Raw genomic sequence first — 44,707 nt, 5'->3', positions numbered from 1 at the left:
CATTGAAAAGTTATCCACTTTTCGCAATAAAGCCATGGCAAAACAGAAATTTTATTTTCTCCGTTTTGCCCAAAAATCAATGTACTCTAAATGGGGTGCTGAATAGTTACCTAATTTTATTTTATGAGAATAACCGATTTCACGAAATTTGCAGGTGAATCTGGAATATAAACAAGAGAAAAAAATAATTTTTAAACTCCATTTGCACTCCATTTGGTCTTTTCGACACCCCGCAAAGCCTTTATTTATGGGCTTTTCCGCGATTTTTCAAGCTACTCAAACTCCAGTTTGACGGTAAGCAATATAAAGCAAAATCAACGATTTTAAGCCATTTTCAGGCAATATTGGATAGTTTGAAATAGTATGAAAAGATATCAAAAATGCAATAGAAATGCAATGAGGTACACCTGATTCACTATCAAAGAATCGTATCCGGAGGTACTTCAATACCTTTTTAGAATGTGAGGTTATTTTATGGACTATCAATTAGAATTAAAACAAATTGTGGATTTCCCACGTTGCAGAATCTACAGAGATTTTATACGATCACTTGTTGCTGACAAGAGCATCCGCACAAACGGAGGCTCTTTTCTTTTTTACTATATCGTTCTTTGCTCCTATGCCAATTACCGCTCGTCTTATCGGCGAATGGAGAATATTACCTACATGATAGGTCCCGGCGAATGGATCTGTACTCTTTCCGATCTTCAGACATGGTTTCGCTGCCGGTTCCAGCATCAGGCAGTCTCTATCCTGGATTTATTGGAGAAGCAAAATTGTATTACATACTCTCTTCTTGGAAATAAGAAAATCGTAAAATTTAAGATCACTGACTGGGCAAAGGACAATACCGTTCTGGAATACAACTGTCCCTGCAAAAAGGATGATGGATTTTTCTTTTTCCCTATTGCAAAAGTCCATGAACTTATCAGCCTGGGGAAATGCTCAGAGATGGATATGTTACTGGATATGTGGATTCATGCTATATACAATGATCCAACCGTGCAAGGCTCTTTCTCTGCGCCTGTTGTTTATTACCGAAATAATACAGGCAATCCCCTGACCAGCTTCCAGTCTCTTGGAGAACGTTGGGGACATTCAAAAACCACTATATCACGTATCTTAAAAAAATTTGAAGAGTTAAACTTCATCACTCTTGTTAGTTTCAAAGGCAAACATGGTAGCATAATCTATCTTAACTACTACCTGTCTGTAATGTTTGACATCAGTGATGTAATGATAGACAAGGAGGAAATCGCTATGAACATGCAACTGCCAATCCACGTACCTGAAATCGAAGAAGAAGTCTGCGTTTCAGAAACTGTCACGGAAGAACAAATCACCGTTCCAGAAAATGAGTCCTGCGTTCCGGTTTCTCACATGAAATTTATCATCAAAAAAGTCGCAGAACTACTGCAAACACAGGGGATTCCGTGTTGCGAATGCTCCAAAACCAGGTATATATTATCTCCTTTATCAGCCTGCATAGATACAGTTAATCAATATACACTAAATATTATCTGTCCTTACGGAAAAGCTGCATATCGGTTTGAACTGACTGTCATGCCAGAAGAAAAACCTGCCGTTAACCTGCCTGCTGAAACATATATGACTACTGCGAAAGGGGGTGAATAGAATGGCTGGAAACAAAAAACAAAGCTATGCGACTCCTGAAGAAGATCCCCGCTTCCACGACACTTACAAGTTTCTGCGAAGATACCGGGATGCCACATACAGCCTGAAGGTAGTGGTCCGGCAGTTAGAAGCGCAATTCCGTATGGAATATGGAACCAGTGTGGATGATTTTCTAGATTCCGTTTATGCTGCAGGGGTAGAATTATCCGGAACTGACATAGCAGAAAGGGCAAAAAGCATTGAGCGGAGTAACAAGATGTTGAAGCTATTAGATTCTTCCGTTGATCTTCTCCGTAACAATCATAAGCACGGAGAACAGTATTACTGGATTCTCTATTATGCATTCCTATCTCCACAGGAACTGAAAAACACGGATGAGATCCTTGAAAAGCTCGAACCGCATATCAGCAATATTTCTTACCGTACCTATTACCGGAAACGTCACGCAGCTATTGAAGCGCTGAGTACCATTCTCTGGGGTTTTACTGCGAAAGAAACCATTGAAATTTTGAATCAATTTTTTCCAGAATAGCCATCGTCACGAAAATGGCATAGTATTGGCCTGCTAATGCGATTGAAGGGAAAAAATACCCATGTTAAAATGAGTATTGCTTATAGTTTTCTTATTTACCAGCACCCTGACCGGTGCTTTTTTTGTACCCGAAAACCGTACTGACAGCAGGCCACTATCTGTACGTACACCATACGCACAGAATCCTATACGCAGGCTGTACGTATAGATATACGTACAATTACAAATACGAAGGGAGACCATCTATGAAAACACGAGAACAGATATATAAAGGCGAAGGGGCAGCCCTTCTTCGGATTCTCACTACATATCACGCCTTGCATTATGAACAGGTGCTGCAACTTTTTGATAAAAACAGAGACTCTATCAAATCTCTCATCACCAGTTTGACCAAACAGGGGCGGATTTACCATGATAAAGAACAGCATTTACTATGTGACACTGAAGAGTCTGCCAATTCACCAGATATGGGAACTATTGCTGCCTTCTGGGTTCTGCTGGATTTTAAAAAGGCACTCATCTACCATACCAGTGGTGATTTTCCCGTTAAATTACATTTCTTTTCCCATGATGAAACCTATGAAATCATTTATGTTGCTAATGGGCAGGAAGCGTTGATGAATCATGTGTTTGAAAGTATTCCTCCAAGAGAAGCATTACGAATCATCATCATTGAATCGGAAAAACAAGCGGGAAAACTTACAATTGATGGTGTGATTGCCTACTGCATGGTCACCCCTGATGGCTCTGTCAGCTACTACAAAAAGAAAGAGGTTTTATGAACGCAAATACACGAATCATATTTCAGAGATTACAGGGTGTGGAAAGCGAAATAGAAAAGCTCAGAAACACCCTTTTTGCTTTGAAAACTACAGACATTGAAAAATATGGTGCAAATTATGAAGCACTAAGCACCGATGCTGCCTTACGATCAGAACGTATCACCTGCCAGCTCAGGAATCTGGTCTATATCAATGATTTCTCTGGCAAGAACAGTTATCTAAAACTTGCTGCAGACGCACAGGGAATCGCTATTTCACAGGAACAGGAGATTTTGTCTATTACCCTTCCAGGACTTCTCCCCAAAAGAAAAGTCCGCACTAATATGGCATTTCTTCATGAGCCCTTGAATTATGCTCTGCAGGAATATGTAAAAAGCCACGACTTGGCTCTGTATAAAGACTGTGTGGTCTGCTTCAGCCAGATTTATAATCGTACTCTTTCCAGCCAAAGGGTTCGTGACTATGACAATCTGGAATTCAAGCAGATTCTGGATACGATAGCAACTTACGTTTTATTGGACGATACTGGATTGTACTGCGATTCCTATCATACAACAGAATTTGGTAATGCAGATTCGACAGTTGTCTACATCATGAAAAAATCTGCCTTTCCGGATTGGGTGAAAGCGCATAAAGAGCTATTGGAAACCATATCGGAAATTTCCTGATTTTCTTACCTAATTTTTCCGACATAGGTAAAAAGAGGATTGAAGCATTATATTTCCATGCTTTTTCTACCAACTGACAAAAGCCATTTTACCCAAGTACAGGCTAACATCGGTAATAATTGAATTGAGGTGATACTTATTTGCTAAGACCAGACACTCAGAAATTCAGGCTGCTGGAACTTATCGGAATCTGTGGGGAATTTCCTTCGGATCAACTGAATCGGCTTTTTACAAGTCCTTCTTATGCTGAAAAAATCATCACTGAACTGAAGGCTGAAAAGCTCATTCGCCCCCACTATAAGGATAAACTCAGAGGATACCGACTGACCAAACGTTCCAAGGAACTGCTCCTCGCCTACTATCCTGACCGCTTCCACTGCTATCTAAGTGGAAATACTGAGACTAATGTTATCCGAAGCGAACCGTCACGCCGCATCCGTCTTCATCAGAAGGCACAAACATACCTGACGTTGCTCCATGCCGGAATCCCATTTTATCCGGATGGAAAACCACATATTTTTTCTGTGGAACGCGAAGCTGCTTCCATCCATATGCGAAGCCTTCCTTTATTTTATTCTTCCAGAGAGATTAAAGAACTTGGGGCGGCAACAACAAAAATCAAAAATTCGCGGAGTATGGGAATCCTGATGGCATCCCATTGCATCTACGTCATCTACAATACCGGAAGTGGAGTCCTCAAGTGGGAGTATAAAACTGAAGTGCGCCTCAATGCATTTCTGCAGCATTATCTGCAGGGATATCCTTACTCCGGACATCCGAAAATTCGTGCAATTATGCTTGGTGACAATATGGAAACTGCTTTCAAACTGCTGACCAGCACTGGTGGCTACAAGCGAAGCCTCTTTATGCTGGACACATCGTTTGAACATTTCCATTATCTTCCCAACGATCTTCAGGGGGAAACATTGATGCAGCTATTAGCAAACCCGGCAATGACAAAACAGCTTAACGAATTATTGCTATCGGATATGAACGCTCGCCAGGAAGAAATACCACTGGAGCATGATGCAGTAACCAAAGATGGAAACCCTGCACTTCTTGCTTATGATTTTGACATGCAGCGAATCAATCGATTCAATACCGGACTGAATGTTTACGGCCTACACGGAAACCTGATCTGTTTTGATTTCCAGATCCCGGTTCTCAAAGAATACCTCACAGCAGACATTCAATTCTCCAGTATTGACCTTAACAAATTCAGAAGGGGGTTTTTACATGAACCGTAAATGGTGGAAGCTCATCTATCTGCTTCCAATCTGCCTCTGCACGCTCTATGCTGGCGGCTATGTGGCACAATTTATTTATAACTACCAAACCTGGAGTGCTGCCGGAAACTTTGCTGGCAATGGTACTTACCCACAGACAGCCTCCCTACATCCAAAAGCCTGCCTTATGGCATTGACACGATTTCCATATAACCTGTATGGGATTTTTTTATGCCTTCTTGCCTTTGGTCTACTAACTTTCTTAGTGATGCGGATGGGATATGACAGAAATGGCGAAATTTTTGATAAAGAGCGAAATCTAAACTACTCTACCAAAGGTACCTATGGAACTTCCGGATTCATGACTCCAGATGAGATGCACAAAGTTCTGGAACTAACTGATCATGTGAAGAAAAATAAGGGAACAATTCTTGGCAAGCTAAACGGAAAAGCGGTTTGCCTTCCTTATGAAACACGCATGAATCGAAATGTTGCAGTTTACGGTGCTAGTGGTTCCATGAAATCCAGAGCTTATGCAAGGAATATGATTTTTCAATGCGTTACTCGTGGAGAAAGCCTGATTATAACCGATCCAAAATCAGAATTATATGAAAGTATGGCAGGATATCTGGAGAACGAAGGATATACTGTGCGGTGTTTCAATCTGGTCAACCCAGAAAACTCAGATGCCTGGAACTGTCTGATGGAAATAGACGGTCAGGAAACTATGGCCCAGGTATTTTCGGATGTCATCATTCAAAATACCGGTTCTGCCAAAGGGGATCATTTCTGGGATAATGCAGAATTAAATCTTTTAAAAGCACTGGTTCTTTACGTGGAACAAGGATTTCCACCAGAGTCCAAAAATATCGGTCAGGTTTATAAATTGCTAACACTGAGTTCCGAAAAGGAACTAAATAGTCTTTTTGACCTGTTGCCTGTATCCCATCCGGCAAAAGTGCCTTACTGCATCTATAAGCAGGCAAGTGATACAGTAAGATCCGGCGTAATCATCGGTCTGGGTGCCAGGCTGCAGGTTTTTCAAAATAAACTGATCCGACAAATCACATCTTATGATGAGATCGACCTGACACTTCCGGGAAAAGAAAAATGTGCATATTTCTGCATCACTTCCGATCAGGACAGTGCCTTTGACTTCCTGTCATCCCTGTTCATGACTTTCGTATTCATCAAACTGGTACGATTTGCAGATAAGCATGGTAAAAATGGGCGTTTGCCGGTCCCAGTTCATATCCTGGCAGACGAGCTTGCCAATACAGGTGCCATTCTGGAACTGAACAAAAAGATCAGCGTCTGCCGATCAAGGGGACTAAGCATTTCCTGTATCTTTCAGAACCTGCCCCAGATGCAGAACCGTTATCCATATAACCAATGGCAGGAAATCATCGGGAATTGTGTGCGCCCAGAAGTCGCCAGCGCATTATAAATTCGGCGGCGTGGTATTTATGGGATACTGCCTTTAGCAAGCAGTAGGTAAAAGTATCAAGTGATGAAAAATCACAGCCTATTATTCTACAACTTATCCGAGAGGGGAAACCCAAAGGGGAGTGTAGCATGTTGTCGCTCTTGTCAATAGACGAGAGCCTGAATGATAAGGTACTAATCCTGTGTATCTGAAAATTCAAGAATAAAAATTCGTGTATGAGGTACAAAGCTAAACTGCCTGAACGATAGCCAGAGTGGGGGAATCCGCACTCCGCATACGAAAAGGATTGAAACGTATGCTATTCCATGTTGGTTTCATTTCGCAGTTATGAAAGCAAGCGATACTCGTGGAAGGACAACCGCAAGACAGCGGGTAAATGGCGAAAGTCGGTGCCGACAACACGAAACGCTAATTCTATAAATACTAACTGGGGATGACCTAAACCCGGTAACGGGCATGGTCACACAGCTCCCATAGTAGTCCGAGACGTTAATGGCGTTCACATGGCGAAGGGGAGCAGCTTATTTACTAATACGATATGAAAGGACGGTGCGAGAGGCATTGAGAAATCCAATCCAAGTATTAAGTAGTTTGACGGAAAAGTCAAAGGATGAATCTTACAGGTTTCAGAGATTATATCGGAATCTGTACAATCCAGAGTTCTACTGGCTTGCATATAAAAACATATATGCAAACACAGGCAGTATGACTGCCGGTGCAGATGGAACTACTATTGATGGCATGAGTGACGAAAGAATCCAAAGGATTATTGAATCCATGCGAGATAAAAGTTACCTGCCAAAACCTGCACGTAGGGAATATATTGCTAAGAAAAACAGTAATAAAAAGCGTCCGTTGGGAATCCAGTCGGGCAATGACAAACTGGTGCAGGAAGTAGTGAAGATGATTTTAGAAAGCATTTATGAGCCTGTGTTTAAGAAAACATCTCATGGGTTCAGACCAAACAAAAGCTGTCAGACAGCATTATACCAGATACAGAAAACCTTTACGGGAACGAACTGGTTTGTTGAGGGCGATATACACGCATGCTTCGACAGCTTTAATCACCACACAATCATCAGATTGCTGAGAAAACGTATTGATGATGAAATGTTTCTACAACTTATCTGGAAATTTCTAAAAGCAGGTTATATGGAGCAATGGACGTACAATCGGACATACAGCGGTGTACCGCAGGGTTCAGGTGTCAGTCCAGTGATTGCAAACGTGTTCCTTCACGAATTAGATAAATTTATGGAGGAATATGCGCAGAAATATAACCGAGGAAAGAAGAAACAAATGAACTCCGACTACAATAAAGTTGTCAAAAAGGCATCCTATTATAGATGTATGGGCAAAAAGAAATGGGCGGATTTGTCTCCAGAAGAACGTAAGGAGCGCAATAAGCATTTGAAAATGCTTGAAAAGCAAGCAAGACAATTAACTCCTACCAAACCTTTGGATGAGACATATAAACGGATTCAGTACACCCGTTATGCTGATGATTTCATTATCGGAGTAATCGGGAGCAAAGCGGACGCAGAACAGATGAAAGCTGACGTGGGCAGATTTCTCAGGGAAGAACTGGATTTGGAAATGTCCGAAACCAAAACGAAGGTTACGCATACAGGAGACAGAGCCAGATTTTTAGGCTATGACATTACGGTATCCAGAAGTCAGGATTTAAAGAAATCCGCAGGAGGATACAAAATCAGAAGCAATGCAGGTGTGGTGAAATTACTTGTACCCAGAGAAAAATGGGTGGGAAAGTTATTGGAATATCATGCAATCAAAATCAAGATTAACGAAAACGGAAAAGAAAGATTTGTAGCCCTACACAGGGGAAAACTGGTAAATCAAAGCGATATAGAAATTCTGGCAAGATATAATGCGGAAGTACGTGGACTGTACAACTACTATGCCATAGCGAATGATTCCTTTAAGATAGGCAGATTTGCTAATCTTATGAAGTACAGTATGTACAAGACATTTGCCTGTAAGTATAAAACAAATGTTCACGAAATCAAGCGCAGATATTGTGTTGGAGGACTGTTTACAATCGCATACGATACCAGAGCAGGAAGGAAAACTACAACCTTTTACAGAGACGGGTTTAAGCGAAAAGAATCAGCTACGAAGTTTGACAATGTAAGCGAACTTCCGCAGTTCTCAAGATACGCTAAAACCAACACTCTGAAACAGAGAGTGGAACGCCATACCTGTGAACTTTGTGGAAAGGATTGCAGAAATCTAGAAATTCATCAAGTAAAGAAACTAAAAGACTTAAAGGGCAATGCGGAGTGGGTACTCCTTATGCGCAAAAGGAGACGGAAAACTCTTGTGGTATGCCCCGAATGTCATAAACTGATTCATTCTTAATACCGCAAATATAATAAGCGGAAAGCCGTATACATCGAGAGGTGTACGTGCGGTTTGGGAGGGAGGGGATGCAAGTCCTGTAAAGGACAAGCTGAACCTTACCTCATGATACCCAATTATTTTTAGGGTGTACAGATGAGGTCACTGCAGAATTCATAAGTTCTCGATCCGGCGATATTACCGTAGGTGTCAGTTCTGAAGCAAAGCAACTCAATACCTGGCGGGTATCTGACTATTCTCCGGAATACAGAAAAACCCAATCCATTGGAAAACGTAAACTTTTAACCCCAGATGAAATTCTCCGTCTTCCACTGGATACCGCTCTGGTCATTCTACGCGGGCAAAAGGTTTTGAAAGTAGAAAAATATGATTATACCCTGCATCCGGATGCCAAAAAGCTTGTCACAAGAAAAGCATCGGAACATATTCCAAAATGGCGAGAAAATGGACAGACAGAAGAATATGACTACCTCCCAAAGCCACAAGCAAAATCTCAGAAACGACGTGCATATACACCATCAAAAAAGACAAAAGAATCGGTCCTCCCGATTCAGGACCCCGTCTATCAGGAACCAGATTATGATGACTTTCCAAAAGATCTATTAAAAGATGACTGGCAAAATTCGTCTGAAATGGTTCCTTTAGATAAAAATTCCATCATGTCATAAACGAAAGGAGAACATTTATGTCAAACGAAATGATTACCAACACTACTGTATTAACTCTTGATTCCGATACCGTATTGGAAACTGCCCAGTCAAAGGCGGATCTGATCTGGCATGAGATCCAGAACGCATACCGTACCAGGAAGATCCTGACTGGTATGTTCGGCGGAATTGAAAAAACGGAAACCGGCAACCTGATCGCAATTATTTACTACAAAGATTTCCGGACTGTCATTCCAGTGACAGAAATGATGATCAATCTGGTACAGGATGATGCCCATGATTACGGGGAACTGTCCCTACGCCAGAATAAGATTCTCAACAATATGCTCGGCTGTGAGATTGATTTTATTGTAAAAGGACTGGATGCGAAGACGCGCAGCATTGTAGCAAGCCGTAAAGAAGCCATGCTGAAGAAACGGCAGATTTTCTATCTGGAGAAAGATGCAAACGGTACCCCAAAGGTACACGAAGACCGTGTCGTGCAGGCAAGAGTCGTTGCAGTTGCAGAAAAAGTGGTACGTGCTGAAATCTTTGGAGTGGAAACATCCATCCTTGCCCGTGACCTTTCTTTCGACTGGCTCGGCGACGCCAGAGAACGCTTTCATGTCGGTGACCATATCCTGGTACGCATACTGGAAGTAAATGCAGAAAATCTGGCACATATCACTGTCCGGGCAGATGTAAAAAGTGTGGAAGGCAATACCAGCAAAGAAAATATGAAGAAATGTAAAGTCCAGGGCAAATATGCCGGCACTGTAGAAGACATTCACAAAGGTACCGTATTTGTCCGGCTCTCTATTGGAGTCAATGCCATTGCCCATTCCTGCTATGACAGCCGTACCGTTGGTAAGAAAGATAACGTGTCCTTTGTAGTGACTCATATAGATGAAGAAAGGAATGTGGCAGTAGGAATCATTACCCGGATTATAAAGCAAAATATATAAAAATACAGGGAGCATACCATCGATATGCTCCCTGTATTTAGCGTTAATGCTCTTTCTGTGAAATATGAGTTTCCCATAAAAACCAACAAACAGAAGCTGCTGCTCCAACTGCTAATCTTGCATGCCGACCTTCAAGTCCAGAAAAACTATTTGATTTTCCATGGCCTGAACCATACGGATTTCTCAATTCAGCCAACCCATGCGGAATAGCTGAAAGATTAGCCAAAATACGTCTAATGGTATCTTCTCCTTGAATCCCATTTGGGACATTGTCTGGCAACAAATTTAGAATCTTACAAGTTTCCTTTACAAGCTTTGGGACTTCCCAATTTTTATCAATTTCTTTCTTATGCTCTTCTAATATTGTTTTACAGCAAGATTCTACTATCTCTTTTGCTTTACCAATTGCATCTGTGGGATTACTTGATATAGATTTTTGCATTTGATCAATTTGCTGTTGTAAATAATCAGAGTCAAAAACATCTTTTAAAGCTTCCGTCTGAGCGGATATAACCGTTTCTGCTGATCCTATTACTCTCCATCCTAATACCGGTTTATTTCCAAGTCTTTTAACCTCATACAACTCATATCCTTCTGTTTTTAACAGATTAGATATTTGCCTATAAAACTCAGCTTCAGCCCAATCTTCGTCTTCAATTGAATGTCGTGCTACCGCCGGATGAAAGATTTCACATATAAACCTCAAATAAGTTTCATCATTTCCATTCATCAAGCCAAATCTTTCATCTGTAAAAACCCACTCATCTTCCCAATCTCCAAATCCAACGTGCGTTGCAATATCTCCTTTTGCCGTATGATACCTTGAGTCATATGATGGAAGTTCATCCAAATTATATAATCTTTGCAAAAATTCAATATCATCAAGACGTCCATGCCATGAGATATTTCCTGTTTCACCATATTGCATTGATACACCACATGAAAATAAATCCTTTATATCTCTTTTCGTCACTTCACTGATCTTGTTTGACAATCATTTATTCTCCTTTCTCATAAAAAATATTCTATATAATAACGGCTCGATGTGGAATCGAACCACATACTTCCCCTTCATAAATGCATTATTATAAATGCACTTATGAAGGGGGACGTCTTACCAATTGACTATCGAGCCTTAACATATTCTATCAAACGACTCATTTGACCATCTAATGAATCATCTAATTTAAATTCTGTGTTTAAGTATGAAATAATAGCTCTTGCGCATCTCTGATCGCTATATTTGCGCCACACCTTTTTTTGAGATTCAGGAACATCTTCAATAATTTTTTCATAATCATATACAATTTGATTGAATAAATATGTTGCAACTTCAACACATGAGCGTGAAAACATAACAAAATCATCAAAAGATATTTTTTCATACTCATTAGGTGCTGATAATTTTGCAAACTTAGCTTCCGTTTTAAAATTGTATTTCTGTAACTTTTTATATTCATTTACATGTGAATCAATATCACACAAATCATGCACAGCTGTGTTTCTAATCAGTCGATAATATTCACAGAGTTCAGAAATAGGTCTCAAATCATCTGGTAAATTACCTTTTAAAACATTTTTCGTAACACATGTCAACCAAGAATCTTCTTTTTGTTTTTCCTGATAGCCACCTTTTCCATATTTTTTCACTTGATTATAAGCTTCCTTCAAAAATGTTTCAAAACACAAATGGACATTGACAATATAACTTCTCGAGATAGCATTAACCATCTTATCAGCATCATAACAAGTTAATGTTATTGAATTTTTTATTGCTAATTCAACAAATTCCTCTCTCGTTTCTAATGCTTTTTGATGTTCAGTAACAAAGCATCTTTTTCCCAATTCAACGAACTGATTTATGGCACAATATTGTCCTAATATTTCCTTAAAATTATTCAATATATTTTTCATTACAATTGTCCTAATACATGAATCGAAGAACTACTCTTTAGATATTTATCAATTATCTCACATGCAGATTTTCTTCCATACCTACACTTTGCGAGAATATTCCACTCATCACTCAATTTCCCAAAATAATCCCCATTCTCTAACAATCTACATTATGTTTTATTATACTCTCTTTTTTTTACCGCTGCAATCATCCCTCTGACTTTCTCCCATTTTCCTCCAACACCGGAACATAAACTACCGTAACTTTCCGTTCCTCCTCTCCATCATAAATCTCCACGCATAAACTCTCCACATTATATGAGCTATTATTACATTACAAGGAATAGAACTCCAGTAAATAAAAATCCAACAGACATAATTCTCTTGGTTCATTCAACTGCTCATCCATTGTCATTGATATCTGACTGTGTTATACTTAGCAAGTATAATTGAACAAGGAAGAATGCGGATGCAATTTCGAAACGCCCTCTAGTTTTTAGAAAGAGGGTGATGCCCATGAACACAATGGAAGTTCTTACTTTACTATTAGTAGTTTTTGCGGCTTTGACCTACATAGATAACCGACATAATAAGAAATAGCATCCACGATAACCCTAGGAAAGTTTGATGGATGCTATGTCTTAACATAGAAATAAATTAAATTTTACTGAGGGCATCAGATCTTGCATCTGATCACCTTTCTTAAGTAAATTATACACTGGGGGATGAGAGAAATCAAGTCCCCCTTTTTTCTATTCAATCTATGGAAACTTAGGATGTAAATATACCAAATATGATTTAAAAAGGATTGCCACCAACATCAACAGCACTCTTCCTCACATGTTGGGATAAATATATACAGTTGCAAATCCTTCATGCTGTTTATTCAAATCAGCCATTATTCCATTGGGATTTCCAATTCGCCCTTCTGGATCATATACAAAACAAACAAGTCTCTCACAATCTGGATGCACTTTATATCTGTCCACATCAATAATAAGCTGATCACCTAATTCTTTATCGTCCAGCCCTCTCCGAGTCTTTTTGACTTCTATTACTATCTTTTCATTTTTCAAAAGGAAATCCACTCTTGCACATTTGCCTGCATATGAAGGAGTCCATTCCTCTGCTCTTATATCATCAAAATATAACTGTAATAAAGCATGAAGCAAATCCTGCACATCGTATTCGTCTTCAATTTCAAGCGTAGGCTTATTATTATATCTATCTCTTAGCTGTCTTGCCACTTTATAAAAACGTGAAAATATTCTTTCCAGAACACCATCCACATCAATCTCTTTTTTCTCTTCAAGAGAGATATAGCCTTTTTCCAGATAACTCTTTACATTTCCCAGTGTCTGAACGCAAATCTGAGCATTGGTGAAATCACTGTCTCTTAATTCAGAAAACGTCTTTACATACTCATGTTCTTCTGGCAAAAACATTTTTAAAAATGTCAAAGTTTTTGTGCGCCAACTATAATATATTTCTTCTTCCACAAACGTATAAACACCCATCTCTTCTGTCCACTTAGTAGACAACACCTTTTGGCCCTCTTTATTCAACTCATCAATTTCTTCTAATACCATCTGTCTATCCATCTATTTTCTCCTATAATCTCTATTCAAAATTACCAATCCGCCCATATGTCTCCATAGAGTATTTCAGAGCTAGAAAAATCGGTTCTTTGAGTTTATACACATGCGTATCATACCCATGAAGAGTAACTTCCTTACCAGTAGTATAGTCTATTGCAGTAGTGGTTTTTGGTGTTCTCTTCTCCATAGACACTACCCAATCCGATTGATACAGGCTATCATAAGAAAAATATCCACCTTTAGAAATCGGCTGATTATTTGTCTCAATAAATTTTCTCAAATCTGCCCTATCTGCTTCGCTTAGTCCATCCACCTGATCCCAGAGTATTTGCATGGCTTCTTGATTTTGCTTTTTATGATATTCCTCTGATGATTTGCTTAAATAAAGTTTCCTTTTAAAACTCCTATATGCATGTCGAAAATAATTGATTATAAGTATGTATGCTACAACACAAACAGCCAAGCCCCAATATATATTCTGCGTTCCAAATGGTAGCATATTGATCCAATCTTTAGGGGCTTTGCTGATTGTAAGAATTCCTGCTACAAACGCAAGCAACAACGTATTTCCATATTTGTCCATTAATTTGCCGATCAATGATAATATTTCCTTTACCAATTTACTTATTTCTCCTTTGTTATTTTTTCAAATTCAATAGTCTTGGTCTTTCCACCTGTTCTTCTTATCAATTCATACTATCCAACAATTTTGGTCAAATCAGCAATTTTTCTTCCGTAATCATCTCTATCCATGTTAAAACAGTAACATGATACATTACAATGTGCTTAACACCTATTTTTTCTTTTGTAATTTTTTATTTTACTTTTGCAGCAATATGACTAAGAGAAGCTGCTAATTTCTTTTCTTCTTCCTCATCTCTGCGTATCTTTTCCCACTGTCTTAAAATCATCATTATAAAGCTTTGCATCACTGGGAAAAACTCTATACAATCTTCTTCACTTAACTCATGAATTCCTTTACTAATAATTCCGTAGAATACAGGATTATTTGCTAATGATTTTGGAAGATACTCTGCCAGCATCTTTATTTTTTCATCCACATGAGCCTTGCCAAACTCTTCTTCCTTTATTTTTCCCTCCTCTATTGCCTTTCGACTAGCAGTTACAATGATACGCTCAAAAATTCTTCTAAGATATACAAAAGAACCTACTCCAATTCCAGAAGCAAATAATCCGATGGCCCTTTTAAGCTCCTTTTCATCTTCCTTAGTCATAACCTTCCTATACTCTTTCAATTCAGGGAATGACAAATCTGCAACAGAAGGATATTGACCAATTTTTTTCATCTTATTTCCATATGTAAGAACAATATAGTCCAAATGATGTGTATTATCCATTGCACAAAAAAACTTAAATACCATTAATCGAGTGTCATTCTCTATAGAATTATTGGTCCATGTCCAAGGTGCTTCTGGATCACCTACAAAACGAGTTCCATCCATATTTTGAATTTCTTGCCATGATACGATTTCTTCTTCTAAAGAACGTCCTTTTATTTCTTGATTATGTTCATCATACCAATAATACGGAATCATCTCACAAGAAAACACTCTGCTTTCTCCACATTTAGGGCAATAAATGTCAATTTTTACATGTCCCCCTACCAAGTCAGCTAATTCAAAAATATTATCCTTTGTAATCTCTATTTCATCGTACAAGCCTTTATTTACAAGAAAATCCCCAAATACATTATCTATGCTTTTTATTTCTCTTGGTGACCGTTCATTAAACACATTTCTAACCATATGTATTGTTTTTGTCATTTTTTCATCTCCCATCCAATCATTTTGAAATACTAAAATCAACCTATGCTATCGTGTATATTTCAGCAAACAAACCGGAATTTAACTAATCTACAAATTATAATCGTCTAACTCTTTTTCTATTATACTCTCCCTATACAAATCCTACAATCACTCTCCTGATTTCTCCCCGTTCTTCTCCAACTCCGGAGCATAAACTGCTGTAACCTTCAGTTCCTCTTCCCTGCTGTCATCGACCTCGACATAATAATCTCCCACATAATATGAGCTATAATTACCTTGCAGGGAATACAGCTCCAGTGTATTAAAATCCACAAGACACAAATCTCTTGGTTTCCACGGTTCATCCTCTGGTCCATAAGTCTCCATCACTGCTATTAATTTATCCAGACAGTCCTGACAAAGATGTTTCCGGATAAATTTCACATCCAGTATACTGTTCTCACCGTAACTTACAGTTACATCTGAGATTCCCCTATCAGAATTCGGGCTTGCATGAAAAAAGCATCCTCCCTCCCCGGTTCCAGTAAATGTCGTATTAATATGCCCTTGTGGACCTGTCAGATTCCCTGCATCATCATGATTCCGTATCTTCATATCCAATACATACCAGTTATTCACACAGATGATTCCAAGATCATCATATTTACGAAACAGCCCCATCAGACTGCGGTTATCATAACCACACAAGTAACATTTGTCCGGATCCTTCAACTTACTCTTTACCGATTCCGGTTTTTTCCACTCACAGACCACAGATTCTTCCTGTACCTCATTCTTATTATTTTGCCTATAACCTTCTACTCCTTTTCCAACTCCAATGCCTGCCATCAGACTTACTATGGATACTGTGATAATTATTCCAATTTTCTTCATACTGCCTCCGCACTTTAGAATTAGTAGATTAACTCTATTAGCGTTAGTATAACAGATATGAAAATGTATTTCATCATATAGCACATGAATTCCAAATATTCACGCACTATATTGCATCTTCCGGATCTTCAAAAAGTCCACGCCCATACGCACACTATTTCCCCGCCTCTTCAATCATCACTTCCAAAACACGAAGAATCTTGTTTTTCTCCTTTGCTGGCAAGTGTTTCATCTTTTCTTCCAATTGCGTACATCTCGTTTTTGTGCCTACTTCCAGCACATCCATCAGGATTTCGTCTGCTGATACATTCAACGCATTAATAATCCTTACAAATGTATCCAGCCTTGGCGTCTTCACATCCCGCTCTATGGCACTTAAATAATTACAACTCAAATCAACCATCTCTGCCAGCTGTTCCTGCTTTAGTCCGGCAGCTTCCCTGCTCTTTTGAATCCTTTTCCCTATTCCTTGCATATTATCTTCTCCTAATCATACTAATTCTTACGGCGTTACAATCGTACTTTTAGTATATTTGCCAAGGATTTTTCTATACAGTATCTGGTAGAGTTGCACCAACTCTAATGGTGTTGAATCAATGCACTTTTGATGTCATGGCACAGTTATGGCTCTTCCACGACCTAAACTGGCACAGTTCTGCGATTTACATGTAAATATACACATGCTAAAATTGGTATTGTCAAAATTATATGCAGGAATTGCGCAGCGGTACCGGAGTCATTGCCTCTCCCTTTTGGTACTGGCTGCGTTTTTTCTTGCAGGAGGTGAATCGGCTTTACAATTTTATACTGTATTTGCATCAGGCAGCCTGTATTGACCGGGCTGCTTTTTTGCTGCCGGATAAACTGGCATGAGGCACTAAAAAACTATAAGCATCGGGGCAGGATGGATATTCCATACTGCCCTTTTCATATGAAGGAGGTTTAACTTACGTGAGAAAACATACAGTCAAAGAAAACCCGCCGAATGAAAAGCGTCGTCCTGACTACATGCGGATTATTTACACAGCATCCCTGCTGTTCACGCTTCTGGCATGCAATATCCAGCCGGTCTTGGCAGCTAACATGTGGGACAAAGCAAATGAAATCATGAAAGATGTCTACAACCAGATTATCCTGATTTCTACCATAGCTGCTGTTGTAACAGCATCTGTGGCTCTTTTAATGATGAACTTTTCCAAATCAGGAAAAACCGTGGACGAATCCCGTGCATGGCTCAAGCGTATCGTCATCACCTGGGCAATCTTAAACGGTCTTGGCTTCATCATGGCTTACATCACACCGTTCTTTGCCGGAGGTAAATGGAATGGCTAATCCAGGAAAGGAGGTGCCTAAATGGGAATCTTAGATGGAATTGTAGAATGGATTGCAGAACAGGTCATGAACATTCTGGATCTTATTACCACTTCGGTCTTAGGTGCTCTGGGATGTTCCATGGATACCTTTTTAAGATATTTCCCCGCAGCCGAGAGCATGTATCAGGTATTTCTGGCTCTGGCAATTGGTCTGATCCTACTGAACTGGGTCTGGCAGTTATTTAAGAATTACTTTGCTGGTGCCGGAATTGAGGCAGAAGATCCACTGAAATTATCCATGCGCTCTTTCATCTTCCTGTTCCTTACTTTCTATGCAAAAGATATCGTAGATCTTTTACTTGACATTGCAGGAACACCATATAGCTGGATACTGACAGAAGATCTGCCTCCGCTAAAATTCGCAGACTTTAACTCCGTTATCACAGTTATCCTCGGTGTCTGTGCCAATGGAGCTGTTGCGATTACTGCACTGATCCTGGTACTGATACTGGCATGGAATTACATCAAACTGCTGTTTGAAGCGGCAGAGCGTTACATTCTTCTCGGCGTTCTCGTCTATACAGCCCCAGTCGCTTTCGCAACGGGCTCTTCTCAGGCAACCGGTAATATTTTCAAGAGTTGGTGTCGGATGCTTGGGGGACAATTTTTCCTGCTGCTGATGAACGCCTGGTGTTTACGGCTCTTTACTTCAATGGTCGGGACCTTCCTTGCCAACCCATTATCTCTCTAATGTGAGATACAGAATAACTTGAAATTCAACACTGATACAAAACAAAGAAAGGAAATTTAAATATGAAAAAAGCAAAAAAAATAATCGTAATGTCCTTAGCAACAACCATGCTGCTTGGTTCAACCCTTACGGCACATGCAGCAACACCACAATATAAACCGTTATCAGAATACGGATATACCGGTGTCCCAAATATTACTGTGAAGCTGCCTGACAGTTACCAAACTGGAATATCTAACGCAGTAGAAGATGCTGTGAAAGACTTAGATATTAAGCTTCTGAATACCACGACAATCACCAGAGCTACATATATACACAGCAATGTGTTCTATTCAAAAAGTAGATTGAATATCCAGTGGAATGCTGTAGATGATGCAACATCATACGAGATTAAGATTACAAAAGCAGATGGAACGGAACACGTATACACTACAACAAATAATTATCTGACTGTAAATCAAGGGGCAGATGAGTTTGTAACAGGCTGCTTAAAACAGAAGGTAGGAACGAACTGGGAATCTGCAACCGTGGCAGTTCGTGCAGTTAAAGATAATGGCAGCGTCTACAGTTTATGGTCTGAAAAAGCAGCAATATCCTGTAATGCAATCCATTAAGCAACGAATCCCCATTTATCGTCCCAATGGTAACCTTACTTTTTCAGGAGGAACACATGAAACATAAGAGAAATATTATTTTATTGCTGACACTTACTGCCTGCATGGTCATACTCTGTTCCTTCCCAGTCTTCGCGGCAGAACTTACGGAAGCAGAAGTGGAACAGGCAGTGGCAAACCAGGGAAAGGAAGCCGTTACCGGTAATATATTCATCTGGTTTCTCTGCGCCATCGCATTTTTAAAAGTCAGCCAAAAGATTGATTCTTTCATGGCAAGCCTCGGCATTAATGTAGGAAACACTGGCGGGAACATGATGGCAGAGCTTTTAATCGCCGGAAGGAGTCTGGCAAGTTCCATGCATTTACGTGGCGGCGGTAGTGGCGGTTACCGAGCCCCCTCTTCTCCAGGTGATGCTGCTGTCGGTGGAAGCTTCCTGTCAGGTGGACTGGCCGGAGCTGTCGGAAGGCAGGTGGAACGTAGCGCAGTCAATACGGCAACTGGCTACACAGAGCATTCCAGCATCGGCAGTGTCATGTATCATTCTTCTTTAAATAAAGGTGGAGACTTTGCCAACAATGTGATCAGCCGCATTGCACAGGGTAACTACAATCAGGTCGGTTCCATTAAAGGAGCAGATGCAGAAAAGGCTTATATTTCTTATATGGGCATGAAAGTAGATTCCACACACCCTTTATCCAATTATTCCAATATGGAAATCGGAGGTGGACGGATCACCGGAACGGAATCTACCGAATCAGGTTCCAGAGAGTTTGCTCTCTATCATGCAGACCAATATATGGCACCCTCACAGGGTACATATGAAACTGTGCAGTCTGTAGACGGTGCTACATGGTACAAGCAGTATGCACAGGATGCAGTAACTAAAACCCCTTATGACGCAGGCGGTGGAAAAGTTGCCTACCATGAATCCATCGACCAGAAACTGCCCCCGACACCTCCAAGAAAGGATCGAATTTAATTGGCAAATCATCAGACCGGTCTGAATGAAGCAGTTCGGGTAGGCAGAGCTGCAGCTTCTATTTCAGGTGCTGTAAAAGGTGCCACAGCCGGTCCCTTTGGAGCCGTCATTGGTGCTGCAATTCAGAACCGGGAAACCTTTAAAAAGGCAGTCGCCGTAATTATTTCTGTGCTTCTAATTCCAGTATTATTCATTGTCATGCTTCCAGGACTTGTCTTCGGAAATCTCTCCGAAAATACCGGAGCACTTACCAGTAACAGCAGGATCAATGAAAATATACGTGCTGCCAATGAAGCCATTGTAGAAGTCTTACAGGAATGTCACGATGAGGTACTTGCTGAGGTGAATGCCGCGGCTTCTCGTGTACCGGAAAATGATGCCGTATCTATTACGGATCCCTATGCTTACTATATCTCTGTAAATGCCAATCAGCTCATTGCCCAGTTCTGTGCAAGTAAAGACAACTATCGGGATATCAACCTTACGGAACTGAAGCGGGTCATCCGGGCGAATAAGGATGGACTTTTTACTTATGAAGTATCAACAGAGAGAGTTACCATGGAAGTTACGGTGGATGCCGGCGCAGAAGGGGACGCCGGTGAAGGAACAGATTCTCATACTCAGACAGTTACCTTTACCCGGCATAACTTTGTAATCAACTATGCCGGTGATTCTTATTTTGCAGACCATGTCTTTCATCTGAACGACAAACAGAAAAAAGTGGCAGACGCTTATGCAGAAAATCTGACCCTCTTTTTTGGTTCCTCTGCTTCCGGAGTCGCAACTGCCAATGTATCCGATGAGGTGCTTCGCTACCGGGCAACCGTAGAACGGATTGCTACAAAATACGGAATGACTCCCTATGTGGAACTAATCCTTGCTGTGATGATGCAGGAATCCGGAGGACGTGGTCTTGATGTCATGCAGGCGGCAGAAGGTGGATTTAATAAGAAATATCCCCATGTGCCTAACGGTATTACGGACCCAGAGTACAGCATCGAATGCGGAATTCAGGAACTCAAATATGCCCTGGATAAAGCCGGATGCACCGGTCCAACAGATCTTGACCGGATCAAGCTTGCTTTGCAGGGATACAATTACGGTTCCGGTTATATTGACTGGGCCATGGAACGGGACAGTGGTTATACCAAAGCAAACGCCATCGCTTATTCTGATATGATGTGTGCCCGCCCTAACTGGCCTTATTCCAGATATGGCGATAAAGAATACGTAGACCATGTACTCCGGTACTACATCATTACTTCTACAGGCGGCACCTATCCTGCAAATGGAATGCAGATACCTCATTACCTGCAGACAGATTACGGAAATATTCCATATGGCGGAGGTTCCATTGCAACCAGCGGATGTGGCCCGACCAGCTTTGCCATGGTCGCAAGTTATTTAACGGGCAAAACCATCACTCCGGTAGATGCAGTTTCCTGGTGTGGAAATTCTTACTACAAACCAGGTGTCGGCACTTACTGGTCCTACTTTGCAGCGGCAGCCAGTCATTTTGGATGCGGATCGGTCACCCATACCAACGATCCCAATAAAGTCCTAAAAGCACTGTCAGAAGGCCATCCTGTCATCAGTTCCCAAAGTGCAGGCTTATTTACCAGAGGCGGACATTTCATTGTCCTTCGTGGTGTAACGGCTTCCGGAAAGGTACTGGTTAACGATCCGAATGACAGTGCATCCAAAAACTATATCAACCGGGAATTTGATATGATGTCAGAAATTCATGCAACAGCAAGTGCATATTGGATCTTTGACAAGAAATAAAGGAGAGCTTATGAGCAGAAAAAAATTGATTCTTTCCATCCTGCTGATGATCGGCATGATCGTAGCAGGCATTGTACTGCCTGCCTTATGGAAAGCAGAAAAACAGAAAAACCATACGGCTGACCCAAATCAGCCCGCAAAAGAAATCCAAACGGAAGGAGAGAATACTGCCTCACTTCCCACATTGAAATACGTTGCCTTTGAAGAATTACAGGCATTTTTTGCAGACATCCAGATTAATGAACTAAAGCAACAATTTTCTCTGTATCTCAAAGAAACTGGGAAAACAGACATTACCTCTGTGACCTTTCTTCCAGAACAGACCACCTATCCGGAAGGAAACGACATCATGCTTACTTTTGCTTTCTCTGATAATACTACCCTTCCAGTTACCTGCAGCACCAGTACCGGTGCTTTTTTATTTGGGGAAGAAAAACTGCAAGTCAGTGAAAACATAATTACCTATGAACGTAAGACGGATCAAAAACTTCCAGCTGTTACTACAGAAGAAATAGAATCCATGCAGGAAGGCGGTTTTGCTGATACCCCAAACGATATCGAAGCAACAGAACCGGAAAAGAAAACTAATGCAAAGGAGGTGCAGCCGTGAACAACCCTGAAGAACAACAAATTGCCTTAATCCCCCGTAATTTTATTGAGCGGGGTACATTCATGGGAGGAATGTTCAAGATCCGCAATGCAATTGAAGGCACCATTCTTGCCATCGGGATTGCAATACCTGTTGTGCATCTTCCCCTGTCCCTGACCATACGGATCATCATTTTATGTATGACATCTCTTCCAGCAGCCATGGTCGCCCTGATCGGCATTGGAGGGGAAAGTCTGACGGCTTTCCTGATGAATGCTGTCCGTTTTTTGTTTAACCGCAGAATCCTATACCGGCTGGATACCAAACCGGAGCTAAAGGGAAAACAGCGTAAAAATCCTCGTCAAAAAGAACCAAAGACGAAAAAGAATCGGGAGAAAAAAAAGAAGCTATCACCTCAACCAATGGAGACAGCCACACATGATAAGGAGGTTACCTATAATATGCCATCTTCTTCAGAGGAAGGGATTACACCCGATTCAAAAGTTGCTCCCACACCAGCTTCTAAAAAAAAAGAACGTCGGATTTATGATATATCTACAAAACGCGGCATCAAGAAGCAGGCCAGGGAAGATATACGGATTTTGAAATTTGAAAAGAAACAAAGAAAAAAGGAACAGGCGAAAGCCCTCAAAGTTGCGAAACGTGAAAAGAAACAGCGTTTAAAAGCTGAAAAGCAAAAGCATAAAGAAAAACTGCATCAGGATAAGCTTGCCCAAAAGGAGGCAAAACGTTTGGAGAAAGCTACGAAAAAAGATGCACGCTCCAATAAGAAACAACCTGATCCTTCACCTTCCGCTTCCTCGAAAAAGAAAAAGCGAAAGGACATGACACTGGAGGATTATCTTCCGATTGATAAAATTGCCAACGGGATCATCTATACCACTGACCACCGATATGTAAAGATTCTGGAGATTGAACCTATCAACTTCCTTTTGCGAAGCGCAAGGGAACAGCAAGGCATCATTTACAGCTTTATCTCCTACTTAAAAATCAGCCCGGTCAAATTACAGATTAAGATGATCTCCAAAAAGGCAGATATCAATAAACATCTGGAACAGGCAGCACTGGAACTGTCCCTTGAGACTAATCCTCACTGTCGGGAACTGCAGAAAGATTACATCCAGTTCGTAAAGAAATTAAGTTCCAGAGAGGCCGTTTCAAGACGGTTCTTTCTAATCTTTGAGTATGAACCATTCAATGTAAACCGGAAAGTAGAAGAAAAAGAAATCCTTGCTGCACTGGAGACAGCCGCCCAGACAGCTAAGACGTTCTTATATCAATGCGGAAATCAGGTGGTTACCCATGATAATGAAGATGAATTTACAACCGATGTCCTATACACATTATTAAACCGAACCCTTTGTACGGAAAAGCCTCTGCAGGATAGAATCGCAGATGTCCTTGCACGCTATATGAAGGAAGGTCGCCAGGAAGAACTGGATCATATCCGGATCAACGAGTTCATTGCACCGGAGTCCGTAGATTTCCGACACTCCAATTATGTGCGGATCAACGGAATTTATCATGCATACCTGTTGGTTCCAAGCGACGGCTATAAACAGAAGGTCGCACCCGGCTGGCTGTCCTTACTGATCAACGCCGGGGAAGGCATAGACATTGATTTTTATCTGCATAAACAGCCAAAGGATAAGATTCAGCAGCGACTTGGACAACAGATCCGTATCAACAGGTCAAAGATCAAGGATGCATCCGATACAAACGCAGACTTTGATGATCTGGATTCTGCAATACGATCCGGATATTTCCTGAAAGCTGGTCTGGCAAATAATGAAGACTTTTACTATATCAATCTTCTGATTACGATTACTGCTTCGAATCTTGAGGAACTGCAGTGGCGTATTCAGGAAATGAAGAAACTATTGATTTCCCAGGATATGGATCTGCACTCCTGCTACTTCTTACAGGAGCAGGGCTTCCTATCCTCACTGCCGCTTGCAAACCTGGATAAAAAACTCTATGAACTGTCAAAACGAAATGTCCTGACTACGGGAGCTGCAAGCTGCTACCCGTTCACCAGCTACTCCATCTGTGATGACAATGGCATCTTATTCGGAGTAAATAAGCATAACAATTCACTGGTCATAGCGGACATTTTTGATTCCAAACAGTATAAAAACTCCAACATTTGTATCCTTGGATGCTCCGGTGCCGGTAAGACCTTCACCATGCAGACTATGGCACTTCGGATGCGGCGGAAGGGAATCCAGGTCTTCATCATTGCTCCTCTGAAGGGGCATGAATTTTACCGGGCCTGTAAAAACGTAGGTGGAGAATTTATCCAGATCTCTCCTGCCAGCCAAAATTGCATTAACGTCATGGAAATCCGCAAAGTTGATAATTCTGTCAATGAACTGCTAGACGGACCAACACTGGATGCTTCCGCTCTGGCTTCCAAAATCCAGAGGCTCCATATCTTCTTCTCTCTCCTGATTCCTGACATGAATCATGAGGAGAAACAGCTTCTGGACGAGACACTCATTAAAACCTATGCCAGAAAAGGGATTACACATAAAAACGAATCCCTCATTGACCCGGATCATCCAAACCAGTATAAGGAAATGCCGATCCTTGAGGATGTCTATAACATCCTGATGGAAAGTCCGGATACCAAACGTCTGGCACATATCCTAAACCGTCTGGTCCATGGCTCTGCTTCTTCTTTCAACCAGAAAACGAACGTAGACCTGACGAACAAATATACAGTACTCGACATTTCGGAACTGACAGGTTCCTCTGACCTTCTGACGGTCGGCATGTTCGTTGCCCTGGATTACGTCTGGGATAAAGCGAAAGAAAACCGGACAGAGGAAAAAGCGATCTTCGTTGATGAGGTATGGCAGCTCATCGGTGCTTCCAGTAACCGTCTGGCTGCAGAATTTGTTCTGGAGATTGCCAAAATCATCCGTGCCTACTCAGGAGCCGGCATTTTTGCCACACAAGATTTAAATGATTTCTTTGCTCTGGATGATGGTAAATATGGAAAAGGTATCATCAACAACTGTAAGACCAAGATCATCCTGAACATGGAGGACGAAGAGGCACAGCGGGTAAAAAATATCCTGCACCTGTCAGAAACCGAAGTCATGAATATCACACATTTTCAAAGGGGGAATGGCCTGATCTCAACAAACAACAATAACATTACGGTGGAATTCAAAGCATCCACACTGGAAAAAGAGCTGATTACCACCGACCGGCAGGAGCTTCTGGAAATCATTGAACGCCAGAAACACAAAGAAGCAAAAGCCGGTTAACACCCAGGGCAGCAAAATCGCTGCCTTTTTCATATCTTCAAAGTAAGGAGGAGACTTATGTTAGAAAGAACAAATCAATCCATCCACCGGCTGCTCGCATTTCTGCTTGCAGTACTGGTTACTGTCGGCACCGTATTTTCCGGCGGCATGACTGTTCATGCGGCAGACGGTACCGTCAGTTTTCACGCAGGAGCGAATATTCCGTATGGAGACTACTTTACTTCCCGCATGACATTTGATGGGAACAATACCGCTTACTGTGTGGAACCACTCAAGAAAACCCCTGCTTCCGGCAGTTATTCCTATGACCTTCTGGCAAAGGATTCCCCGCTTCGGAAAGCACTGTATTACTTAAATGGCGGTTATGGCTATGAAAAAACTGTAAAAGACAAATATTTCAGCGGCTGGTCTGATGACAATTCCTATGTAATCGGACATCTTGTCGTCGCCTATATTTATGCAGGGTATTCTTCAGATACCGGAGCCTTCCATGGTGCACCCCAGAGTTTCATTGACAAAGCAAAAGAAGTTGCACAAGCAATCAAAAGCCTTCCTGCTCCCCCGGAAAGCTTCCGGGCATTTATTATTCCTGGAAGCGGAAGCCAGACTGTTGTTGGAAGCTGGTATCAGGTTCCTTACGGTTATCTGGAAATCCGTAAATCTTCAGCCAACGCCTCTGTTTCCGAAGGGAACAGTAACTATAGCTTACAGGGTGCCGAATATGGCATCTACAAAGGAGACAAACAGGTACAGACATTGACAACAGATAAAAACGGCTATGCAAAATCCGGAGAACTGGAGGAAGGTAATTACACGGTAAAAGAAACCAAAGCTTCCAAAGGATTCATCCTGGACACCAAAACCCATAACGTCACTGTCAAATCCGAAGCAACCACGCCTGTAAATGTGACGGAAATCCCACAGAGCAATCCAATGGATCTGCTCCTTCAGAAACTGGACAAGGAAGCACAGGAAGCACAGCCACAAGGATCTGCATCTCTTGCGGATGCACAGTTTACAGTAAAATTCTATACCGAACAATCCGATCAGGATCCTGCCACAAATGGGGCTAACCCGGCACGCACCTGGATATTTAAGACCGATGCAGAAGGGAAATCTCATTTCACCAAAGATTATATGGTATCTGGAGATGCTTTCTATACACAGACGGATGGAAAAACCATTTGTCTCCCGCTCGGTACAGTGACTGTTCAGGAAACAAAAGCTCCTGTCGGATACTTTTCCAATGATACTGTATTCGTACAGAAGATCACAGCCGATGGTGTCAAGGAAACCGTACAGTGCTACAATACTTCATCTGTCGAAGAACAGATCTACCGTGGCGATCTGGAACTGGTAAAGGTATCCGATGGAGAACAAACACGTCTTTCTGATGTTCCATTTACCATCACCTCTGTTACAACCGGAGAAAGCCATACCATCGTGACGGATAAAAATGGATATGCCAGTACTTCTTCCAAATGGAACAAACACACCCAGAACACCAACCGTGGAGAAACATCTGAAGATGGGGTCTGGTTCGGATCTTCCACGCCAGACGATTCCAAAGGTGCCCTTATCTATGATCAATATGTCATTGAGGAGCAGAGATGTGAATCCAATAAAGGAATGAGTCTTTTAAAATTCGAAGTGACTGTATATAAAGATTCCGTTACCATTGACCTTGGAACCCTGACCGATGACCTGATTGAAATCGGCACAACAGCTCTGGATAAAGAAACAGGTACCCATATGAGCAAACCGGAAAAAGAAGTCACTCTTGCAGATACTGTCGAATATTCCGGACTAAAGAAAGGTCAGTCCTATAAGCTGGTTGGAACACTAATGGACGCTGAGACCGGTGAAGCAATTCAGATTGACGGCAAACCTGTAACTTCTGAAAAGACATTCACAGCGAAAAAATCCTCTGGTACAGTAGAAGTTTCTTTTACCTTTGATGCTTCCTCACTTTCCGGAAAAACAACTGTTGTATTCGAGGAACTGTATCAGGAAGATAAACAGCTGGCTGTCCATGCGGACCTTTCTGATGAAGACCAGCAGATTTCTTTCCCGGAGATCGGCACGCAGGCCATAGACTCTGAAACCGGTGAGCATATGGCAAATGCTGATGAGAAAGTGAAACTCATTGACACGATCCAGTATAAAGGGCTGGTTCCAAACCTTAAATACACTGCAACGGGTACACTCATGGATGCGAAAACTGGAGAACCTGTTCTAATTAATGACAAACAGGTAACTGCCAAAACAACCTTTACGCCGGAAACTAGCTCAGGCACCGTAGATGTAGTCTTTGAATTTGATGGCAGTTCGCTGGCCGGTAAGACAACCGTTGTTTTTGAATCTGTAACACAGGATAAAAAAGAAATTGCTGTTCATGCAGATCTCGAAGATGAAGGCCAGCAGATCTTTTTCCCGGAAATTGCAACTCAGGCAAACTGCCCGGATACCAATACCCAGATGGCAGTTCCAAAGAAAGAACTGACCATTACGGATACCGTTTCCTACCATCTCATTCCAAATAAAGAGTACAAGTTAACCGGAACTTTAATGGATAAGGAATCTGGCGAACCTTTGCAAATCGATGGAAAAGAAGTTACGTCCGAACTGACCTTCACACCAGAAGATGCGGAAGACACTGTAGAGCTTACTTTCACACTGGATGCCACTGCTCTCGCAGGCAAAACGATAGTAGCCTTTGAGTCTGTATCTTATCAGGACAAAGAAGTTGCTTTCCATACCCAGATTGATGATGATCCACAGACCATCTATTTCCCAGAGATTAAGACTACCGCTAAAGATGGAAAAGACGGCGACCAGGAAGTCCTTGCAGAAAAAGAAACCTCTATTATTGATACCGTTTCTTACAAGGATCTGGTAACTGGCCTTACCTACCGGGTCGTAGGTACTTTGATAGACAAGGAAACCGGTAAGGAAGTACTGATTGACGGAAAACCTGTAACATCTGAAGCAACTTTCAAACCGGAAAACTCTGAAGGCACTGTAGAAGTAACCTTTACCTTTGATGCTACTTCTCTTTCTGGACACGATGTAGTTGTTTTTGAAAAGCTCTATGTATCTACCGGTGATAAAGACAACAAAAAAGAAGTGGAACTGACGAATCACGAAGATATAAATGATAACGACCAGACAGTGAAAATTACCGATGTACCAAAAGATACTCCGGATATCTCCACACCAGTCAAGACCGGCGATGATACCCCACTTCTTCTTTACGCAGGTATTGCTGCAGGTGCCCTTCTGCTCGCAGGTATTGCTACAGTAATCTATTTCCGGAAAAAGAAACAAAAATAATCTTTAATTTCAGTGCAGGCGGTCCATAGAGACTGCCTGCTTTTTGGTGATGAATATGGAAACAACCTATATCCAGACAGATATCAAACATGTTCGTAGATTTTTAGATGCCTGTGATGGGAACTGGCATCACTGCATCCATGTGACCTGCCCTTCCTGTAAAACTTCTGGTATATGCAGGGAACCCGGATTCCTATTTCATCCGGATACCACAGCAGAACCGCTGATTCTTCCTCTTTCCGATGCCCGGATTTTATTTTCCTGTTATCCGGAACCGGAAGAATGCATAAGCAACATATCTGTATCTGCTTTTTTATCCTTATATCGCTCTTACCTGAATACTAAAACAGCAGTCAAGTCCGACTGTCCCTGTATGGAACTCCTAAAAATGCAGGAAGAGAAAAACTATGACTGGTAAGTTGCGTTTTTGCTTGTTTCTGCGTACAGAATGAATAAAGACAAGGAGGTGTGCAACATGCTTACTCTGATCATCCAAACGATTGACAAGGGCTTTACTACCCTGATTTTTCTCCCTATGGTTTATATCCTGTACTGCAGATTTACTTCTTTACACAAAAAGAAAAGGCAGGCGCTCACCATCTACCGGATCTGCTTGATACTAATTGCACTGTTCCTGCTCCGATACTTTTGTAATAAGTTTATCTTCACGGCAGTTAATTACCAACGTTTTACAGACAGTGGCCTTTTTCCATTAATCAAAACCATTTTCTATCCAGAACATTCATAAAAAATGGCAGAAAGTGGTAATAAGGGAACATTTGGGTACCTGTTTCCGTCCCTGATATATGGGAATTCATCACACTTTTACTTACAATATACGTATAGAAAACGTAATAAACTTACTAATAAAGGATAAATGTACGTATAAAAAACGTAATGCGAGGTGAATCATGATGAAGAAACAAATCATACGCTGCCCTTACTGTGGCAGCCCGGCCATTTTAAGAGATACATGTTATGTCCATGGAAAAAATGCATGGGAAGGCAAACTTTATGTATGCAGCCGCTATCCGGTCTGCAATTCCTATGTCGGCGTCCATCCCGGCACCACTCGCCCTAAAGGCACTCTGGCAAATAAATCTCTTCGTGAGAAACGAATCCGTGCACACCGAATCTTTGACCAGATCTGGAAACAGGGAATTCTATCCAAGAAAGATGCCTACCGGTGGATGTCAGACAAATTTTGCCTCGACACCACACAGGCACATATCGGTAATTTCAGTGAGTACATGTGCGAACGACTTATAGAAGAATCAGAGAAAGTCCTTCGCTACAACCATGTACCGCTGTGCCTTGCAGGGTAAGGAGGGTGGATGACATGAAAAATAATCCTATCCCCTACAGCCAGCTCATGGAAGAAAATATGGATTTGGTGCCGCAAATGGTAAATGTCCTGACACGGAATTATTCGAATCTTTCTCTGGAGGAATATGAAGAGCTTACGCAAACCAGTTACCTGGCACTGTGCAATGCAGCTTCTAAATACGATGGACACCGTCCCTTCCGACCATATGCCAGAGCTGCAGTCCGTAATGCGATCTACGGATACTGGCGTACCGTTTACCAATATAATAAACGATTCTGTTCCTTAGATGCATTGCTGGAATCCGAGGACGGTCACTCTTATGAAGGTGAGTTTCACCAAAATCGTACTTCCCTTTCCACGGAGCAGGAAGCGATACAAAACCTGTCCACTGCATACTTGAAGGAACTGGAAGCAACAAGCAGCAATATGATACAAAAAGGAATTGCCACTCTCCGTCTGCAGCAAGACGGTTACACCGATCGAGAGCTTGCAAAACTATATCAGGTTCCTTCCAACAGGGTAAGGGCATGGCAGAGCAAGGCGAGAAAATGGCTGAAAGAAAATGAGCTATTATATGAGCTATTAGCATCATAACAAGAAGGAGGCAGTTCTATGCTGACACTTTATACCGCCATCGGCACATTAAAATTTGTCAAAAATACAGATGGGAAATCCACTCCTATGGTTCTGAATAATCATCAGGAATTCGGACTATGCGATCACGAACTTATTCTCTGGAGCTGCCTTGCCTTCCAGATTCTGCAGATACACGAACTGGAATCTGCTTACAATGTGCGGCTTAAAAACAGCGGCAGACCGGACGGACTGGCATTTTCCCACTATCTGAACCGACTGCTTTTGCGCGGTCTGATTGCAAAAGGAGAAGGAGTGACCGGCGTAGATGCACTCTATCAGCTTTTAGGAAAACTTCACATCCTTCCGGTTCACGAAACTTTCTCCACCCGGCTATTTACCTGTATCCAGCTCTATGTAGATGGTAAAATCAAGCCCGGAGATTTTGGAAAATATCTGCGGAAAGAAAAAAACACGCCTATTGAGGAAACCGTCATAAAGCTTACAAAAGCCATTCCGCTAACCACTGCAGAACTGGTGACCTGTGTGGAGCAAAAGAAAGCTCCAACGCGGGAAGAAGATGTCCTCACACAACTCTATGATGGGACAGAATATACCTACCAGACACTGGCTGACCAGGCACAGATTCTGCATATCCAGTATCCGGTCCTGCAGGCTGTCGGCAATCTGTATCTTAATAAACAAATTTCATTCCAACGATTCTGAAAGGAGCACTATGCCAAAACCATTACTATCCAAGCTGGTTGCCCAGGCGGCAATCGGCTTTTTTTGTGTACTGTTCGGATGCATCATCGGGATGCAGACAAAAGATAAAATCCTTCTCATTATGAGCCTCGTAATCGGTGTATGTTGCCTGATTCGGTGTATCAGCCTGTACCATCTCATCCATTCCGGTTCCTACCTGACAGTGGAAGGATATTGCAGCAAACGGGAAGTTTCAGCCTTTAAGAAAACACAGCAAATTCATCTTATCGGAACCGATGACCGGGAATATCAGTTCACGACAGATAAAAGTGTAAAACTGCTTCAAGGGCACTATTACCGAATGTATTTTCGCAAATCTCCTTATAACGAGGAAGAAAGTATGGGGATCAGTGATAATTTGCTCGGATTCGAGGAGCTATCCTCGGGTTCTCCCTCAAAAGATTGATCCAGCTCTCATATACTTATCAACACAAAAGGATTGCCGTAGCAAGGTTCTTCCTTGTCTACGGCATCTTTTATATTACCAGTTAACATGGTAACACTCATATTTCATAATGTATTCTTTCATAATGTATTCTTTCATCCTGACCTACACTTAACGATATTTATGAATCAGCCTTTCCAGCGATTCTGCAAACCGTACATCATCTTCAGCGGTACGTTTCGCTGGACCTTTTATATGGTTTCTTTTTTTCGCATTTCGTGCCTTTTTTGCTAAGTGCCTCTCCATAAGCATCTGGTCAATATTTTCATTCGTATACCATCTGCCACTCTGATGTATCCCGTATGCTCCTTTTCCAAGAATCATCGCAGCAACACCATAATCCTGTGTTACCACAATGTCATCCTTCTGGCAGACGCTGACCAACTTGAAGTCTACCGCATCAGCTCCTGCTCCAACTGTCAAAACTTCGCTGTAATCAGACTGCAGAATATGATTCGTGTCACACAGTAAGATTACTGATATCTGATATTTTTTCGCAATATGCTCTACAATAGATACCACCGGACAGGCATCTGCATCTACCAAAATCCTCATGCTTTCTTCCCCTTTGTTAAATCATAGCTTTCACCAATCATCCGTTTGATATCTTCCTCCGGGACAGTTCCATCCAGAATGATAGAATTCCAGTGTGTCTTATTCATATGGTATGCAGGAACAACCGATGTAAAAGTACTTCGCCAGAAGTCCCTCCACTGCGGATCACATTTCACATTAATCCATACATGTCCATCTTTGTTATAGATTAGAGCAAATGTCTTCTTAGACCCTTTATGGCGCATCACACACCAGTTAGAATCGTGGAATGGATAATCCTCGTATACCTGCTCAAAAGAATGACAATATGTAATTACTTCTTGTTTGCTTTGCATGGTCATTTCCCTTTATCTATAATACAGCTAATTACAGTTTACCAACAGAATACAAAAAACTATATAAACTACTATCGCTTGTTTTTATCATATCATAAAAAATGAGGCTACTTTCTTTTTCCTCCGTTATAACAAAATATCTTTCTGATATAAATGCTATATAAGTATCTTTTGTTACTTTCATTTTTCTATATGCTAATAAACTTTTCAAATCTTTAGAAATACAATCAGCAATTAATTTAGCACCTTCAAAATCTGTTTCTTGATTCTTAAATGAATAATCATACGGAAGGAAAAACATAATATTTTTGTTAACAGATATCTTTTGCATTGTCTGTCTTATAACCTTTCCTTCAGGAAGCTTTAATAATCCCTGTTCGATATTTCTTAAATCCTCTTCTGTTTTTCCTCGAAAACACTTTATTATATCAAAAGCAGTTTTACTACCAGAAAATTTAGAAGGACCAATTTGTGTAACCCCTGGGCAAAGTTCTGTAACTGAATTACTCAATGTGCTTTTTGCTTCCATATATCGGGTATCTACTAATATCTTAAAATCTAACTCATAAAAAGAATTATAAATATCACTTTGTTTCTGACTTTGTTCACAATGTTTTCTTAAGATGAAGGTTTCATTTCCTTTATCCTTTTTCAATTTAGAAAAATTAACGAATTCTGTTAAATATTCTTCACAATCAATCGGATGTCCCTCTATATAATTTTTAATTATTACTGATGCAGGTAATGGTTTTATAAATAATTGCATTTTATCATATGTCATATATTTACTCTTTTCTGATTTATTATTTGTAAATTCTATTGTACTATATACTTTTGTTTTTTCATAGTTCAATATGTAGTAGATTCTCCTCCGAAACCAATATATAGCATTTCGTTCATTGACACTTACTATATCTTGTGTTACTATAATACTGTACTTGAGTTTTTGTGTTATCCCCTAAAGGGAGTCTGGACCATTCTTCCAGAACACACGTAAGTTTATGTTGGAAATTAGAGTCATTAGGATAGCCGTATTATGCGGTCACTTAATGGCTCTTTTTTTATTTATGGGAAATCTGGTATACAGGTTTCCTATTCTTTTATTCATTTTTATTATTTTAAAGCCCTAAGAGGCAGAAAGGAGAATTTTTATGTCAGCAATTATTCATGTTATGGGAAGGGTAACAAAGGATCCTGCCATGCAGCAAGGAAAGAACAACGGATCAGAGTACATCAGTCTGGATCTTGCTTCCTCTCAGAGGAGCCAGAACACACAAAATGGTCAGAATGGATACGAGTCCATGTTCTATCAATGCTATTTTAACAAGTTCCTGGCAGAGCGTCTGATCAAAGCCGGTGTAAAATCCGGAACCTGTATTTATGTCTATGGAGATCTGGAAATCCATCCATTTCTCTATCAGCAGGGACAGAAGGCTGGGCAGCCAGGAGTTGGAGCCAAAATTAATGTCAAGGACTGGCAGTTTTGCCTTTCCAACAAGCCGGAAAATGAGAATAACGGAAATTCTGGAAATCATCAAAATGGCAATAGCATGCCTAATAACAACAACGGAGGTGCGGCTACCCCAGGAAGTGGCAGTTATCAAAATCGCGCTGCTCAGGGAGGCGGCTACATGAATGGTGCTGGAAATCAAAATGCAGGTATACCAAACACCGCAGGTGCCAGAACACAGGGCAACTCTTATGCAGTTCCACCTTCTGGACCGATTGGAAACAACATGTACCAGCAGAGCTATTATCCACAACAGAACATGGCATATGGACAGCAAAGTGGCTTTACCGGGGACGGTTTTCAGGGAATCCCGGAAGGCATGGCTGACCAGCTTCCGTTTAACGGATAACTCAAAAGAAATAACAGGTTGAGGAATTGCTTACCCATCGGGCATGGCGGTTCCTCTTTTTTTGTTTACAGGAAAGGAATCATACAATGAAAGTACGAAGGAAAAAAAGTAAAGGTTTAAAAATATTAAAATCTGTTGTTCTCGTTTTGTTTCTGTCATTACTGTTTGTACCGGATAATATAAACCGCTCAGTGATTGCGGGCATTGCACTTGCAGGTATTTTAGGAAGTCTCCTCTTCCTGATTGTCCCGCGTCTTCCCCGCATCCCATCTCCGGCACTCAAACGAAAGTCAGCATATTCCTCTGGGAATCCAGACGGTATCACCGATATGGAAACTCTGCTCTGGAGACAGATCAGTTACCAGATTACAGGGAAACTGAAGTCCTCTTATCCGAATGCCACATGGGAATTTACTAAAGAACCAACTGTAGACAGTCTTCTGAATGGAAATGCCCTGCGTATTCGTACCTTCCATACGAAAGAATATAATTTTGCTGAAGTCCGGCTGGACTGTTATGGAGAACTGGTACTTTCTATGATGACGATAGAATCATTAAAGCCAAAGTCGGAACCTGCAGGCACTGATTCCATCGGTCAGGTGGATCCCCAGTCTTGGTATACCCTAATTGGCAAGCCATTACTCTCCAATCTGATTGGAGATCTGCAGGCAAGAGGACATCAAAAATTATTTATCAGCGAAAATGGAGAAATATTTATCAAAAATGGAGATTCCAAGGAAATCAAAGGTACTTTCGAGCATTTTCCGCCCCAAAACTACTGGGCAGCTCTCACAGATATTTTTATCCGTGATGAGCTGAATGCAAAAGAAAACGAAGGCACCCTGGAATTATCCTGGATGTAAAAAAGGAGGAGAAATACTATGCCAAATGGAAACCTGATCAGTAACTGGTCTTTCAAGCGAAAACTTCCGGAACCTTTTGAAGATTATACGGATGATCCCATCAGGAAGGATGTCTATTCCAAATACTGCACACAGCCTCAGAAACGTTCGACACTTCATGCGTCCACGCTCCGGGCGATTCTTGCATACATGGAACTGGAAAATCCGCCCGGTGGAACCGCTTCTGAAGAACTCGGGGCAATTGGCAGCCAGGGGAATAATTATACAATAGCGGAATATCCCAGCAAAACCGGAGATTTGCATGTGGTGATCTATAACCGGACAAACGGAAAATTCATTGCCGGTATTTATCCCAAACCAATAGATTCCGAAACAACAGCCGACCAATATCTTTTGAAGGAAGATAAGAACAGCGGAGCTGCACTTTTGTTTGCACTTCTCCCTACCATTATGCAGGATGACGAGTTTAACGAATATTATCAGGAGTTGAAAAAGCACCGTGACAATGGTTATACGGATATGGAAGAAGCCGTGAAAACTGCAGCCGTCCTTTGTGACAATATCTATCGCAGATTACGATACGGAACTTCTCTTTCTACCGGCGGGATTCCCAATGATACTCCTGCCAATGGTGCTATTCCTAAGCTCAAACCATTCGCAGTACAGCAGGGTACTTACGCTCCTACAAATACGCTCTTTGGTACTTTTCAAGTGCTGATTCCCGGTTTCACCACAAAAAGGAACACGGAATCCATTGCCAAAGAAGACTTTATCAGTAAATACGTCTTATCTGAATCACGGATACTCACTCCCCAGGAAGAACTTACTGTTCCAACGCTGGAACCATGGTATATCATACCGCCAGAGATCAAGCGGATCTGTGAACATGCAAAATTGACAACAAATACTGTTTCACCTATGCGGAATTTTCTTCTGCGGGGTCCTGCAGGAACCGGAAAAACAGAAGGTGCCAAGGCGATTGCTGCTGGCTTACATCTGCCCTACCGTTGCATTACCTGCTCTGCCAATACGGAGATATTTGATCTGCTCGGTCAGATTCTTCCGGACGTGGATGGAAAATTATCCAGCCTTCAGAGTGAATATCCATCTTTCCAGGATATCATGTTAGACCCAGCAACTGCTTATCAGAAGCTGACCGGTATTTATGACGAAGAGGTGACGGAGGATGTGGTATACAAACAGCTCATCGACACAATCTTTGATGAAATGCATGCGCATTATAAGAACCAGTCTTCCCACCAGAAGTTTAAATACGTAGATACCCCTCTTGTTGAGGCAATCCGACACGGTTATCTGGTGGAACTTCAGGAGCCGACGGTCATCGCAAACCCCGGTGTTTTAGTAGGACTCAATTCCCTTCTTGACAGATGTAACAGTGTATTTCTGCCAAACGGAGAAGTGATCAAGAGGCATCCGGATACGACCATCGTTGTTACAACCAACAATGATTATGCAGGCTGTAAACAGATGAACCAGTCTGTCATTTCCAGAATGAATCTGGTGATCGATCTGGAGGAGCCGGATGAAGAAACACTGGTACAGCGCGTTCTCGGGATCACCGGATGCAAAGATAAGAAAATGGTCCGCACTATGGCACAGATCGTCAAGGCTGTTTCCGAATACTGCAGTGAGAATCTGATCACAGACGGATGCTGCGGTGTACGTGAACTGATTTCCTGGGTGCAGTCCTATATGGTCTGTGGTGACGTCCGGGAAGCTGCACATTACACGATCCTTTCTTCGGTATCTGCTGACGCAGAAAGCCGTTCGGAAGTGGAAACCGGCTGTCTGGATTCTATTCTCGCAGCATAGGAGGGTTGGTACATTGACACAGAGAAAACCTTATAACAATTTAAAAATTACAGAAGAAGATATGCTGGATATTTTCTCCGCAAATATCCATTATCTGCGGAAACTACCACGCTGGAATCTTTCCCAGAAAACCCTGGCAAGGATTCTGCATATTCCAACAAAATCTTACCGTAAGTATGAATTAGGAAGAGGCTTTCCACCCGTATTTGTGGTCTACCATCTGGCAGTCTATTTTGGATACACCATGGAAGAGCTTTTGACTGAAAAATTATTTTAAAAAGAAAGGACGAATTAAAATTGAATAGCAACCAGAAAAAATTAAAACAGATGATTCGGGATCAGGAACTTGCCATCAGTGACAAGGAACTGTTCACCTCATCTGCTTACCAGAAATACCTGACCTCTATGGCGAAAGCGGCTACCAGCCGCTACCGTCAAGGTCTTCAGACTCTGATGGAATGGAATGCCCGGGCAGACGCAGGCATTGCACATACGGATAACTATAAAATCCATATCAATGCTGCAAATGAAATCACCCAGAGTTTTCCTTCCCGGTATCTCCGTTCCGAAAGCCTTGTCGGATTCAACGGGCATGAGACTGCGCACCTGCTGTTCTCAGATTTTACAGCCCTAGGGCTGTATCTTGGCAACATAGAAAAAGGTGCCTTCTACCCATCCAATCCTTCCTTTACGGAATTTTCCTATCAGACAAATTGTGAAGAAATACTGGAGGCTATGGATAGCAAAGATAAAGCGACCTGCCTGACTCTGGCATCCTGCGCCTCTCATATCAATAATATTTTGGAAGACATCTATATAGAGGCACGAATGTGCACTTCTCATCCGGGCACTTTCCGCCGGGGGATTGAACTGAATAACCTGCGGATGTGTGAACAAATGCCATCAATCCAGAGTCAGATTGAAAAGAAGTATTCTGATTTTGCAATCATGGCAAATCTTCTGCTTCAATACTGCAGGGCGGGAACCATCAATAACCTGTCCGGTTATAAAGGTCCTTATTTGGATTATCTGGAAGATTGCATGCCATATGTAGATGTTGCCATTTATTCAGATGAAACAAAGGACCGTTTTCACGCTTCTAATCACATTGTGGCTATTCTATGGGAATACATCAAGCCTCTGATCGAAGAGACAAAAGAACGAATGGAGCAACATTCTGCATCGGATGCAAGTCAGATGTTAGAGGAACTTTTGGGTAACCAGATTCATGGTGCCACCCCATTGCCTTCTGGCAAAGGCGGTACTATGCCAAAGCAGGCTGAAGAAGGGAAAAAGGAACAGAAAGCAAATCCCTTACCGTGTACTCCTCCTGCCATGCGTCAGGAAAGAACGCAGGCTGCCCAGGATGTTGTAGCCGAAGAAGGAAACCGGATTGCACTTGCGAAAACGAATACCATCCTTGACGAAAATAATCCAGGAATTACTTATAATCACCAGTACCTTGGCACCGGTTATGAAAAGTCTGCCAACGACTTGTTCCGGATCCTGAATGGCATCGCTACAGAGAAAGCAGAAACACAGTACCAACAGGAAATGACCGAAGAACTGCAGAAGGCAGCAAACGATATCCATTACGGAAATGCTCATACCGGAGTTCATGTTACAATCAACCGAATGGCATATGTACCGGATTCTTTAAAACAGTCATATCAGGCCGTAGCACCAATGCTTATCCGGGCGTCCAAACGCCTGCAGAAGTCTATCGCACCGCTTTTAAAAGAAGAAAGTGAGGGTGGAAAATTAAAGAACCTGCAATTTGGAAAACGTCTGGATACACGTGCAATGCACCACGAAGATGGAACCTTTTTCACCAGGACCAGGCTTCCTTCTGAAGAGCAGAAACTTGCAGTAGGACTTTTGGTAGACGAGAGTGGATCAATGAGCTGGGGAGACCGGATTACACATGCGAAAAAGACGGCCATTGTGCTTTATGATTTCTGCCAGAGCCTTCAAGTGCCCATTACTATATATGGCCATTCAACTGGTGGCAGAGGCGTAGAACTTTATTCCTATGCAGAATTTGATTCTATCGACACATCAGACCGCTACCGGCTCATGGATATGTCTGCAAGAGGTGGAAATCGTGATGGTGCTGCTCTCCGTTTTGTGGCGGAGCATCTGGCAAAACGTCCGGAAAAGCAGAAACTTCTGATTATCATTTCTGACGGACAGCCTGCAGATACCGGCTATTACGGCACTGAAGCAGAAGCCGACCTGCGTGGCATTAAAAAGGAGTATTCCAAAAAAGGGATCAAACTCTTTGCTGCAGCAATCGGAGATGATAAGGAAAATATTAAGCGAATCTATCAGGATGGCTTTCTGGATATTACAAAACTGGAAGACTTACCAAAAAACATGACGCTGTTAGTGAAACAATACCTGAAGTAGAAAGAAGGGAAAAGCTATGAATCAGAATCAACCACCACGGATCTCCGAGCAGATCTATAAAGTACAAACGGATCGCAAACTCATTGCTGTTTATGACAGGCTTAGGTATGCACCACTGACCAGTTATGCTCAAATACATGCCAAAGGTGAGTACCAGGAAAACGGTCATAATGTCAACTCCCTGATTGGAATCACGATCCAGGATTATTCCAATGGAACGGGAAATAAAAATATCATCGTCCAGTTCAATCTGGCACCGGAACAGATCCAGTTTTTCTTAACTAGGATCACTGCCGGCTTCCAGGAATTTGAATGGTCGCTGAGCAAAATATACGGAAACCCTGATGCCCAGGGCTACTCCATTGCACAGCAATTTTCTATTTCCCGGCATGTAAATGACCAGAACGGGCGGATGATGAAAAGCCCCTGGCGGATTCAGATTGTAAATGGCAAAGGCATCAAGGTCAAAAATCAGAATGGCGGCTCTTATATGAAATCCGGGAGTTTTATTTTAGAAAAGAACGCCTTTATCCAGCTAACGGACATGGACCTGTATACGTTACTAAAACGCACGGATTCTTACATTACCAACTGGGAATCCTGTATGGCACCTTCCCTTATTTCAAATGGGAAGCGGGCTTATGCAGAACAACAATCTCAAAGAATCCAACAAAACGGACAATATCAAAACCCGGCACAGGCATCGCCTTATGACGCATAAAGTTTATGGAAAGGAAGCGGCATTTGCTGCTTCTTTTCTTTTAGAAAGAAAGGTGAACATATGAAATACTCAGATATCTGCACCATAGATTCGCAGGGACGTATTGTTATTCCTGCGAAATTGCGCAGACTTTTAAAACTTGAGAATGGGAATCCCCTGGAAGTAGAATTATCCAATCAGGAAATCCGAATTCGAAAATGCAGAGAACCTCATCAGGATACCATAAAGCTCCAGAGTATTCTTTCCATTCTTTATAGTTCAATCAAACACGGAGCCTTTATCTGCACAGCCCAGTATGTCATTGCAACAACAGGGATATATCTTCCAGAAGGCACTTCCCTTCCGGAAAGACTGGAGCCTTATATCGCCTCTGGAAATGAGGTGGTTCTGGATATAAGTCAGCCTCTTTATATGCTTTCCCATCACAGGGAACCCGTAGCGGCACTGTTTCCAATCCGCAATGACAAGGAACTGCCTCTCGCTCTGGCTGTCTTATCCAAAACACCACTTAATGAGATGGAAATGGGATGTGCAAGGTTAGTGGCAAAAACACTAGAGAAAGAATTTTGTTAAAAAGGAGTGTGATCACCATGAAAAGAACAAATATCAGACCGATAAGCAACATTGATAAAAAGGCAATTACCGTGACTGGAACCTTATTCCTGCCGCTTCGAATCGGGGAACGTGCATGGATTTCTACTCAGACACATACTTTCATGACAACTGCTGTGGAACGTATTCTGGAAGTTTCCAGAAACAACATTGTTTTCGAAACCCGTAACACCCAATATAACCTGAAATATGAAAACATACCGAATGAAACTGAGGTGATGTGTGCTTGACTACTTATGAACTGGGAAGCAGCCTGGAAAAGCTGCTTTCCAAACTAAAGCAGAACCGTGAGAATGTCCCTTTGGATATCCTGAAGACCTATTATAAAGTTCCTTACGAGGAATTAATTGCACAGGTAACTCAGACAGCCACTGCCTTTGTCAAATCAATTGTAGCCGGTCAGTTACTGATCAATCCTGACGTGTCAATGGACGAGCAGATAGATGTAGTCAATCAGACGATTCAGGATTCAGGAATGATCAAACAAATCAGCCACTGTATGTCACAGACCTATGATGTGACTCTTATACATCTGATGGCTTTAGAACTACGGGAAAAAGTAGAGGCAGCCTTATATCCCTATATTGCCAGGAAAAACTGTCTCGTGGCAGATCTTGACGATATCGAAAAGGAACCAATTATCTACAATACACTCACGAAACAAGTATATGAAAATGACCACTGGATAGACCGGGAGTTGGACCTAAAAGGTAAGCTCCTGGTTTACCCCAAAACAGAAGAAAGGGATGCATTATGAAAGTTTATGTATTATGCAGTTATGGGGATTCGCTCAATGATCCGTCCATATCCACTGACTATCAGGAAATATATGAGAAAATGGAAAAAAGTTATAAGATGGTTCTTGAAGACGTTTATCAAACCGAGGAAGAAAAAGAATATACTTATATTTCAGGATACAGTGCCCGTGCTGTTATTCACGGTGACTGGTTGGAGTGGTCCATTACCGAGCTTGATCTTACGGTAGCACCCCAATATGATATCCGAAAAATACAGCAAGCTTAGAATTGTAATATTCTGTATCAAATTACTACGAGCCGCCCATCTGGACGGCTCATATATTTTAAATAAAATCACGATCACAAATAGAAAATAAATATCTCTTACAAACAAAATAAAAGCAGTATCCAAAGACGATGTTTCTAAATATACAAACAAGAATCTGTCGGGCTCTTTGCAGAACCATCACATTTGTAACCATTCTTACTTCTTCCCTCGATTGATAATCTCACCACTATCATCTATCCACTGTTCATACCATCCGGCATTGTCATACACATAAGGAGTATCTTCATTTTTCAGAAGACTTTCCGGCATTGTAATTAAAAGCATACTTAATACCACAAGAACTGTTACACCTCCAATCACATCCCACTTTTTAACATGAGTCTTTACAAAATACACAGTATATGAGATGGCAAGAGGAAGCCAACAAATAAGAGCAGTAAGCATTCCCGGACCATAAAACGGAGAGTAAATGCCGTTTTCCAACAGCATTGTTCGGGAAGAAGTTGCTCCCAACAAATGAATGATTACTTCTGCATACCCGAATAACATCACAGCAAAACTCATTTTTCTCTCATACTTGTTCGTCTGTACAAGAATAAACCAAATCAATGCCCCACCAAAGTTGGTAATCATGTCTGTAAGTTCATTCATGGGATACCGATCTCGCAAAATAGCATCCGAAGAAAGATTGTAATAATAATGGAATCCGCCTGGAATGACCCACTCTTCCCAGACATGGAATACAAGAACAATGACAGTAAAAGCCGCCAGCTTTCTGAGTATATTCCAATCTTTCCAATGTACGATTAACTGTACTGTCAATATAATGCCCATGATCAGCATACAATACAGCCATCCTTTTTCAACAAACCAAAGCCACATAAGCAAAACTCCTTAATAAGTAAAATACATCCGATAAGAAATGTTTTATCAGTTTTCAGGGATAATCGGCACATACAGGAAACTATCGTACTTTCCCCCGGTGTATATGCGGTGCCTGCCTTTATTATGGTCTTTCGGCATATTGGCGGTGTCTACCTTTGAACCGGCGAACATCTCCGAGCCTCCAATCGTATACATTTCAGGTTTATCATCCGGAAAATAAGTGTATCCCTCTTTCGGAATCGTTATTTTTGCCATTTTCAGCTTGAATGGTCCTGTCCACATTTTCTGTGTCTTATATGGAGAAACAGTAATACGCAAAATATCCCCCTTTTTGAATTTCAATCCCATTGGCCATATCAGTATATCCACAGGGACGATTTCGCCACTTTTCAGCTTTTGTTCCTGTTTCATGGACTGTCTTGGATTTTCCTCTGTACTCTTTTCTTGGTCGAGTTCACGCAGAGAGACACGAATATAACCTTTTGCCGATGTATCCATGCCCGGACCTAAGGAGTATTTATATTTCAGTCCGTTCGGACGGCGTTTTTCCAGCATTACGCACAAATCCATATCATCATGGTCAAGAGCAGAAACCCACAGCCGCAGCTTCATATAACCGGTAAGCTCTGTGTCTTCCGACATCTTCATACTAAAGCTGACACCACTTCTTTTACGGTCTGAATTATACCCTACATAACTTTCTAATGAAACCGGACATTCTCTTAGAGCATTTTCTCCGGCGTCAAGGTACAGCCTCTTATATCTGGTACGGGGAATAGGAAAATCTTCCTCCTCACGGTCAACAATGTCCTTACCACCGGGATTGAGAACGCTGACACGTACTTTCGGAGTGTTCTCCCAGCCATTATCTTCACCTTTCAGATAACGGTCAAAAAAGTATCGCAGTTCTTCGGTATGCCCTTTGTGATAATAATCATCCCATTCACCTGTATTGTGGATGCGCAGCCATTTATCTTTTGAAGAAATCCGGCGGTAGCCCTCCAGTGTTCCGTAGGTGTGGATAGGATTGGTATAGCTGGCTACAATGTAGGCCGGTATATCAATTGCTTCCAGATCAGCTTCTTTGTCCTCCCACCAACTGCATATTGTGGGCTGCTTATTCATCATGGCAATAACATCTTCAATACCACCGTTTTCCGTAGAAGCAAAGGAGTCAGACAGCATCTTGACAAACTCCGGCATCATCACACCTCCACGTGTGGCAATCTCCCGATAGCAGTCAGATAAACCTTCCCATGGAGCAATCGCTGCAAGGTGCTTCGGCTTTTGTGTGTTGGACAGCGAATTGAGGGAGACGCAAACGACAAATTATTTTTCCGTCCTTTAAAGAATCGACCGCGCAGTCTGGGAGCTAATGGCAGATTGACAGCGATAATACGGCA

At 41.6% G+C, this 44,707-nt stretch carries 42 protein-coding genes, 1 tRNA gene and 2 pseudogenes; 32 read left to right on the top strand and 13 right to left on the bottom strand.

Going from position 1 to position 44,707, the window contains the following annotated elements:
- Nucleotides 1–474 precede the first annotated feature (474 nt).
- From ACTNBR_RS11685 to ACTNBR_RS11645, 9 genes and pseudogenes are all read left to right on the top strand, one after another.
- On the top strand, nt 475–1,635 hold the full coding sequence (locus tag ACTNBR_RS11685) for a MarR family transcriptional regulator (RefSeq protein ID WP_427738668.1): 1,161 nt from the start codon (nt 475–477) through the stop codon (nt 1,633–1,635).
- A 1-nt stretch (nt 1,636) separates the two neighbouring features.
- The gene (locus ACTNBR_RS11680) at nt 1,637–2,167 is read left to right on the top strand and encodes a hypothetical protein (protein ID WP_288859631.1); all 531 of its coding nucleotides are present in this window, start codon (nt 1,637–1,639) and stop codon (nt 2,165–2,167) included.
- Nucleotides 2,168–2,412: 245 nt separating this feature from the next.
- Nucleotides 2,413–2,949, top strand: coding sequence for a DUF5697 family protein (locus ACTNBR_RS11675; protein ID WP_288859629.1), 537 nt, complete (start codon nt 2,413–2,415; stop codon nt 2,947–2,949).
- A complete protein-coding gene (locus tag ACTNBR_RS11670) occupies nt 2,946–3,617 on the top strand; it encodes a DUF6100 family protein (RefSeq protein ID WP_427738667.1) in 672 nt (223 codons plus the stop codon). Before ACTNBR_RS11675 ends, ACTNBR_RS11670 begins: the two co-directional genes overlap by 4 nt.
- Before the next feature lie 140 nt (nt 3,618–3,757).
- Entirely contained in the window at nt 3,758–4,864 is a 1,107-nt protein-coding gene (locus ACTNBR_RS11665) for a hypothetical protein (protein WP_427738666.1), read from the top strand.
- A pseudogene (locus tag ACTNBR_RS11660) lies at nt 4,854–6,260 on the top strand (VirD4-like conjugal transfer protein, CD1115 family); the annotation flags it as partial. The gene ACTNBR_RS11665 and the pseudogene ACTNBR_RS11660, both read left to right, overlap by 11 nt.
- A gap of 591 nt (nt 6,261–6,851) precedes the next feature.
- Nucleotides 6,852–8,669, top strand: a complete 1,818-nt coding sequence (locus ACTNBR_RS11655; RefSeq protein ID WP_441018356.1) for a reverse transcriptase domain-containing protein — start codon at nt 6,852–6,854, stop codon at nt 8,667–8,669.
- 107 nt (nt 8,670–8,776) lie between these two features.
- A pseudogene (locus ACTNBR_RS11650) lies at nt 8,777–9,152 on the top strand (type IV secretory system conjugative DNA transfer family protein); the annotation flags it as partial.
- 202 nt (nt 9,153–9,354) lie between these two features.
- On the top strand, nt 9,355–10,281 hold the full coding sequence (locus ACTNBR_RS11645; RefSeq protein WP_427738664.1) for a S1 RNA-binding domain-containing protein: 927 nt from the start codon (nt 9,355–9,357) through the stop codon (nt 10,279–10,281).
- A gap of 43 nt (nt 10,282–10,324) precedes the next feature.
- Here the strand turns inward: ACTNBR_RS11645 and ACTNBR_RS11640 are convergent, their stop codons facing one another.
- From ACTNBR_RS11640 to ACTNBR_RS11605, 8 genes are all read right to left on the bottom strand, one after another.
- Nucleotides 10,325–11,275: an abortive infection family protein gene (locus tag ACTNBR_RS11640; RefSeq protein WP_288859615.1), complete on the bottom strand. Its 951-nt coding sequence runs from the start codon at nt 11,273–11,275 to the stop codon at nt 10,325–10,327.
- 42 nt (nt 11,276–11,317) lie between these two features.
- A tRNA-OTHER gene (locus ACTNBR_RS11635) sits at nt 11,318–11,416 on the bottom strand.
- On the bottom strand, nt 11,407–12,195 hold the full coding sequence (locus ACTNBR_RS11630) for a hypothetical protein (protein WP_288859613.1): 789 nt from the start codon (nt 12,193–12,195) through the stop codon (nt 11,407–11,409). The genes ACTNBR_RS11635 and ACTNBR_RS11630 overlap by 10 nt, the downstream gene beginning before the upstream one ends.
- A gap of 818 nt (nt 12,196–13,013) precedes the next feature.
- Nucleotides 13,014–13,778, bottom strand: a complete 765-nt coding sequence (locus ACTNBR_RS11625) for a hypothetical protein (RefSeq protein WP_288859611.1) — start codon at nt 13,776–13,778, stop codon at nt 13,014–13,016.
- Nucleotides 13,779–13,797: 19 nt separating this feature from the next.
- Nucleotides 13,798–14,394 carry a hypothetical protein gene (locus ACTNBR_RS11620; RefSeq protein WP_427738663.1) on the bottom strand — a complete coding sequence of 199 codons (597 nt, stop codon included), beginning with the start codon at nt 14,392–14,394 and terminating at the stop codon, nt 13,798–13,800.
- A gap of 196 nt (nt 14,395–14,590) precedes the next feature.
- Complete coding sequence (locus ACTNBR_RS11615) at nt 14,591–15,559, bottom strand: hypothetical protein (RefSeq protein WP_427738662.1); 969 nt, start codon at nt 15,557–15,559, stop codon at nt 14,591–14,593.
- Between the two features lie 150 nt (nt 15,560–15,709).
- A complete protein-coding gene (locus tag ACTNBR_RS11610) occupies nt 15,710–16,435 on the bottom strand; it encodes a hypothetical protein (protein ID WP_427738661.1) in 726 nt (241 codons plus the stop codon).
- Nucleotides 16,436–16,589: 154 nt separating this feature from the next.
- Nucleotides 16,590–16,910 (bottom strand): helix-turn-helix domain-containing protein, encoded by a 321-nt coding sequence (locus ACTNBR_RS11605; RefSeq protein WP_288859599.1) that lies wholly within the window; start codon nt 16,908–16,910, stop codon nt 16,590–16,592.
- Between the two features lie 476 nt (nt 16,911–17,386).
- On the opposite strand from ACTNBR_RS11605, the gene ACTNBR_RS11600 reads away from it, so the two are divergent.
- The 13 genes from ACTNBR_RS11600 (at nt 17,387) to ACTNBR_RS11540 (ending at nt 32,167) form a co-directional block, all read left to right on the top strand.
- Nucleotides 17,387–17,767, top strand: coding sequence for a fimbrial protein (locus tag ACTNBR_RS11600; protein WP_427738660.1), 381 nt, complete (start codon nt 17,387–17,389; stop codon nt 17,765–17,767).
- Between the two features lie 21 nt (nt 17,768–17,788).
- On the top strand, nt 17,789–18,499 hold the full coding sequence (locus ACTNBR_RS11595) for a hypothetical protein (protein WP_288859596.1): 711 nt from the start codon (nt 17,789–17,791) through the stop codon (nt 18,497–18,499).
- 62 nt (nt 18,500–18,561) lie between these two features.
- Nucleotides 18,562–19,113, top strand: a complete 552-nt coding sequence (locus ACTNBR_RS11590) for a hypothetical protein (RefSeq protein WP_427738659.1) — start codon at nt 18,562–18,564, stop codon at nt 19,111–19,113.
- Nucleotides 19,114–19,169: 56 nt separating this feature from the next.
- Nucleotides 19,170–20,093, top strand: coding sequence for a hypothetical protein (locus tag ACTNBR_RS11585; protein ID WP_427738658.1), 924 nt, complete (start codon nt 19,170–19,172; stop codon nt 20,091–20,093).
- On the top strand, nt 20,094–21,878 hold the full coding sequence (locus ACTNBR_RS11580) for a lysozyme family protein (RefSeq protein WP_427738657.1): 1,785 nt from the start codon (nt 20,094–20,096) through the stop codon (nt 21,876–21,878).
- A gap of 10 nt (nt 21,879–21,888) precedes the next feature.
- Nucleotides 21,889–22,488 (top strand): DUF5038 domain-containing protein, encoded by a 600-nt coding sequence (locus tag ACTNBR_RS11575; RefSeq protein WP_427738656.1) that lies wholly within the window; start codon nt 21,889–21,891, stop codon nt 22,486–22,488.
- Nucleotides 22,485–25,763, top strand: a complete 3,279-nt coding sequence (locus tag ACTNBR_RS11570; protein WP_427738655.1) for a TraG/VirB4 family ATPase — start codon at nt 22,485–22,487, stop codon at nt 25,761–25,763. Before ACTNBR_RS11575 ends, ACTNBR_RS11570 begins: the two co-directional genes overlap by 4 nt.
- 57 nt (nt 25,764–25,820) lie before the next feature.
- Nucleotides 25,821–29,096 (top strand): VaFE repeat-containing surface-anchored protein, encoded by a 3,276-nt coding sequence (locus ACTNBR_RS11565; RefSeq protein WP_427738654.1) that lies wholly within the window; start codon nt 25,821–25,823, stop codon nt 29,094–29,096.
- Nucleotides 29,097–29,151: 55 nt separating this feature from the next.
- The gene (locus tag ACTNBR_RS11560; RefSeq protein ID WP_441018354.1) at nt 29,152–29,514 is read left to right on the top strand and encodes a hypothetical protein; all 363 of its coding nucleotides are present in this window, start codon (nt 29,152–29,154) and stop codon (nt 29,512–29,514) included.
- A 493-nt stretch (nt 29,515–30,007) separates the two neighbouring features.
- A complete protein-coding gene (locus ACTNBR_RS11555) occupies nt 30,008–30,421 on the top strand; it encodes a zinc-finger-containing protein (protein WP_427738653.1) in 414 nt (137 codons plus the stop codon).
- Nucleotides 30,422–30,435: 14 nt separating this feature from the next.
- Nucleotides 30,436–31,017, top strand: a complete 582-nt coding sequence (locus ACTNBR_RS11550) for a sigma-70 family RNA polymerase sigma factor (protein WP_427738652.1) — start codon at nt 30,436–30,438, stop codon at nt 31,015–31,017.
- Between the two features lie 18 nt (nt 31,018–31,035).
- Entirely contained in the window at nt 31,036–31,722 is a 687-nt protein-coding gene (locus tag ACTNBR_RS11545) for a cell division protein (RefSeq protein WP_427738651.1), read from the top strand.
- 10 nt (nt 31,723–31,732) lie between these two features.
- Nucleotides 31,733–32,167: a hypothetical protein gene (locus tag ACTNBR_RS11540; protein ID WP_320813111.1), complete on the top strand. Its 435-nt coding sequence runs from the start codon at nt 31,733–31,735 to the stop codon at nt 32,165–32,167.
- A gap of 150 nt (nt 32,168–32,317) precedes the next feature.
- On the opposite strand, the gene ACTNBR_RS11535 is transcribed toward ACTNBR_RS11540, so the two are convergent.
- Genes ACTNBR_RS11535 through ACTNBR_RS11525 form a run of 3 tightly spaced genes read right to left on the bottom strand, consistent with a single transcriptional unit; the run spans nt 32,318 to nt 33,949 of the window.
- Nucleotides 32,318–32,761 (bottom strand): YaiI/YqxD family protein, encoded by a 444-nt coding sequence (locus ACTNBR_RS11535; protein ID WP_320813110.1) that lies wholly within the window; start codon nt 32,759–32,761, stop codon nt 32,318–32,320.
- Nucleotides 32,758–33,096, bottom strand: a complete 339-nt coding sequence (locus ACTNBR_RS11530; protein ID WP_320813109.1) for an MmcQ/YjbR family DNA-binding protein — start codon at nt 33,094–33,096, stop codon at nt 32,758–32,760. Before ACTNBR_RS11530 ends, ACTNBR_RS11535 begins: the two co-directional genes overlap by 4 nt.
- Before the next feature lie 31 nt (nt 33,097–33,127).
- Nucleotides 33,128–33,949 carry a hypothetical protein gene (locus ACTNBR_RS11525; protein WP_320813108.1) on the bottom strand — a complete coding sequence of 274 codons (822 nt, stop codon included), beginning with the start codon at nt 33,947–33,949 and terminating at the stop codon, nt 33,128–33,130.
- 298 nt (nt 33,950–34,247) lie between these two features.
- Here ACTNBR_RS11525 and ACTNBR_RS11520 point away from each other — a divergent pair, with 298 nt between their 5' ends.
- The 10 genes from ACTNBR_RS11520 to ACTNBR_RS11475 all read left to right on the top strand — a co-directional run bounded on the left by ACTNBR_RS11520 (nt 34,248) and on the right by ACTNBR_RS11475 (nt 42,416).
- Complete coding sequence (locus ACTNBR_RS11520) at nt 34,248–34,955, top strand: single-stranded DNA-binding protein (protein WP_427738650.1); 708 nt, start codon at nt 34,248–34,250, stop codon at nt 34,953–34,955.
- Between the two features lie 86 nt (nt 34,956–35,041).
- Complete coding sequence (locus ACTNBR_RS11515) at nt 35,042–35,818, top strand: hypothetical protein (protein WP_427738649.1); 777 nt, start codon at nt 35,042–35,044, stop codon at nt 35,816–35,818.
- 18 nt (nt 35,819–35,836) lie between these two features.
- Nucleotides 35,837–37,651 (top strand): AAA family ATPase, encoded by a 1,815-nt coding sequence (locus tag ACTNBR_RS11510; protein WP_427738648.1) that lies wholly within the window; start codon nt 35,837–35,839, stop codon nt 37,649–37,651.
- 13 nt (nt 37,652–37,664) lie between these two features.
- Nucleotides 37,665–37,928, top strand: a complete 264-nt coding sequence (locus ACTNBR_RS11505; RefSeq protein WP_427738647.1) for a helix-turn-helix domain-containing protein — start codon at nt 37,665–37,667, stop codon at nt 37,926–37,928.
- Between the two features lie 20 nt (nt 37,929–37,948).
- A complete protein-coding gene (locus ACTNBR_RS11500) occupies nt 37,949–40,060 on the top strand; it encodes a vWA domain-containing protein (protein ID WP_427738646.1) in 2,112 nt (703 codons plus the stop codon).
- Nucleotides 40,061–40,076: 16 nt separating this feature from the next.
- A complete protein-coding gene (locus tag ACTNBR_RS11495; protein WP_427738645.1) occupies nt 40,077–40,781 on the top strand; it encodes a hypothetical protein in 705 nt (234 codons plus the stop codon).
- Nucleotides 40,782–40,841: 60 nt separating this feature from the next.
- Nucleotides 40,842–41,354, top strand: coding sequence for an AbrB/MazE/SpoVT family DNA-binding domain-containing protein (locus tag ACTNBR_RS11490; RefSeq protein WP_320813692.1), 513 nt, complete (start codon nt 40,842–40,844; stop codon nt 41,352–41,354).
- A 17-nt stretch (nt 41,355–41,371) separates the two neighbouring features.
- Nucleotides 41,372–41,623, top strand: coding sequence for a hypothetical protein (locus ACTNBR_RS11485; RefSeq protein WP_320813691.1), 252 nt, complete (start codon nt 41,372–41,374; stop codon nt 41,621–41,623).
- Entirely contained in the window at nt 41,614–42,150 is a 537-nt protein-coding gene (locus ACTNBR_RS11480; RefSeq protein WP_320813690.1) for a hypothetical protein, read from the top strand. The genes ACTNBR_RS11485 and ACTNBR_RS11480 overlap by 10 nt, the downstream gene beginning before the upstream one ends.
- Nucleotides 42,147–42,416 carry a hypothetical protein gene (locus ACTNBR_RS11475; protein ID WP_320813689.1) on the top strand — a complete coding sequence of 90 codons (270 nt, stop codon included), beginning with the start codon at nt 42,147–42,149 and terminating at the stop codon, nt 42,414–42,416. The genes ACTNBR_RS11480 and ACTNBR_RS11475 overlap by 4 nt, the downstream gene beginning before the upstream one ends.
- Before the next feature lie 198 nt (nt 42,417–42,614).
- Here ACTNBR_RS11475 and ACTNBR_RS11470 read toward each other — a convergent pair whose 3' ends face one another.
- Nucleotides 42,615–43,301: an HXXEE domain-containing protein gene (locus ACTNBR_RS11470; protein WP_320813688.1), complete on the bottom strand. Its 687-nt coding sequence runs from the start codon at nt 43,299–43,301 to the stop codon at nt 42,615–42,617.
- 48 nt (nt 43,302–43,349) lie between these two features.
- On the bottom strand, nt 43,350–44,507 hold the full coding sequence (locus ACTNBR_RS11465) for a CocE/NonD family hydrolase (protein WP_441042708.1): 1,158 nt from the start codon (nt 44,505–44,507) through the stop codon (nt 43,350–43,352).
- Nucleotides 44,508–44,707: the final 200 nt, after the last annotated feature.

Origin of the sequence: Bariatricus sp. HCP28S3_F11 (genome assembly GCF_052065395.1) — a bacterium.
Taxonomy (GTDB): Bacteria; Bacillota; Clostridia; order Lachnospirales; family Lachnospiraceae; genus Allocoprococcus.
The sequence above is the reverse complement of the archived record's forward strand: the minus strand, read 5'-3'. Positions and strand labels throughout refer to the sequence as shown.

Coding starts and splice junctions, on each gene's coding strand:
- ACTNBR_RS11630 (WP_288859613.1), bottom strand. CDS start 12,195: ATGAAAAATATATTGAATAATTTTAAGGAAATATTAGGACAATATTGT.
- ACTNBR_RS11475 (WP_320813689.1), top strand. CDS start 42,147: ATGAAAGTTTATGTATTATGCAGTTATGGGGATTCGCTCAATGATCCG.
- ACTNBR_RS11545 (WP_427738651.1), top strand. CDS start 31,036: ATGCTGACACTTTATACCGCCATCGGCACATTAAAATTTGTCAAAAAT.
- ACTNBR_RS11625 (WP_288859611.1), bottom strand. CDS start 13,778: ATGGATAGACAGATGGTATTAGAAGAAATTGATGAGTTGAATAAAGAG.
- ACTNBR_RS11670 (WP_427738667.1), top strand. CDS start 2,946: ATGAACGCAAATACACGAATCATATTTCAGAGATTACAGGGTGTGGAA.
- ACTNBR_RS11565 (WP_427738654.1), top strand. CDS start 25,821: ATGTTAGAAAGAACAAATCAATCCATCCACCGGCTGCTCGCATTTCTG.
- ACTNBR_RS11615 (WP_427738662.1), bottom strand. CDS start 15,559: ATGACAAAAACAATACATATGGTTAGAAATGTGTTTAATGAACGGTCA.
- ACTNBR_RS11595 (WP_288859596.1), top strand. CDS start 17,789: ATGGGAATCTTAGATGGAATTGTAGAATGGATTGCAGAACAGGTCATG.
- ACTNBR_RS11590 (WP_427738659.1), top strand. CDS start 18,562: ATGAAAAAAGCAAAAAAAATAATCGTAATGTCCTTAGCAACAACCATG.
- ACTNBR_RS11680 (WP_288859631.1), top strand. CDS start 1,637: ATGGCTGGAAACAAAAAACAAAGCTATGCGACTCCTGAAGAAGATCCC.
- ACTNBR_RS11465 (WP_441042708.1), bottom strand. CDS start 44,507: ATGCCGGAGTTTGTCAAGATGCTGTCTGACTCCTTTGCTTCTACGGAA.
- ACTNBR_RS11540 (WP_320813111.1), top strand. CDS start 31,733: ATGCCAAAACCATTACTATCCAAGCTGGTTGCCCAGGCGGCAATCGGC.
- ACTNBR_RS11550 (WP_427738652.1), top strand. CDS start 30,436: ATGAAAAATAATCCTATCCCCTACAGCCAGCTCATGGAAGAAAATATG.
- ACTNBR_RS11605 (WP_288859599.1), bottom strand. CDS start 16,910: ATGCAAGGAATAGGGAAAAGGATTCAAAAGAGCAGGGAAGCTGCCGGA.
- ACTNBR_RS11520 (WP_427738650.1), top strand. CDS start 34,248: ATGTCAGCAATTATTCATGTTATGGGAAGGGTAACAAAGGATCCTGCC.
- ACTNBR_RS11510 (WP_427738648.1), top strand. CDS start 35,837: ATGCCAAATGGAAACCTGATCAGTAACTGGTCTTTCAAGCGAAAACTT.
- ACTNBR_RS11530 (WP_320813109.1), bottom strand. CDS start 33,096: ATGCAAAGCAAACAAGAAGTAATTACATATTGTCATTCTTTTGAGCAG.
- ACTNBR_RS11490 (WP_320813692.1), top strand. CDS start 40,842: ATGAAATACTCAGATATCTGCACCATAGATTCGCAGGGACGTATTGTT.
- ACTNBR_RS11575 (WP_427738656.1), top strand. CDS start 21,889: ATGAGCAGAAAAAAATTGATTCTTTCCATCCTGCTGATGATCGGCATG.
- ACTNBR_RS11470 (WP_320813688.1), bottom strand. CDS start 43,301: ATGTGGCTTTGGTTTGTTGAAAAAGGATGGCTGTATTGTATGCTGATC.
- ACTNBR_RS11535 (WP_320813110.1), bottom strand. CDS start 32,761: ATGAGGATTTTGGTAGATGCAGATGCCTGTCCGGTGGTATCTATTGTA.
- ACTNBR_RS11675 (WP_288859629.1), top strand. CDS start 2,413: ATGAAAACACGAGAACAGATATATAAAGGCGAAGGGGCAGCCCTTCTT.
- ACTNBR_RS11560 (WP_441018354.1), top strand. CDS start 29,152: ATGGAAACAACCTATATCCAGACAGATATCAAACATGTTCGTAGATTT.
- ACTNBR_RS11610 (WP_427738661.1), bottom strand. CDS start 16,435: ATGAAGAAAATTGGAATAATTATCACAGTATCCATAGTAAGTCTGATG.
- ACTNBR_RS11495 (WP_427738645.1), top strand. CDS start 40,077: ATGAATCAGAATCAACCACCACGGATCTCCGAGCAGATCTATAAAGTA.
- ACTNBR_RS11585 (WP_427738658.1), top strand. CDS start 19,170: ATGAAACATAAGAGAAATATTATTTTATTGCTGACACTTACTGCCTGC.
- ACTNBR_RS11555 (WP_427738653.1), top strand. CDS start 30,008: ATGATGAAGAAACAAATCATACGCTGCCCTTACTGTGGCAGCCCGGCC.
- ACTNBR_RS11515 (WP_427738649.1), top strand. CDS start 35,042: ATGAAAGTACGAAGGAAAAAAAGTAAAGGTTTAAAAATATTAAAATCT.
- ACTNBR_RS11485 (WP_320813691.1), top strand. CDS start 41,372: ATGAAAAGAACAAATATCAGACCGATAAGCAACATTGATAAAAAGGCA.
- ACTNBR_RS11685 (WP_427738668.1), top strand. CDS start 475: ATGGACTATCAATTAGAATTAAAACAAATTGTGGATTTCCCACGTTGC.
- ACTNBR_RS11645 (WP_427738664.1), top strand. CDS start 9,355: ATGTCAAACGAAATGATTACCAACACTACTGTATTAACTCTTGATTCC.